Genomic DNA, 51,651 nt, shown 5'->3' with positions numbered 1-51,651 from the left:
CAAGGTTTAGCGTCATTAAGAGATATTTGGATCAATATTCACTACGGGAGATGAACCGCCCATTGCGGACCCGCATGATGGGTGGTGTGGGGGCTGGAGGTTAGAGACCTCCGGCTACCCGATTAGCTAGCAGCAAACACATATTTGCGGCCTAAATAAATGAAGTGTACTGCAACAGCTATTGGTATAAGAAGCCAAATTAATTCGACATTTATACCTAACATAAATGCAAACCCAAGGATTGAGCAAAAGCCGCAGATTATAAATAAACGTAATTTAGTAAACGACAAAAAATATCTGTTTGGCTCTAGAATATGCATTAAAACGGAGATAAACGCGAACATACCTAGAAAGCCTCCAACCTCAATAAGTAGCATAACCAGTGCACCATAATAACCGTCTAATATACCCATAATTGAGATGGGTATAGTGATTAAGCCTAGCCCTAGCAGTATGACTAAAGGACCAAACCCAATTATGGCTTCAACAATGATCAAGAATTTGTATATTGGTCTCATTTGCTAGCTAACATTTTAGTATTTATGCGACACGCAGTTTGTGTTGCATAATCGCTTGTTGGACTGAGGCGCTACCTGCTCGGTGTGTCAGAGTTGGTGTTATTTATGCTATGGGTATTTGCTTTTTATGGCCTAAGTGATATCAAACCAATTCCATTGGCGTGTCTATCGTATCTAAGCTATCCCTGTGCTACTCAGCGTTTATTATGTGCCTATTAAACCTAATGTTTCACCGTTAAGCAATGATCTTTTTCTCACGCACAGTCGCGACTCGCCTGAGCAGTTAAGCAGGTTAACTCATTGATTTGATGCAGCAAGCAAGGCTGCTAACTCGTTCGCGCTATTTTATTTGCCGCCATATCTAAATTCATCACACCAATAAATCGTAAGATACCCGCCTTGCATGACTGACAAGGCCAATACGATATCAATGGTTCTTGCTCTGTTTTGGGCTTCACCGCTTTGCATGCGGTGGATACATGAGCCCTTATCAGGGCTAACTTTCGCTTACGACACGCATTAGCTAAAAAACCATAGTGGCGAATGCGCATAAACCCTTTCGGCAATACATGTTGTAAGTAGCGCCGTAAAAATTCATCACAACTCAGTGTCATTACTTTATCGCGGTTGTTATCTGCATAATCGCGATATTTAAAGCTCACTGATTGCTCATTCACTGACACTAATCGTGATTCTGACATCACGCCTTTTCGGGTATAACGAGCAAGGTAACTAACTAGCTTTTCACTGTACGTTAAACAGGCTTTGCTATACACGCACCATTTGGTTGGCGTGTTTATCTTCGCGAATGAACTATCGCATTCATTGAGCGCCGCCAGCATTTTTCCTCTAAAGACTGTTGATAACGCTTTTACGGGGTATAAATAGCCTTTTTCTATTTCATGCCAGTGCGTTTTTTCAAGTGCACCTGCGGGTATCAAACAATGCAAGTGGATATGCTGACTTAAGTTCTGCCCCCATGTATGCAGTACGCTTGTCATGCCTAACTGGCCATGCATCTTTCGTTTCGCAAATTTACACAGCGTTTGCCATACGGCTTTAAACAAACACTGGTACAACACACTTGGGTTATAGTGAGCAATGATATTCAACTCATGAGGGAGCGTAAAAACAAGGTGGAAATACCGACACGGTAATAAATCCTCTTGCTGTCTTCGCACCCACTTAGCCGTGGCCATGCCTTGGCAACGCGGACAGTGACGGTCTCGACAACTACACCCAATCTGCTGCGACTCCCCACAGCTATCACATTGCCATGCTTGATAACCGAGCTGACCTGTTCTGCATGATTTAAGGTGCTGACAGACACGCAGTTGTTGATAGCTCATCGTATGATGTTGCCGATAATTCTCAAGATTTGAGTTTAAAATATCAGCAAGGTGCAAAGCGCTCATTGTTTACTCCAACTCGCAAGCAAATCAATGCCGCCATGCCCTAACTCAGGTAACCAGTGTAAGTAACTTTGTGTCGTTTTAATATCACTATGACCAAGCTGATGTTGCAATTGATGAAGTGGCATTCCTGATTCAAGTTGATGTGTTGCATAAGCATGGCGTAGTGCATGTGGATTACAGTGTTTTAAACCACACGCTTGTGCGTGTTTTCTCAATGGCTTCCTGAAGGTCGATGCTGACATAGGTTTATCCATTAACAATCGCGAGTAAAACATCCAACCCGTTGGGTGATACATTTTCCAGTAACTGCGTAATTGGTTTAGTACGCTATCTGAAACTACAACATACCGTGACTTATCCCCTTTACCTTGTTCAATTAAAATGGTTTTACGCTGGCCATCGATGTCTTGCACTTTGATACGTAACAATTCGCCAATACGTAAACCGCACCCATAGCAAACCACTATTAACGTTTTTAGTCGCATATCATCCGTACAGCTTTCTATCAGCCCCCGCATATCATCACGTGATAAATAGGTAGGTGCGCGCGACTTCGCTTTTGGCAGTGCAATATCTAAGTTCAATGGCCGATGTAAAATATTCTTAAACAAGAACCAAATACTGTTTATTTGTATTTTCTGACTTGCTCTAGAAAGTTTACGAATAGCGGGATCGTTAAAAAAGGCGTTAAGCTCGTCATCCGTAATCGAGTCAAGCGGTTTATTAAAATAGTGACTGAGTTTAAGTAAATGTTCACAGTAGCTTTTACATGTACTTTGCGAATAACCTCGATAGGCTATTTCAGTTTTGACTTGTTCAATGAGTGTATTCATGACTTACCTCCAAGTTATGGGATAACCCCAAGGTAAGTGTGGCTCAAATGGTCAGAATAGGATCTCCGCGTAGCGGCTTAGTTCAACAATTTAATGGTGCGCTCATCGCGCATATTTCTGCCGACGCTACGCTCATTTTTCTACATTATATAGTTTTAACAAATAACGTAAGGCATTACTATGATTAAGTTTTCTAAAATTTTTAGGTGGAGTTAAATGAACCAATATGCGCGCAGCACTCATTTTAATGAATATATGCGAAAAGAGCAGTTTAACCAATCAATTAACGACGATATTAAGCAAATCTCAATGTCCGGTTATCGCTCTAAGCCGTCATTCAGTTTTAATCATTCATCGTTTGGTTTCGTTGCTCTCAACCACAACCTAAGGTGATAAATTTAACGCCGAACTGTTTTGGCTTTTCCTAGCGCCTAGAACCTCCAGCCTAGTACCTTTCCTTTAATGCTTAATGACTAGCTTGCAGGCAATTAAGCCACTCATCGGGTTCAGCTAAAATAAACTCTAGATGATAATTTTCTTTGGTGGTTATTTTGATTCCAGCGGTGGTAATAGGGATTAAACCGCCGGCTTTAGCTGCGCATTTTTCGACATGGGAAATGTTATTAAGTTTGATGGCATAACAACCCAAGTTAAGTTGTTTATTGAGGGCTTCAAAATGCAGCAGGTTATCAGTAAGAGTAAGGCGGCCATCAGCTTTAGCAACACCCAGTTGTAATGTTGCATAACAACGTTTTAGCTGGGTGATTTTAGATTGTGTAGCGCTCATTATTCATTCCATCGATTTTTTTATTTTATTGAGTGTATGTTGCTAACTTAAATGTGTCAATTATGTAAAATAAATGTTTTTAATTGTTATTTTAAACAGTGCTTTACAGAAAGTTTTTAGCGCGGTGGTGCATTTTTTGTTGTTTATTAACAAGTACAAAAGCAGCCACGACTAATACCATTTGAGTGGCTAGCGCGCACAGCGTTAACATCAAATCCATACGGTTATCAGCGCGTTGCACTAAGCTTAATTCGATAAACCATGCTATGGCGAGCATTAAAACAAGTGAGCCATGTAAATAACGTTGCAGAGTTATTTTAAACTGAAGGTGCTTCCATTGACTAAATATAAGCAGCGCTAAGCTAATTAAGGGGATCAAAAATAGGCTAATAAATGCAATGACTAAAAGTGGTTGCCATGTGCTATTCGTCAGTTGCGTGGTATTTATAAAGTAATCGTTACAACCCGTTAAAAGTGTAAAACAAAAAAGTAGGCTAATTAATTTTATTGGCAATGTTGTTATCGTCATGATTTATATGTGTTCTATTGTTAGTTATTAAGCCTTGCTTTATATAAGTAAGGCTTAATGGATGGTTGTATTTAAAAATAGTCTAAACGTAGGTGTTGTTTTAGCTTAATTAAGCATGCGCCATAATTAACTCTTTTGCGTTAGCTTTGGCTGTTTTACTGATGTTATCACCACCAAGTAAACGGGCAATTTCATCAATACGGCCATGTTTACTGAGTGGCAACATTTGTGTAAAGGTTTCGCCATTGGCAATTTCTTTGGCCACAAAAAACTGCTGATGCCCCGAGCTGGCAACTTGCGGTAAATGGGTTACGCAGATAACTTGAGTTGATTTGCCTAATTGACGTAAAAGCTTGCCTACAGCTGCTGCAGTTGGTCCAGAAATACCTACATCCACTTCATCAAAAATAAGCGTTGGCGTAGTGACTTTTTGCGCAATAATAACTTGTATCGCTAAACTTATACGCGACAGCTCACCGCCAGAGGCGACTTTAGACAGTGGTTGTAATGGCTGCCCGGGGTTGGTTGATACTAAAAACGCTACATTATCAAAACCTAGGCTGTTTGGTGCTTTTTCAGGTTGTGGTGTAAGGGCGATTTCAAACACACCATTTTCCATTGATAAATGCGCCATGCTTGCACTGATCAATGTATTTAATGTCTGCGCGGCCTCATGACGGCTTTCGCTTAGGGTTTGCGCAGCTTGCTGATAAGCTGCTAATGCTTGGTTAATTTCACCTTCAAGTTGCGTTAAACGGGTAGAGTTATTACTAATCGACTCAAGCTCTTGTGTGATACTTTGGTGAAACTCAACTAAGTCCTCTGGTTTAATATGGTGTTTACGTGATAAATCCATCGCACCACTTAATCGTGTTTCAACGTCGATTAGTCGGCTCGGATCAAGTTCAGCTTGCTCTGCATAATTACGAATTTCACGACTCGCTTCCTCAACTTGCACAGCCGCTTCTTCGAGTAAAGCAGCCACACTAGCTAGGCTTTCATCAAACCCCGCAAGCTCAGCAAACTGCTGCGCGCTATGTTGTAATAGGGAACAGGCATTTTGCTCGTCATTTTCGTATAAGCTTTGTAACTCTCGTTGGCATGCTTCAATAATAGTTTGGCTGTGGCTGAGCTTATAATGCTCGGCTTCAATTTGCGAAAATTCATCTGGTTGTAAAGCAAACTCATCAAGCTCAGCTACTTGGTACTCTAATAATTGCTTTTGCGCTGCTTGTTGCAACTGGGCTTGTTCGAGCGCGGTAAATTCTTTTTGTAAGTTATGGCAATTACGATAATGCTGGCGCACTGCTTCAACCAGAGGTTGATGACCTGCATAAGCGTCTAATAGCTGGAGTTGATGTTCGCTTTTAAGCAAATATTGGTGAGCATGTTGACCATGAATAGAGATCAAGTACTGACCGATTTCTTTTAGTTGGGCTGCAGTGACTGGGGTGCCATTAATATAACTTTTGCTGCGGCCATTTTTACACACCACACGACGAAGTAAGCACTCTTGCTCATCATTCGATAGCAAATGCTGTTCTAAAAACTGCTTAGCCAAGGGGAGGTTGGTTAAATCGAAGGTGGCGCATATTTCAGCGCGCTCAGTGCCTGGGCGAACAGCTGAGGCTTCGGCACGTTCACCCAAACATAAAGATAAGGCATCAATAGCAATAGATTTACCGGCACCTGTTTCACCCGTAATGGCTGTCATACCGCTTTGCCACTCGGTGCTTAAATTGCTTACAATTGCAAAATTTTTAATCTCTAACCCAGTTAACATACTGTTCATCCATCCAGTCAATTAACTGTTAATTTATACAGTGTTTTGGGTTTTTGCAAATTAATTTTTAATGTCGCTATCTAGTTTATTACTTACTCACTGGTTGATTTCTCAAAATTAGTTTCAGGATCAAGAGGTTTGACATAATCTTCAGGATTCGCAGATAAATCATCAGTGCGTAAAACTTTAATCATGGATGGTAAAAGTTCATGGTAAAACGTTTTATTGTAAGCAACGCCGGCTATGGGTAACTCAGCCACAAAAAAATCTAAGCGTTCAGCTAGTGCATCTCGTTCACCTGTTACATAAGTTTTTGCCAACTCACTACTAATCGTGCTGATCAATGACTCGTTTATGCGTTCAAGATACAATAAGTTTTCGTCAGTATGAGGTTGTACGACAAAGAAATTACTGGCAATAACTTGTATTCTTGGGATGTATTTAGGACGAATTATTTTTGCGTCGCAGTACTCATTTAATTTTATTTTTAACTGTTGAGTTACTTCTTTAACGCGATTATTGAATAGCTTTTTTTGCGCTTCAAGCGCTTTTCGGCGATTATTTTCAATCACCAAATAGCTGCCAAGCAGCGTTATCAGTAATAATAAAGCAAAGAAAACAACATACGTCATTTCGGTTTGATTTCCCTTGAAAAGGTAATAAATGAATTCAGCTTATTTTGCTCTAAAGTCTGAATGAGCGCAATAAAATTAATATAAACGACTACCCCAGTTGAGCTTAGTGCGAAGTACATGATAGTAAGAGTAGTCTTTGGGGTGGATCAGGCGTAGTTTCTTATCTGCTTTTTTAATTATCACTTCATCGCCAGGCAATACAGCAAGCACCACATGACTATCGCAGCTGACTTGTAAGCTGTCGGTATTCTCTAAGCTGAGCTTTAAGCGTACTTCGTTATCGGCATCAACCACTAATGGTCGGCTTGATAATGTATGCGGAAACATCGGTACTAATGAGATTGCATTTAGTTCTGGGGTCAAAATGGGCCCGCCACCCGACAGCGAATAGGCTGTTGAGCCCGTAGGGGTTGAGACAATTAAACCATCAGAGCGCTGAGAAAAAACAAAATCGTTATTAATGAAGGCTTCAAATTCAATCATGTGAGCGACTTTATCGGCATGTAAAACGGCTTCATTCACTGCTGAGTTAGCACTTTTTAATTCGCCATGGCGATAAACTGCAACTTCTAATAAAAAGCGTTTTTCTTCAAGATATTGACCACTTAATACTTGTTCTAAACTAGCTTCAAAGCCTTCTGGGTTTAAATCTGTTAGAAAGCCTAAATTGCCTCTGTTTACGCCTATAACAGCAACATCAAATCGGGCTAATACCCTTGCTGCGCCAAGCATATTACCATCACCTCCGACCACAATAGCGAGATCGGCACGTTCGCCAAGCTCAACCAGTTTGACTAACTTTTCCTTGGGGACATTGGTTAATTGATGACCTGTTCTCTGCTCTAATAACACGTCAAATCCTAACGCATTTAAAAAAGTGTATAAGCGCTGTAAAGTTGCAGCTGCACCACTGTGATTTGGTTTGCCAATTAAACCTATGGTTTTAAACGGTGATTCCATGATAAACGCATCAATAGTATTAATATCAGTAGAGTAACTCAAAAGTGACAAGTTTGAAAATAACCTTGAAATAAACTCACTACGCCCCGATATCCCCAGTATGCAGCAAGATGTAGATACTATGAATTTAAACCCTCGAGATCAGCAAATATTTTCCGCCGTGATGAGCCTGTACTGTAATGGTGAAGGTCAACCTGTCGCGTCAAGCCGTATTGCCAAGCAAAAAGGTATGGCTGTGTGTTCTGCAACAGTTAGAAATGCGATGTCGCGCCTAGAAAAAATAGGCCTGCTGTATTCACCGCATACTTCTGCTGGACGGGTACCTACTAATGCCGGATTTGATTATTGGCTAAGTGAATTTTTCCCTCTGTCGCAGATTGCGCAATATTGGCAGCCTGCACAAGCGCAATTAGTCGAGATGGCGCATGGTATAAGCCAGCGTTATCAGGTATGTTGCTGCGTTGGTCTGCCACAAGTAAGTTCTCAACATGTTTTTAGAGTTGAAGTATTAGATTTTGACAGCAATGATTGGCTTATTTTACTGTTAGATAGAGCAGGGCAAAGCCATAACATTTGTATTCATAAGCCGGATGATGCGTCTGACACCGTACGTTATCAATTCGCTACTTGGCTTAATACTGTATTCAGTCAGCAAACTTTAATGGAAGGCTTGTACCGTATGCAAGCAATGGCAAATACAGCACCACGAAATTGTCATGATTCGTTAAATCAATGGACCCGTGAGCTGAGCCATAAATTAGGCTCAGATAACAGTATCGTGGTCGGCGAAAATTATTTATATCGGCAAATTGATTGTGAACAAAGCTTAAATATTGGTGTCTCATTTTTGAACTTTGTAGAAGATAAGTTAGCTTTTAAAAATGGTGTGTCGGTTTTAAATACGTCACAATTGCCATTTACTGATTGTGACGAACTGATGGTGATCAGCGTGCCGTATTTTCAAAATCAAGAATATCAAAGTCGTTTTTGTGTAATTTGTCCTAAATCGGCGCAAATTGAAGCAATCATTCAAGAATTTAAATTAATCGAGTCATCTGGCTCTTGAATCTTTTGATTCAATCCCCATAATTACCGCAATTGAAAAGTATTGGAGCACTTAAATTATGTCTGAGCAGACAAAATCACCAGAGCAAGAAGTTGAATTAAACGAAGAATTAGAGCAAATGCAAGCAGACGTTGAAGCGGCTGTAGAAGCTGCTGACGCGCACGAAGGCGAAGAAGTTAGCCCTGAAGCTGAAATTGCTATGCTTTATGCTGAGCTTGAAGATGCGAAACAAACTATCGCAAACCAAAAAGATAGCGTAGTACGTGCCGCTGCAGACGTTGATAATATTCGTCGCCGTGCTGCACAAGATGTAGAAAAAGCGCATAAATTTGCACTTGAAAAGTTCGCTAACGAATTATTACCTGTTATTGATAATCTAGAACGTGCTATTGAGTTCTCAGACAAAGAAAACGAAACCTTAAAGCCATTGCTTGAAGGGATTGATATGACAGTTAAAAGCTTCAACGATGCGGTTGCAAAATTTGGTGTTGAAATTGTTAACCCACAAGGTGAGCAGTTTAATCCTGAATTCCACCAAGCAATGTCGATTCAACCAAGCAATGATGTAACACCTAACACTGTATTAGCAGTGATGCAAAAAGGGTATACATTAAATGGTCGTTTATTACGCCCTGCAATGGTGATGGTATCTAAAGCAGCTGAATAAATAAGTCGCTTAGTAAAAAAATGCCCGTTAACTACGGGCATTTTTTTTGTTTCTAGCTCGGTGCCAAAGCTGGGCTATTAGTGTTAATACTAATGCGCTGAACATTAAGCTTGAAAATGGTACCGCACTTTGTGCATGCATTAAGGCTAAAATTGGACCGACTAATGCACCGCTGCCAAAGCGCAATGTACCAATAACCGCCGTAGCGGTGCCAGAACGCTCTTCAAACTGCATTAAGATCAATGCATCAGCATTACTAGCGGTAACCCCTAAACTCATCATCAGAGGAGCAATAGCTGCAACAATAAAATACAGCGATAGGTGTAATATGCTAAATGTGAGTAGGGCACTGCCAGCTACAAAGCCGACCGCTAATCCATAATACAGCATTTTTCGTGAACCAATACGTGGTACTAGGCGGGTATTTAAAAAGTTACCAAACATTAGCGCCATGACATTGAAAGCAAATAAAACACCAAATAATTGTTCTGATACTTTAAAGTAATCAAGGTATACAAAGGGCACTGCGGTTAAAAAGCAAAAAAAGCCGAATGAGACAAACATTGAGCTGGCTATATCTGCTCGGGTATCTTTATTTTTAAATACGGTTTTATAGCTATCGAAAAATAGTGCAAAGCCTTTCATCGGGCTTTTGAAAATAGGGATATCGATTAAGTATATTTGTACCAAGGCTAAAATAACAAAGCTGTAACTAGCCAGTACTAAAAAGATTGTTTGCCAGTGAGATAAGCCCATGATCATTGATCCAACCGTTGGTGCGACTAAGGGCGCTACCATCATGATCATCGATACATACGACATTCCTTTAGCAGTATCTTGTTTATAAATATGACGAATTATCCCTGGCACCACAACGGTTGCTGCAGCACCTGTGAATGCTTGTACGCCCCGCAAAGCCCAAAATAGATGAATGTCATTACAAAAGGCCAATGCGACAGAGCTTAAGCCAAACAATGCTAAGCCGACCTTCGTTAACACGCGACGACCAATTTGATCTGCGATTGGGCCAAAAAATAGCATTCCCAGCGCATAGCCAGCTAAATATATGCTTAACGATATTTGTACATTAGGCATTGTGGTATTAAGGTCGTTAGCAATGACTAACATTGCCGGAAGATACATATCGATTGCCAGTGGCGTAATTGCAACAATACTGGCGAGTAAAGGTAATAGAATGCGTTTATTTAAAGAAACCGAGTCCTGCATGACTAACCCATTAAACAAAAAGAGGCTGCTATTGTAACAGCGACAATTAGTCTTGGGTACTTAGTTTGCATGCTAACTATCGCCTTTAACTGAAATATAACGCAACAGATGTTTTTACTGGCAGTCGATATATTCAATTGCAGGCTGGTTTGCTATTCTAAGAACAATTAAATTGTTAGTTAAGAGAATACAATGAAAAAATTAGTTTTGGCTGTGCTTGCCACCGCTGTATTAGCGGGTTGTAAAACATCACCAACAGGGCGTACGCAAATTGCGCTTTATTCTGATCAACAAATGAGTCAGATGGGTCAGCAAAGCTTTGCTGATATGAAAAAGAATCAAAAAATTAATAATAATCCTCAAGTAAATGCGTATGTAAAGTGCATTGCTGACGATGTGATTGCAGTATTACCGCAACAGTATGCAACTCAGGCGTGGGAAGTGGTGGTATTTGAAGACGATTCAGCTAACGCGTTTGCATTACCCGGTGGCTACATTGGTGTGCATACAGGGTTGTTGAAAGTGGCTGAAAATCAAGATCAGCTAGCAACCGTTATCGGGCACGAAGTAGGGCATGTAATTGCTGAGCACTCTAATGAACGCGTATCACAAAGTTCCTTGCTACAAACAGGTATGCAAGCGGGCAGTGCCGCACTTGAAATGGGCAATGTACAATATCGTAACGAAATTATGCAAGGTCTTGGTTTAGGTGCGCAGTACGGAGTTATTTTACCATTTAGTCGCGCTCATGAATCTGAGGCCGACCAAGTGGGTTTAGATTTAATGGCAAAAGCCGGATTTAATCCAAAAGAATCCGTAACACTTTGGCAGAATATGAGTAACGCAGGCAGTGGTAATACACCTGAATTTATGTCTACTCACCCAGCACCTGCTAACCGCATTAAAGAGCTACAAGCAAAATTGCCACAAGCATTAAATGAGCAAAAAGCAGCAAAAGCGGCGGGTAAAAACCCACAATGTAAGCTGTAATAAACTTTTTTGGTGATATAAAAAAAGCCTGTGAACTGATGTTCACAGGCTTTTATTATTCTAAACGCTAGTTATGCGTTTTCAACAGCAGTACGTGGATCTACGTATGGCATGTTGAAGGCTTCAGCAACTTCTTTGTAAGTTACTTGGCCTTTGATCACGTTAAGACCTTTAAGGAAATTAGCGTCATCTAGTAATGCTTTCTTATAACCTTTGTTTGCAAGGTTAATGATGAAAGGCAATGTTGCATTGTTAAGTGCGAAAGTAGATGTACGTGGTACAGCACCTGGCATATTAGCAACACAGTAGTGAACAACGTCATCAACGATGAAGGTCGGATCAGCGTGAGTTGTTGCTTTAGACGTTGCGATACAACCACCTTGGTCAATTGCAACATCAACAATTGCAGAGCCAGGCTTCATTGCTTTAATGTGTTCAGCAGTAACTAGTTTAGGTGCAGCAGCACCTGGGATAAGTACGCCACCAATTACTAGGTCAGCTTCAAGTACATGCTTTTCAAGTGCATCAGCTGTTGAGTAAATCGCTTTAACTTTATTACCAAACTGAGCGTCAAGTGCGCGTAGTACGTCAATGTTACGATCAAGTACGACAACTTCAGCACCAAGGCCAACAGCCATTTGTGCTGCGCTACGACCAACCATGCCGCCGCCAATAACAACAACTTTAGCTGGCTCAACACCCGGTACGCCGCCAAGTAGCATGCCACGACCATGGTTTGATTTTTCAAGCGCTTGTGCACCAGCTTGAATAGACATACGGCCAGCAACTTCACTCATAGGTGCAAGTAGTGGCAAACCACCGCGTGAATCAGTTACTGTTTCGTATGCGATACAAATTGCTTTGCTTTTGATTAGGTCTTCAGTTTGTGGAAGATCTGGTGCAAGGTGTAAGTAAGTGAAAAGAATTTGGTCTTCACGTAGCATTGCACGTTCAACGGCTTGTGGCTCTTTTACTTTTATAATCATCTCTGCTGTTGCGAAAACCTCAGCAGCAGTTGCTAGAATTTCTGCACCTGCCAGTGTGTAATCTTCGTTAGTGAAGCCAATGCCCATACCTGCATCAGATTCAACAAAAACTTGGTGGCCGTGGTTTACTAACTCACGAACACTAGCAGGGACCATACCTACACGGTATTCATGGTTTTTTATTTCTTTAGGTACACCGATAATCATAATATTGCCTTAATAGAACGGGATAAAATTTTTCACTATTATATTCATGTACTGGCAGTGTGTCTCACCTTTTTTAATCGGTATTCTAGTGATATAATCTGAAAACACCGTTTAAACAGTACAAAAAACTAGTCGTTATTATGCATGAGTTATTAGACCGTATTGACCGTAAGATTTTAATAGAGCTACAGCACGATGGCCGAGTGTCTAATGTTGAATTAGCTCGACGTGTGGGGCTCAGTGCAACGCCCTGTTTAGAGCGTGTAAAAAAGCTCGAACGCGAAGGTTACATCGTCGGTTATAAAGCCGTGGTTGACCCTGCTAAACTTGGGCAAGGTTTGTCGGTGTACGTCGAAGTGACAATCACTAAAACATCACCTGATGTGTTTGATGAATTTAGTGCTGCAGTTAAAAAGCATGATGAAATTATCGAATGCCATTTAGTCTCGGGTAACTTTGACTTTTTACTAAAAACCCGCGTAAATGATATGTCTGAATATCGTGGTGTATTAGGGGATATTCTGCTCAAGCTACCGAACGTTAGTGAAAGCCGTACCTATGTTGTTATGGAAGAAGTAAAAGGCGAGCAAGGGGTGATTATTCGCCCATATATCGGCTGAATTATGCGCCATTTTTAGTAACTACTTAAGTTGTATTATTGATACATGCGCGATTAATAAAAACCTGTTCATAATCAGGCCATCATGGTTAAGATAAAGTGCAACAAAAAGTATTTCCTGCTAAGGTATTCCATTGCTAAGAATGAGTACAAAGAAGTACAAAGAAAAATGAGGAATAGCGAGTTATGCGCCTAAACGGTGTACAAAGACTATTAGAAACCGGTTTAATAATTAGCACCTTTGCCGCAATATTTATATTGTGTGCGCTGGTAAGCTTTGATCCTGCTGATCCGAGTTGGTCGCAAACAGGTTATGACAATGTAAGAAACATAACTGGAGCTGCAGGTGCGTGGATCGCCGATATTTTATTGCTGACATTTGGCTGGTTAGCTTATTTTGTGCCAGCTGCACTACAAATATTTGGCTACTTATTATTTAAGCAACCTCATAGAATATTTCAACTCGACTATACAACGTTATCGCTTAGAGTGATTGGTTTTGCATTATTTATCACTTCAGCAACGGCTATCAGTAGTATTAATTTTGATGATATTTATAATTTTTCATCCGGTGGGGTAGTCGGTGATGTGATAGCTTCAGCGATGATGCCTGCATTTAACTTTACCGGTACCTCGATTTTATTATTATGTTTCTTTTTTGCTGGATTAACATTATTAACAGGCGTGTCGTGGGTGCAATGTGTCGATTTTATTGGCGATTTGATCATGCGAGGTTATCGTTTTATTGCCCATCACTTAAAAGCATGGTTACAACGCGAACGCACTGCAAATACTGAAGTTGTAATTGAACAAGACCCTGTTAATGAGCAACAGACACGTAAAGAAACACCCGCCATTCGCTTTTCAGAACCAAAAGTGGATAGTGATAGTGCGGTGTCAAATCAAGACTCTCATCCTGCATTTGATGATTTGGATGACATTCTGGATCAAGAAATTAATTTTAGCGCCATTGATGATGAACCAATGGACACTGCGGCTGCCTTAAATGCGCTTGATCAAAGCCATGTTACTGAGCCTGAAAAACCAGTTACTACTGTGGTTTCGCCAGCAAGACCAATGCCAAAACCAAAGAGTACCTATCAGCCTCCACCTACCGCAAAAGAAAAGTTTGAGCAGCTACTCGAAGAAAAGCCGCCAAGTACGCCATTGCCTACGCTTGATTTGTTAGATAGACCTGATAAAGCCAAAAACCCAATTTCACCAGAAGAGCTTGAAGCTGTATCGAGGTTAGTTGAAACTAAACTCCTTGATTTTAACGTTCAAGCTACGGTTGTTGCCGTATACCCTGGACCTGTTGTAACCCGTTTTGAGCTTGATTTAGCGCCGGGTATTAAAGTTTCTAAAATTACTGGTCTTGCTAAAGATTTAGCCCGCTCGCTATCAGCGGTTAGTGTCCGAGTGGTTGAAGTTATTCCGGGTAAAACCTATGTAGGGATTGAATTACCTAATAAACACCGTGAAATAGTGCGGTTATCAGAAGTAATCGACGCGCCAAAATTTGAGCAAAATCCATCGCCACTGACTATGGTCTTAGGTAAAGATATTGCCGGTGAACCAATCTGTGCTGATTTGGGTAAAATGCCGCATTTACTGGTGGCAGGTACCACAGGTTCAGGTAAGTCAGTGGGCGTTAATGTAATGATATTAAGCTTACTGTACAAATCAGGCCCTGATGATGTGCGTATGATCATGATTGACCCGAAAATGTTGGAACTTTCTGTTTACGAAGGTATCCCACATTTACTGTGTGAAGTGGTCACCGATATGAAAGAAGCTGCCAATGCGCTGCGTTGGTGTGTAGGTGAGATGGAACGTCGTTATAAGTTAATGTCGGCGTTAGGTGTTCGTAACTTAAAAGGTTACAACCAAAAGGTATTGGATGCGAAAGAGGCGGGTTACCCGATTCTCGATCCATTATTTAAAGATACTGATGGTATGAAAGAAGGACCAGACGAGTTAGGTAAGTTACCGAGTATCGTGGTGGTGATTGACGAATTTGCTGACATGATGATGATTGTTGGTAAAAAAGTTGAAGAGCTAATTGCCCGTATTGCGCAAAAAGCCCGAGCGGCAGGTATTCATTTAATACTAGCAACACAGCGACCATCGGTTGATGTAATTACTGGTTTAATTAAAGCGAATATCCCAACGCGAATGGCGTTTCAGGTATCAAGTAAAATTGACTCGCGTACCATCTTAGATCAACAAGGCGCAGAAAACCTGCTAGGTATGGGTGATATGCTCTATTTACCGCCGGGCACCAGCGTACCGATACGTGTACATGGCGCGTTTGTTGATGACCATGAAGTACATGCGGTGGTGAATGACTGGAAAGCACGTGCAAAACCAAATTATATAGACGAAATTTTAAATGGTGACGCCACTGAGGATATTTTATTGCCGGGCGAAGCCAGTGAAAACGCGGATGAAGAATCAGATCCGCTTTATGATGAAGCCGTGTCATTTGTTGTTGAAACAGGCAAAGTGTCAGTTTCAAGTGTGCAGCGAAAATTACGTGTTGGTTACAACCGTGCCGCACGTTTAGTTGAACAAATGGAAACATCGGGTATTGTAAGCGCACCAGGTCATAACGGTGCCCGAGATGTATTAGTGCCCAATGGTGGAGCAAATTAAATGAAACAAATTAAATATTTAGCCTTAGCAATTAGCTGTTTTTTATCAGCATCAGTATTTGCAAGTGACAGTGCAACGGATGACAGCCAAGCATTACAAGATAAACTGGCCGGTTTAAAGAGTTTTCAAGCGCAATTTGCGCAGCAAGTTAATGACGACCAAGGTCAATCAATTATGCAAGGTGAAGGTACTATCGCCTTACAACAGCCAATGATGATCCGTTGGCAACAAGCGAGCCCTGATGACACGTTATTTGTATCAAATGGCGATAAAACCTATTACTTCGACAGCTTTGCTGAGCAAGTAACGATTATGAATACTCACAGTTTGATTGATTCAACACCGTTTGTGTTACTCACCTCCAAAGATCCGGCGCAATGGCAAAAGTACCAAGTACACGCCACGGATACTGGGTTCAGTGTTACACCTAATAAAGGCGTTGAAAGCCAAGTTGAACAGCTGGATATTGTGTTTGCAGCAGATAAAGTAGGCTTAGCGTCATTATTGGTTAAAGACAGCTCAGGGCAATCATCTACATTTACTTTTAGCGACACTAAAGTAAATCAAAGCCTTGCTACTTCAACCTTTGAGTTTAGTATTCCTGAAGGCGTTGAAATAGACGATCAAAGTCAAGGTGAGTAATTTAGGCTTTAATTTTGGCCCGGATGTGCGCCCACTTGCGGCGCGCATGCGACCAACCAGTTTAGATCAGTATATTGGCCAGCAACATCTATTAAGCCAAGATAAGCCTCTCTATCAAGCTATTTTAGCAGGGCGTTGCCACAGTCTTATTTTGTGGGGGCCGCCGGGCGTTGGTAAAACTACCTTAGCGCAAATTATTGCCAACCATGCCGATGCGGCGCTGATTCAAATGTCGGCGGTAACGGCAGGCATTAAAGATATTCGTGATGCGGTGAGTGAAGCGCGTACTAACCTTGAAGGTCGTGGCCAACGTACCTTACTGTTTGTTGACGAAGTACATCGTTTTAATAAATCTCAGCAAGATGCGTTTTTACCACATATAGAGGATGGTACCTTTATTTTTGTTGGTGCCACCACCGAGAATCCCTCGTTTGCACTAAACAATGCGATTTTATCGCGAGCACGAGTATATGTCCTTAAATCGCTGCAAGACACTGATTTGCATCTTGTTATTGAGCGAGCGCTTGCAAGCGATGATGAACTGAAAAATAAAACGGTGGTACTTGCACAAAATGCTAAACAAGCGTTGTGCCAAGCCAGTGATGGCGATGCTCGTAAAGTGCTTAATTTACTTGAGCAGGCGATTGATTTAACCGTAGAGCAAAACGGCCAATACCTAGTTGATGAGCACGTACTCAGTCAAGTATTGCCAACGCATTTAGCCAAGTATGACAAAGGGGGGGATGAATTTTACGATTTGATCTCAGCCTTTCATAAGTCAGTTCGAGGTAGCTCCCCAGATGGTGCTTTGTATTGGTATTGTCGTATTTTAGCCGGTGGCGGCGATCCGCTGTATGTTGCAAGGCGGTTACTCGCCATCGCCACTGAAGATATTGGTAATGCTGATCCGCGTGCCATGGAAGTGGCCCTCAATGCATGGGATATATTTCAGCGAGTTGGACCAAGTGAAGGCGAGCGTGCAATTGCACAAGCTACGATTTACCTAGCTAGCGCACCGAAGAGTAATGCGGTGTACGCGGCGTTTAATCAAGCCAAAGCGGATGCGCAGAACGAGCCAAGTTACCCGGTGCCAGAGCATTTACGTAATGCACCAACCAACTTAATGAAAGACTTAGGCTATGGTGCTGAATATCGCTATGCGCATAATGAAGAAGGCGCCTATGCTGCAGGAGAAAAGTACTTTCCAGAGCAGATAGCCGATAAGCAATATTACTTTCCAACTGATCGTGGCTTAGAACAAAAAATAAAGCAAAAGCTCGACTATTTAAAAGAGCGCGATCATCACAGTGACATAAAACGCTATGACAAGCCTTAAGATATATCTCATGATTGCCGCAGGAGGAGCCTCAGGCGCCTGTTTACGGTTTTTTATTAGTGAAACCATGCTAAAACTACTTGGTAGGGGATTCCCTTTTGGCACGTTGACGGTTAATATTCTTGGTTCATTGTTGATGGGCGTATTATACGGTTTGATAGAGCGCGAAATTATCACCGTTAGCCCCGCTAAAACCCTTATAGGGATTGGCTTTCTAGGTGCTTTGACCACCTTCTCGACATTTTCAATGGATTCGTTGTTGTTATTACAACAAGGTCACTTTTTTAAAATGGCCCTCAATATCACCTTAAATGTGGTGGTGTGTATTTTTATGGCTTGGCTGGGCCTTCAGCTGGTAATGCAAAAAGGTTAAAAACTAACATGTTAGATTCTAAATTATTACGTCAAGATCTCGAGCAAACAGCTGCGCGTCTAGCAGCACGTGGTTACGAGCTAGATACTGCGACTGTCAGCGCACTTGAAGAAAAACGCAAAACATTACAAGTAAAAACACAAGAATTACAAAGTGAGCGTAACAGCAGCTCCAAAGCGATTGGCCAAGCTAAAGCTAAAGGCGAAGATGCACAACCATTGTTAGATGCAGTAAGCAACTTAGGCGCGCAACTTGATAGTGTTAAAGCTGAGCAAGACGCTATTTTAGAAGAGCTTAAGCAAATTTCTTTAGCTATCCCAAATTTACCTGATGAATCAGTACCAGCGGGCGCTGATGAATCTGACAACGTTGAGATTTCAACCTGGGGCGAGCCTAAAAAGTATGATTTTGCAGTAAAAGATCATGTAGACTTAGGACAAGATTTAAACGGCCTTGATTTTGAAATGGGCGTTAAAATTACCGGTTCACGCTTTACTGTAATGCGCGGCGCAATGGCCCGCATGCACCGTGCACTAGTGCAATTTATGCTAGACACGCATACAGATAAAAACGGTTATACAGAAATGTACGTACCGTATTTAGTAAACCGCGACAGTTTATACGGTACAGGTCAATTACCTAAGTTTGCAGAAGACTTATTCCACACTAAAGGTCTTGTAAATGATGACGGTGAAGAGCAAGAAGGTTTTAGCTTAATTCCTACTGCAGAAGTACCACTGACAAACAGCGCGCGTGACGAAATTTACGACGAAAAAGATTTACCAATTCGTTTAACTGCCCACACTCCGTGTTTTAGAAGTGAAGCTGGCAGTTATGGCCGTGATACTCGTGGCCTTATTCGTCAGCACCAGTTCGATAAAGTTGAGCTAGTACAGCTGGTAAAACCGGAAGATTCAATGCAAGCATTGGAAGAGCTAACAGGTCACGCAGAGCAAATATTACAAGCACTAGAGCTACCATACCGTAAAGTAATTTTATGTATGGGTGACATGGGCTTTGGCTCAGCAAAAACCTACGATTTAGAAGTATGGTTACCAGCGCAAGATACCTACCGTGAAATCTCATCATGTTCAAACATGGTTGATTTCCAAGCGCGCCGTATGCAAGCACGTTTTCGTCGCGCGGGTGAGAAGAAGCCAGAGTTATTGCATACACTAAACGGTTCGGGTTTAGCGGTTGGCCGTACTCTAGTAGCAATACTTGAAAACTACCAACAAGCGGATGGTTCAGTAGTCGTGCCTGAAGTACTTCGTTCATATATGAACGGCCTTGAAGTAATTAAATAAGCTTTAGAGCTGTAAGTTTTAAGCCGTAAGCTTTAAGAAGAGAAGCCGCTGTTTGTAATGAACAGCGGCTTTTTTGTTAATCAGGGTTCAGTTAGCAAGTTAGCGAGAGTAAAGTTAGCGAGCTGTGAGATTAACTCGGTGTGAAACTCACCGCGTAGGAATCGGCTTTAGCCATCATAGTTTAAACCCCATAAATTAGCTTTTCGAATAACATTATTAAATGCTGTTTTGGGGTTTTATAAACCGCTTACTTGGCACATGGTAAGTTGTTAAGTACATAAGGAAGTTTCATGAAATCACTAATAGGTTTAGTGATTTTTGTATTATCGATGTTTGTAGTTGGAAAGGAGCGAGATTAGATAGTTCGAGCTGAAATCGAGACGATGAGAGCTACGGAACGAGTATGGGTAAATAGTAAAGGTGATATTTACTGGGCTTCTTCGTTTTATATGAACGCTATGCCTTGTAATACAAAGCTTGAACAACAAGAGGTAAAAATATTATCAGAATTGGTTCAAAAATTACCTCGTCAACCATATGAACGAGGAGTAAATAGCAACTGCAAAGATAGGCTTAACTTTTTTATTATTGTAGCCACTGAGGTTGCAGATGACTCTTTTTGATGAAATAAGTAAAAAGTTTTCTTATTCAACAAGTTGTAGGAAGTTTGAAATAGATATAGCATGGGGGTAACTTATCACAAGTTACACCAGCAAACCTTAGATAAATTTATACAATGTAGGTTGGCTATGTGGAAATAGGCACACAACAAATCAATCAAGTGGATTAACAATGCCATTTATTTGATTGCGTTAGTGTTCATCATTCAGCACGGAAAACTTTAACTAGTGCGCAGAGTTAAATAAGGGTGTTATAGTTTACTTTTGATTAATCGAGTTTTTAACAAGGATTGTTTTATAATGTATAAGCACCTATTTATATTCACTTTTATTTTTTTAGTTTCAGCGTGCCAATCGGTTCAAAGGGGAGGTGCTGTTCCTTTAGGTTCAAATGAAAAAATTAAACTAGATGTATTAAATATCGATTGGAATGATTGGAGTTTAGCTATAGGGGATCGAAGAATTGAAGGTTCAGGTTTTGTTATTACTAATTGGGTTAATACGTCGGATGATGTAGGGCTGCGTTATGGGGTTCTTGGCGTTATAGCATCTGATTTGTCTAATGAAAAGCACATGAAAGGCAGTTTAGAGTTCGACTTAAAAGAGAACTTTGATTTAGCGAGCACTTTGTTGAATTCGCTAAATAGCATTCAAATTTTAAAAGAATCAGTAAAGTCTATTCACTTAAATGAAAATCTTCATAAACAAGTTATAACACTTGAGCCATGGTGCGTCATTTTTACCGACGAAAAAAGCACAAGGTTTTTACCTCAGCTCAAAGCCGTCCTTAAGTCTAAAACAGGTAAAGTAATTTGGGAAGGCAACTATGGGCCAATGAATCCAAGTAAGCCTTTTATTTTAGGCAACTCGATGACTCACGACGATATTAAAACATTACAGACTCAATTAGATGTTGCCTATGAGGAGATTGCAAACCAGTTACTTGCAAATATTCAAGGCAAAGGAAGTTATGTCAGTAAAGAAGAAAGTGAAAAGTTCACTAACGATTTATTAAATAGCATAACCATTGAAATAGACGAAAGCCAATTTAACTAACTCACCTTGATTGTATTTAATCAGAAATATGCATCGCAAAAACCAATAAAGTCAGGTCTTTCTTTTTGACCTTCGCTCAAACAGCAAAAAATAAGACCTGATAATCATATAAAAAGCTCGTCGAGTATTTAGATACAGTTGTGTTGAACGATCTAGTCAAGCTAATCACTTTGGCGTTATCAGCAGCAACTTTGCATCTTTTCCATCGGTTAACACCGCGATATTACCCTCGGTTGTAACAAATACATCCCGCAAACGCCCAGTTACCTCTGGTAAAACATGAGTCTGGGTAAGTTCACCATTCGCTAAATTAACGCTGTAGAGCTTTTTATCGACCAGCGTAGTGATTAGCACATGCTGTTGTAGTGAGGGAAAAGCTAAATGCTTTGAGCCATAATAAGCCATGCCAGAAGGGGCGATTGAGGGCGTCCAATCAACCGTTGGTTTAGCCATTCCAGGGTATTCTCTAAACGGTGAAATACGTGCTTGTGAGTAATCATCTCCGTTGGTGATCACCGGCCAGCCGTAATTGGTGCTTGGGGTTAAATAGTTTAGTTCGTCGCCGCCTGCGGGGCCGTGTTCGTGGCTAACAATTTGCTGTGTATCGTAATCATAAACCAAGCCTTGCAAGTTACGGTGCCCGAGTGAGTACACAGCATGAGCTGCAGGATTTTTGTGATTAATAAATGGGTTATCGTTTGGTATCGTGCCGTTTAAGTTTATGCGTAATGTTTTGCCAAGTTGACTGGTCATAACCTGTGCTTGCTCACGGTAGTCAAAGCCATCGCCACTTGAAAATAATAAGGTATTATCGGGTAGGACAAGGGCGCGGCCTGAGTAATGTTGTGGTGTGTCTTTATCAGTGGCAACTTTATAAATAATTTTTGGCGTTGAAAATTGCGCACCATCAAACGTAGCTTTGGCAATAACGAGCCTGTTTGCATCAAGCTCACCTTGAGCGTAAGTGAATATAATTTCTTTTGATTCACTGTAATTTGGCGAAAGCACTATATCGAGTAGGCCGCCTTGGCCTGCAACGTATAAGCCCTCGAAATCTAGTTTAACTCGGGTTTGTTGGTTGTTTTTAATGATAACAATATGACCATCACGTTCCGTGACTAACCAGGTATTGTTTGGGAGTTTAACCATGCTCCACGGTGAATTGAGTCCCGTTGCTAAGGTATCAGCAGTGTATTGCTGTTTTGGTAGCTCGGCACTGGCGTTACAAGAAAACGCTAAAAGCGAGAGTAGAGTAATACAACGTAGAGATTGTTTACCCTGCAAGCCTTTGCTACTGTAAGAAAAAAGTTTCATTTTAAGTTGAGATAACCATGTCGTTTTTAACACGTATACTCCCTTCATTTTTAGTTTCTTGGTTACTTACATTTACACTCGCTAGCTTGTTTCATAGTCAATACGTTGTCAATCAATTAGTTAATGTGGGTGTTGTGGTGGGCTTTAATGACCGTGTTAACTTAACCCTTGAAGATTGGCTCGGCATGCTACCGACCTATGGCGCTATTATTGCTATTGCACTTGCCATCGCGTTTTTGGTTACCTGGCTTATTGCTAAAAAAGTTAAAAAACAATGTGCGCAATTATTTGTAATTGCGGGTATTGTGGCGTTTGCTTCGGCTTTAATTGCTATCGAGTCAATTATGAATATCACTATTATAGCGGGCGCAAGAGGCTGGGGTTTTTATATGCAGCTGCTTGCAGGGGCTGTAGGGGGTTATGTTTTTGCTAAGTTGAGCAATGGTTGTCATAGTAAAAATGAATTCATCTAGTTTTACACAGAGATAATCATTAAGGTTTTTAATTATTCCTTAAGATTTAATGCACAGCGGATGCAAAGCTATAGAAATAACCAGAGGCCTCACCTTTGTAGCTTTTCAATTAATTGAGGCTTGAACTTGTTGGTTGGTATTGTCCTTGTTGCATAAAGTCTTCTAAAAACCATGCAGCAAACTCATGTCGGCCTTCTACATCGGCTTTGCTGTAAATATCGGACGCTTGTTGACGAACGGTTTTTTCTTTTGTGCTTCTTAGTGCGCTTATTTCTTTAAAGCTTAAGCCTTTAAGTAACAACATCGCGACTTCTTGCTCACTGCGGGTCAATGTCCACTGTGAAAATTGGGTTTGAATAACGCCGCTGTATTCATGGCGAGCATCCATCATTGCTTGTGATATATTCTTAAGTTCTTTTTTTGAATGCACTAATTCTTGTTTCAGCGCATTAATATTTGCTGTACGCGCACGAATGTCTCTAATTAAGTAAATAGCACAGGCTGCAGAGATAACTACGATCAAGCCTTCGGAAAAAATATGCCACTGCGGCACCCCTAAACGTATATCTGTTAGAACATCAAAAAAATTCAACACCATTATTACCAACAATGTAGCCGCTATTAGCTTATCTCTCATTAAAACCTCTACTATCAATGCATTATAATTACAATGGACAAATGTACCATGCTGTAAATTAAGCTGTTTTTAGGAACGTTACGGCGTATGCCTGATGATTTAACAGCATAAAAAAGTCATGGTTGATTCTATAAAATTAATCAAATGTGAACAAACGAAATGCTGTTAAATTTTACAAAAAAAATGCGTCATTTTTTGCGTATTCAATATACGTTATTTTTCTTCTTTACGGTGACTTTATTAACATTTAATCCTGTGTTTGCTTCGCAAAATTTAGCACCTGTAAGGCTTTCGTCACTCAGTGGTTTTGATGTTGAATTTGCGCCGATTCAAAAAACAGAGTTTATTAACGGGCAAAGTTTAATTGGTGAAGTCAATTTCAAACCTGGGGTCAATTATACGGTGCTGTTTGCGTTTGATGTACAGCAGGTTCGTTACTTATACCCTAACGGCAGCATGGTTGAAAAGGGCGCCACTATTGCAAGCGTTGAGGGCAGTGATGTACACCATTTTTTAGATGCCTATCAATCAGCAAAAGACATGCTCGCTATTGCTAAAAGCCATTACGACATAAATCAACAACACTTAAAAAACAAAATAATAAGAAGTTCTGAATGGGTTGAAATCACAAAAAGCTATTTTGAAGCCAAGCTAAATTTTGAACATATGCAACATCAAATGGCATTTTTAAACATTGATGATAATGAAAACGTGACCTTAGTGAGTCCAAAAACGGGCATTTTAAAACTCACTAATGAGTCGGGAAACCGTATGATGGGTGACACCGCGTTTGATATTATCGATGCAAGTAGTATTCGCGTTAAGATTAAAGTCCCTCTTAGTTTTTCCAACACGTTAGCGCATTTTAAGCTGTCACACAGTTGCAGCTTAAATATTGAGAGCTATGACAGTATTGCAGATAAATACCATCAAATTGTGTGGGCGTCGCCAAGCTCAAATGAGTGCCAGCTTAGACTGGGGCAAACTATCAAAGTCACGCCGGTAAATAAATTAACGGGCTTTAAAATAGCAAAGTCAGCGGTGTTTGAATTTGAAGATGTTAATTACATTGCTTTGAAGTCTGGCGATAACCTTGAGTTACTGCCGATTGAGCTCAAAGGTACACAAGGCAAAGACTATGTATTTACTGCTAACAAAAACCTAGATGATCAGCAGGTACTAATAAGCTCGGTAAGTGCGCTACAAGGCATGTTGCTTCACTTAGGGAGAGAGTAAATGTTAAACCAGCTTATTAAGTTTTCACTTACTCAGCGCTTGTTTGTTAGTATTTTTGTTATTGTTGCTATGGCCATTGGCGCTAAATCTTGGTTAAGTATTCCGGTGGATGCTTTTCCAGAAATATCACCCACTCAAGTTAAAATAGTTTACAAATTACCTGGCATGAACGCCCTTGAAATAGAATCGCAAGTAACACGGGTGATTGAAACCGAATTACTGGGTATTCCGTCACAGCAAATGCTGCGCTCTACCACTAAGTATTCTATTACCGATATTACCATTGACTTTGAAGAGGGCACCGACATTTATTGGGCCCGTCAGCAAGTTAATGAGCGTTTATTAAATATTTTACCCACCTTGCCCAGTAATATTAGTGGCGGCATGGCGCCAATGAGCACGCCTTTGAGCGAGGTGTTCATGTTTACCATAGAAAGTACTCACTTATCGCTGATTGAAAAAAGAGAGCTTTTAGATTGGCAAATTCGTCCATTACTGCGCACTGTAACCGGCGTTGCTGATGTAAATAGCCTTGGCGGCTTTTCAAAAACCTATGAAATACTTCCCAATACTTTATTGATGCAACAGCATCAAGTCAGCTTTGATGAAATGAAGTTGGCAATCACGCAAACGAATCAAAACGGTGGCATAGGGCGCTTAGAAAAAGGCAACGACACCTTAATTCTGCGCACTGAGGGCAAATACACCGATATAACCGCCATTGAAAATACCGTGATTAAGTCCACTCAAAATAAGGTTATTCGGTTAAGTGATATTGCCACGGTACATGTTGGCAGTTTAACCCGTTATGGCGCAGTCACTAAAAACAGTGAAGAGGCGGTACAAGGGCTTATAATTGCGCTTAAAAATAGTAATACAGCGCAAGTTGTTGCAGATGTAAAAGATAAACTTCGCACCATTGAAGCTTCATTACCGCAAGGCACAAAAATTAATGTGTTTTACGACCGCTCTAACTTAATAAATACCGCAATTAGCACCATTACGAGCGCATTAGGCCAAGCGATTATTTTAGTGATAGTGCTACTTGCCTTGTTTTTAGGTGATATTCGCTCTTCATTGGTGGTGTCTTTGTCTTTACCTATGTCGGCATTGCTGACATTTATAATGATGAAGCAGTTTGATTTATCGGCTAATTTAATGAGTTTAGGCGGCTTAGTGATTGCCATTGGTATGCTGGTGGACTCATCGGTAGTTATTGTTGAAAACATAGTTAATCGGTTGGCTAACAATCAGCACCTCCCTCGGCTGCATGTTATTTATCGCGCATGTAAAGAAGTCGCGGCGCCAGTGTTCTCAGGCACAATTATTATAATTATCGTGTTTTCACCGCTATTAATGTTAACAGGGTTAGAAGGCAAGTTATTTACCCCAGTGGCGTTAACTATCGTGTTTGCAATGCTAAGTGCGCTGTTGTTGTCGTTAACGGTTATTCCAATTTTAGCCTCATTGTTATTAAAAAATGAACCCGTAACCCAGCCTAAAATGGTCACGCTATTACAAGGTTTTTATACTAAAACACTTGCCCAAGCAATTAAAAAGCCGGTGGCTATTAGTGTTATATCAGTTGCTGTTTTAGTGCTCAGTGGGGTGTTATTTCAGGGGCTTGGTAAAAGCTTTATGCCCGTTTTAGATGAAGGCGACATTATTGTACAACTGGAAAAATCGCCGAGTATTTCCTTGCAAGCCTCGCTGGATATCGATAAACAAATTGAAGCCGCACTGTTAAAAAACACCCCAGAAATCGTACAAATTGTTGCCCGTACCGGCTCCGATGAACTCGGGCTTGATCCTATGGGATTAAACGAAACCGATGTGTTTATGGAATTAGCGCCAAAAGATACGTGGCGTTTTGACTCCAAAGCGCTGCTAATCGAGGATATTCGACAAACTCTTGCGCAATTTCCAGGGGTAAATATTGGCTTTACTCAGCCAATACAAATGCGGGTATCAGAAATGCTCACCGGTGGCACCGGTGATATTTCGATTAAAGTATTCGGTAATGACATTGCGACACTTGCCTCATTAGCTGAAAAAATCACTGCACTTGCCACTAATATTGACGGCGCAAGTGATGTGCAAATGGCGCTTATTGAAGGGGGTAAATACTTAAATATTAAACTTATTCCTGAGGTTGCTAGTCAGTTTGGTTTAACCACCGAAGGATTAAGCGATTATTTAAAGTCGCAATTAGAAGGCCTACAGGTATCGGCACTGCAAGAAGGAAACCGCGTGATCCCAATTGTGTTTAATGCACAAAAAGGCGAAAGCGCAGCACACTTTGAGTTATCGTCAATGAGCGCATTAAAGCAAAAGCTAATTTTAATGCCCGACAACAGCCTACTACCACTTGAAGAGGTTGCTAATATTAGCTTTAAAACGGGGCCATTGTTAATAGAGCGAGAAAAAGCAAAGCGCTTTGCTTCTGTAAGCGTTAATGTGGATAACCGCGATGTGGTTAGTTATGTGAATGAACTGGAAGCTAAAATTAATAGCAGCATAAAATTACCCAGTGGTTTTACCTTGTCGTTTGGTGGCGAATTTGAAAGCCAGCAACGTGCAACACAAAACTTGCTGGTGCTTATTCCTGTGGCATTAATACTGATTTTCATTATTTTATTTACCACGTTTAAATCGTTATCTAAATCAACGCTGATAATTGCTAATATTCCGTTTGCATTAATGGGGGGAGTGATTGCCCTATTTATTAGTAATGAATACCTCTCGGTGCCTGCATCGGTTGGTTTTGTTGCTTTACTTGGCGTAGCGGTACTCAATGGTATTGTGATGATCAGTTACTTTGAGCAAATGAAAATGTTTTCTGCCAATGTAACGCAGCGCATTTTAGATGGCGCAAGCAGACGCCTTCGCCCAGTGTTAATGACAGCCACAACCGCAATGTTTGGTTTACTGCCACTGGTATTTGCCACCGGCCCTGGCGCTGAGATTCAAAAGCCATTGGCGATTGTGGTTATTGGCGGGTTAATTACCTCAACAATTACAACACTTTATTTATTACCTATCTTTTATGGTTGGTTGGAGAAAAAACATGGCTGAACAGTTACTTTTTACCCTAAATGTACCCACAAACATAAAAGATGAAGTGGTTGATATATTAATTGGCATAGACTGCATTACCGGCTTTAACTTAAAAAACATTGAAGGCTACAGCAAGGAGCACAGTGAATTTGATATTGCCGAGCAAGTAGAAGGGCATCGCAGCTTTTATCAGTTTGAGGTGCATATATTATTAGCGCAGCTGCAAACAATTAAAACGGCGTTAAGCCCTGTGTGCCAATACACCCCATTAAAATATTGGGTTACGCCTATTGTTGAAAGCGGGCACCTTAGATAGTGTAGTTAGAATTATAGGCTGTTGCTTCGAGCAGCCTCTTTTTATAACTAAATACAAAATAGCTAAAAAGAGGTCACAATATTGCTATAAGTTAATAAAGTCGAAGCCTGCTGCGATGCCCGTACCTACTTCACGTGAGAGCGTCATTTGCTGCATTGACCCTATAGTTGCGTAATAGCGTGTAACTATATGATTTTTTAATTTGGATTAGTTAAAGAGTAAATCGAAATACAAGGTTATTGAGTTGCTCTGCTATCGCTATATACACATCAAGTACTGACTCTATATTTTTTATATTTGCGGCTAAGGTCGTAATACCAGCTGCTGAGTGTTGGATCTCAGAAACCAATGAACCTATTGTTTTGATGATTTTGTTTATTTTAGTCTGCCCTAATTGTGCTTTTATCCGCAACCTCAGTATTATCACTTGTAGAGTTTGCACTATGCGCAACTTCTTCAATGCCTGCTGTAGGTTAATTAACCGCTGTAGCTATCTACTCAAGCTGATCTCTTTATTTGGGTGCAACTTGACTTCTTTAACAGAATCACTGCTAAAGTAAGTTGCCTATCTATGATATTGTTATTGAAGAGAATGTTAGGAAAGTTCCCTCAATATAAAACGGTTGCATAGTGTGGTGTCTGATGTGCATGTTTATTAGTGAAAATTGAACCTATAAGCTTGATTTATATGTGCAAGGTTTGCGGGGAGCGCATACTTTGTTTAGTAAAGTATTTATAAGATAGTTACCCAACAATCTATAAATATTAATTTTTATGGTTTCTATATGACAATTAAAAACGAGGATGTTATAAGATGAAATTAGTTACGACTATATGTTTTACTTTGACGATGTTATCAGGCTGTATCGTTGTACCAACTAAGGACATGTCAGCAGTCAATAAATGTGAAATATCTTCTGACCGTAAGACATTGAAAATAATTAATGGCTTTGAGGATACCAATACCTACTATTCAATTAGTGGGATATTATTAGTCCCTATTACAGGCGTTGTATCTGGCGCCTATGTAGCAATAAATAATATATATCATCTTGGCGAAGAAAAAATTGTTTGTGGAGCTGCTAAAGAGAGCACATAGCAGAGGCTATAATGCCAAAAGCTTGTTTAAGTGAGCCTGTAACAGGCTCTTCTTAACCGGTAATGTAAAACTTAAACCACTTGAATAATTTGATCTTGACTCAAACGTGATTTTGGAAGCTTAGCATTATAGTCGGTTTGTGTTTCGTGATAACCAATGACAAGTGCGACTTCACAAATATAACCATCTAACTCATCCGCAAAAAGTTCACTAATTAGCTCGCTATCTACGCCTTCCATTGGTGTTGAATCAATACCTAAGCGCGCAACAGCATGCATAGTATTACCAAGTGCAAGATAGGTTTGTGTTTTGGTCCATGCGGCATTATTGCCAGATGCGTCAGTATTTAAGTCAACAAATGCGTATGCGCCAAAGGCTTGCTCACGATTTTCTGCTGGCGTACGGCCATTGGCGATATCAGTGTCAATCACTTTTGCATAATCTTCTCTGGTGTATTTCGGGTTGTAAGTAAACAAAATAATGTGTGATGCAGTTTTAATATGCGGCTGATTAAATTGAAACTTGTTAGCGAAAGTATCATGCATACGTTGTTTTGCTTGCTCAGACTCAATAACAATGAATTTCCATGGCTGCGAATTAATTGATGACGGAGATAAACGCATAGCTTGATAGATCACAGCTAAATCTTCTGCAGATACACGTTTAGTTGCATCATATTTTTTTGCTGTGTAACGCGCTTCTAAGTCGGTAATAATCGGGTGTGTCATAATTGGTTCCTGTAGCGAATAGCTTTATTTAATCAAAGCCGTTGAATGAGGCAGATGATAGCGCTTGCATTACTTTTGATAAACAGCATAATTATTGAATCATTATCAAATATATTTAGATAATATGCAGATTGACGATTTAAAACTTATTTTGAAAGTTGCTGAATTTAAAAGTATTACCCTTGCAGCGGCAAAACTTGATATGCGCACAGCAACCGCCAGTGCTGCTATCAAACGGGTAGAATCAACATTAGGTATAGACCTATTTGTGCGCACAACGCGTCATCTAAGGCTTTCTGCCGCAGGGGAGCGCTATATCCCACAGTGTGAGCAAGCAATAGCGATACTTGAGCAAGCTCGGCAGAACCTAAAAGGCGAACATGATGAGATTGAAGGTGAGTTAAGGGTTGCATTATCTTCTGATCTTGGCCGTAATTTAGTTATCCCTTGGATTGATGAAATTATGGATAGTTACCCGAAGGTGAGCCTGCGCACACATATTAGTGATAGTAACGTGGATTTCTACCGAGATTCGGTGGATATAGCACTGCGTTATGGCTCGCCAACTGATGCCAATGTTTACGGATTTAAAATTTGTAATATTCCACGTTTGTTATGCGCCACACCTGACTATATAAAACGCTATGGTGCGCCTATGCACCCAGATGATTTAGCACAGCATCAAGGGTTATTTTATCAGCTGCAAAATATTATCAATAATGTTTGGGAGTTCACCAATGGGCAAAAAAAATACAAAGTAAAAATGCAAGGCAAGCGCGCCTCTAATGATGGTGATTTAGTAAGGCGCTGGTGTGTTGCTGGCAAAGGGCTTGCCGTAAAATCGGCATTAGATATTGCTGATGATCTACTTAACGATAGGGTAGTTACAGTGATGAATAATTACCAGCATACTTGTGGTGAGCTGTGGTTAATTTGTCCAAGCCGTCAATCAATAACGCCTGCAGTGCGTTTATTACGTGATATATGCAGAGAAAAAACACGTACGATGATAAGCCAACTAATTGATAAAGGTATACTTGAACCTAGTGTTCTGGAAAATTAATTACCTAACACATTCTGCAATAAAATCAGTCAATTCAACATCAAAAGGGATTGACAGTTTTTTACAGAGTCATTTTTATTTATATTTTCTACGATTTCGTTTAAAGATAATTCCTTCAACGTTTTTTGATTCAAATAAAAAAGCCCGAACTGTATACAGCTCGGGCTAGTTGGTTGGGATATCAAATTTTATAAAGGTGAGCGGTTTATTATAGTATTCACTTTGCTATGAATTGATTCACCATCTACCAGCGCTTCTTTTCCACGCCATTTACGAATTAATCGTTTAGCATCTTCTAGTGCGACATATTGACATGGGATCAGGAACAGCGTGATCACCGTGGCAAATAACACACCAAAGGCCAGTGATACTGCCATTGGGATGACAATTTTAGCTTGTAAGCTGGTTTCCATAATGATTGGTAACACGCCAATAAAGGTAGTGATTGAGGTGAGCATAATCGCTCTAAAGCGACGTGCACCAGCTTGCATTACTGCGTCTTTTATTGCTACGCCATCAGCACGTGCTTTATTAACAAAGTCCACCATTACTAATGAATCGTTTACAACAACACCGGCTACAGCAATGATCCCGAAAATTGATAAGCCACTCATAGTCATGCCTAAAATCATATGGCCAAACATGGCACCAATAACCCCAAATGGGATCACTGACATAATAATCAATGGTTGTGAGTATGAGCGTAGTGGGATTGCCAATAACGCGAAGATAATCATCATTGAAAGAGCAAAATCACGCACTTGCTCAGCAACGCTATCCATTTCTTCTTGAATACGTCCAGCAACACTACTTTGTACACCTGGGTAGTTTTTCAGTAGTGCCGGTAAGTACTCATCACGTATTTCTTCAGCAATGGCAAAAGGTTCAACTTGGTCGGTATCAACTGCTGCCCATACGTTAACAGTACGCTTTGAGTTTTCGCGGCGAATACGGTTTACACCATCAACCAGTTTTACATCGGCAATTTCAGCCAAAGGTACTTCTGCGCCACTAGGTGTAATGATACGAGCACTGGCGATATCGCTGATCGAGTTACGTGCTTCTTCAGGGTAGCGGATCATTACTTTCACTTCTTCGCCGTCACGTAGAATACGCTGTGCTTCAAGGCCGTAGTAACTAAAGCTGACTTGTGAGGCAACATCGGCAAGGGTTAAACCCATGCTGTACGCCAGTGGTTTTAAGTCAAGCTGTACTTCATCTGTAGCGCTTTGCATTGAGTCATTTACATCACCCACACCTTCCATGGTGTTGAGTTTTTCTTTAAGTTTTGCTGCTACTTCTTTTAATTGTTTGGCATCCTTTCCTTCTAGGCGGAAGCTCACATCACCGTCGTCTCGACCACCATTCATAATACTGTCTTGAATGGTTAGTGTTTTCACGCCCGGTAAAGGAGGCATTTGTTCACGCCATAGTGCGCTCAATGCAAAGGTATCGATAGGGCGTAACTCAGGATCAATTAATACTGCCATGATACTGGCATTGGTACGTCCGCGTAAGCTAACTGAAAGATCGCGTACCATAGCTGTGCCATATTGCTCTTTAAGTTGTTTATCAACATTGATAATAACTTGCTCTATTTTCTGCGCAGTTTCTAGGGTTGCTTGTTCAGACGATGCTAAGTTCATTTCAACTGAAATACGTGGAAAGTCATGAGGAATTTTAGGGTTCGCTACAAACTTCACTAAACCACCGGCAAACATCCCAGCACTGACAATTAATACACAAATAAAACCAATAATTACGGTATAACGATAATGAATACAATGGCCAATAAATGGCGTGTAATAGTTATCAACAAACCGTTTTAAACCGCCATCCATCACTTTACGGAGGCGATGTAATGGGTTTTTCGGATTTGGTTCTCGGTGTTTCATTGCTGCTATGTGGGCTGGTAAAATAAGTTTTGATTCAATCAGAGAGAAAATCAAACACAGAATAATAACCCCGCCAATGGCTTTTGAAAACGCAGCACCAGGGCCACTTGCTAAAGTTTGCGGTAAAAAAGCGGCGATGGTAGTTAATACACCGAAGGTGGCAGGCATTGCGACGCGTTTAACACCACGTACTACGTTATCAAGAGAGTGGCCATGCTTTTCAATTTCAGCACTGGCTGATTCACCTACGACGATGGCGTCATCAACCACAATACCGAGCACTAATATAAAGGCAAATAGTGATGCTAAGTTGATGGTGACATCTAAAAAGCCCATCGGCATCATTAAAAATGCGCCAAGGAATGACACAGGTAAACCCATCATCACCCAAAATGCTAAGCGTAGGGGTAAAAATAGCGCAAGTACTATCATAACCAATAGACCACCCCACACCATATTGTCGATCATCATGTCTAATCGACCCTCTAGGTAGTAGGTTAAATCGACAATCGGCGTGAGTTTAACACCCGCTGGAAGTTGACCTGCTTTATCATTAAGGTACTGCTTAAGAACTTTTGCAACTTTGGTAATATCTTGATCTTTTGAGGCATTTACTTCAAACGACAAGGAATTTTTACCATTGTATTTAGAGTATTGTAAGCCTTCTGCAAAGCCATCGTTAATGGTTGCTACATCGCCTAAATACACTTGTGCACCATCAGGCAGTAATATCAATGGCAGTTTGGCAAATTCATCCCCTCGATAAGCTTGTTTTTCAACCCGCATCGAAATATAGCCGTTTTCAGAGCGAATCTGACCTGCAGACATATTGGCTGAAAAAGCACGCACTGCATTCGCAATGTCTCTAAAAGTTAAACCATACTCACGAAGTTTATCAGGGCTAACTTCAATACCAATTTCATAATCAAGGCCACCATTAAATTCAACTAAGTTAATTTGTGGCAGTGCTTGCAGTTCGTCTTTGATATTGTTGCCAAGTTCTTTGAGCTGATAATTGCTCATGTCACCGTATAAGGCGAGGATCATTACTTCTTGCTCAAACTTATCATGGCGCACAATAGGACGCTCCATGTCTGCAGGGAAGGTGTTGATTGCATCAACCTGCATTTTTACTTCATCGAGCACTTCTTTAGTATCATATTTTTCTTCAATTTCGATCCACGCTTGAGAATAACCGCGGTTTGAATAAGTAATCTTCCGTTTAATACCCTCTAGGCCTTCGAGAGCTTCTTCTACCTTGATGGTAATGCCTTCTTCTACTTCTTGTGGGGCAGCACCTGGGTAGACAGCTTGGACGCTGATCCAGTTATTTTCAAATTGTGGGAACATTTGTTTGCGAATAGAAAACGCGGTTAAAATACCACCCACTAAAATAAAAATCATTAATAGGTTTGCTGCAACAGGGTTGCGAGCAAACCAGGCAATTAAGCCTTTTTCGCTATGGATGGTCATGCTCTATTCCTCTTTCAGTGCAAGTTGAGTTGCAGCTGCAGGCTTATCAGAGTCATTTAGCTTTACTTGCATGCCTTCGGTTGGGAAATCTAAAGCCGAGGTGATCAATTGCTCACCATCATTTAAGCCTTGTGAAGCGATGACCATGCCATTTTGCTCTCTAATAATATTAAGAGGTTTGAACGAAAGAGTTAAATCATCATTCATTACCACTATTTTACCGTTTTTCACTAAGTGATGAGGAACGATAATCGCATTATCAAGCTCGCGGCCAGAAATGGTCGCATTGATATAAGAGCCAAAGCGCAGCGGTTGCTCACTGGCATAAGGTGTATTTACTTGCGCCACTAAATAGCTCATACGACTTTTTTGATCAATAACACCTTCGCTGCGGACAATTTTTGCCCGCCAAGTAGTTGGCTTACCAGCATAGTCTGCACTGAGTGTTACATTCGCGCCGATACCGCTATCGATTAGGTATTGTAATTCTTTATCTGCCACAGGAAGGCGAATTTCAGCCACTAAGGTTGAACTGAGAGCGCCAAATTGGCTTCCAGGATTAACTACGCTGCCTAAACTAATTGCACGTTCAGAAATAATCGCATCATAAGGCGCTTTTATGTATGTGCGCTCTAAATTACGTTTTGCGCGTTTTTCAGATGCCTGTGCTGCACGGTAACGCGCTAGTTTTTCGGCTAATTGTGGTTTGCGTAAATATAATTGAGATGGGATCATTTGATTTGAATCGTCTTTTATTCGATCCCACTCTGCCTGTGCTACATGAGCTTGCGCTCGCTCAATTTCTAGATCAGAGCTGGCTTGCGCCATGCCTGCTTGGGCTTCAATTAACGCAGCTTCATAATCATTTGGATCTATTCGTGCTAGAATATCGCCTTGTTTGACAAATCCACCTTGCACAAATTGCTCAGAGACAAATACCACTTGACCGCTTACTTGCGCAACCAGTGGGGTGTGATCTTTTGCTTTTACTACACCATACGATTTTACGTCTAGCGTAATTGCATCAAGGTGAACTGCGCTAACTGATACCAGAGGGCGTGTATCTTGTGCTGGCTTTTCTTCTGGCGGTTGTTTCATTGCTGAAAACGCAACCGCAAGACCTACACCGGCGACTAATACGGCAATAGGTAGAATTATTTGTTTTTTAGTAGCCACAGGGCTTTCCTCATAATTAGGTGACACAGCAATTATAATGAATAAAGTGTTTACAAGGCGTATTAAGATGTAACAAGTCATTACACAATTAACAAATTAGCGAAATAGATTACAAAAGGGGCAAAGATGAATACATCACCAATGACGTGTCGACTCGGGTGTGGGGCTTGTTGTATCGCACCAAGTATTAGCTCACCAATTCCGGGGATGCCTAATGGCAAAAAAGCAGGAGAGCGCTGTATTCAGTTAGATAACAACAATTTATGTAAGTTATTTGGTGATGAAAGACGGCCAAAAGTATGCAGTGATTTTAGTGCGACGATTGATGTGTGTGGAACAACGAATGCGCAAGCGCTGCAATTAATTACCGAGCTTGAACAAATGACATAAAAAAACCGCATCTTAAAAATGCGGTTTTTATACATATTTTTTATTTACCAGCTATAAGTTGCAGTTAGTGTGTATTGCTCACCGCGGCCAGGTGTGCCTGGAATTTCCTCAAACGATTCATCCCAAAGGTTATCTGCTGCTAAAGTAATAAAGAAGTTTTGCAGTATCGGTGGCGTTACTTTTAACGTCAGCTGAGTAAACAAGGCTTCATCATCAGAGCGTCGCAGCGCATTTTTATGCTGTTTACGCCATTCATTATCAATCCGAAACTCTAATATATCCGTCGGGCTCCATACAGCACCAAGAGTTAAACGGTGATCAGGGAAGTTTAAGGCATAAAAGCTTGCATCGACGTCTGGCGAGCCATAGGTTTCTGATTTATGGAGGTAGGTGTAACTGGCTATAATTTCAGTATTTTCAAATTGCTTAGTGGCTAAAAATTCAAGGCCAGCGGTATCAATATCAACTGGTTCGGCAAAACGCGCTGAGGTTGAATCAAAGCTAAATGTCCAGTCAGTTAAGTTATTATCTTGGCGGTAAAAAATAGCCGAATTAAGCTGCCAACTTTGTTGTTCTAGTAATAAACCCAGTTCTAAGTTTTTGGTGGTTTCACGCTCAAGGTTATAATTACTTCTAAACAATCCACCAGAGTCATTGCCACCAATAGCAGTATAACCTGCAACTTGACTGGCCTCAGCGTAGGATAAATAAAATGTCCGCTCAGTGGCGTTACTATTAATTGTATTGAATGTGATATCACCTATCAGCGATAATTGTGAGTCATCGCGGTTGGTATCATCGAAGGCTGCGCCTAAACGCACTGTTAGCTGCTGATTGTTCTCAAGAGCCACAGTGTATTCTGGCAATACACTGATTTTATAATAGTTACGCGAAGTAAAGTTATTCTCAAGCGTGGTTGATTCAATGGAATCTTCAATAAATTGTGCTGAGTAGTTTAGTGAGAACACATCGTTTTGAGCATGTCGCCCGGAGATGGCGAATGATTTAACTTCTGTTTCGTGAAAAGCTTCAAACGCGCTTGGGTTTTCACGAGAGTAAATATAATGGTCGTTATTTTTTCGATAATAAGCCGATACTTCAAACTCACTGTTTGTTGCATAACTTTGTTTATGGTTAAGCATTAACAGTTGCGTTTCTAAGTCTTCGGTTTCATTCACGCCAAATGGGGTATAGAGGTTCGGCCAGCCAAAAAATTTCTCTTGTGAGCCTAAAAATAAATCAGTTTGTGAATCTGCACTCGTTAATTGCACACGAGCAGTAGCGCGATTAAAATCATGATCGCCAAAATCAATTGAGCCATCGCTTTGTGAATGAGAATATTCACCTTCAAAACCTAGGCGCCAATCGGCGATTGTATCTAAAGGGATACTTTTACCAGCATGAACACTCTGTAAATTAAAGTCGTTAGTGCCGACTCCTACAGATACACTGCCACCAGTGGTAATTGGCTTCCAACCAAACGACACAGTACCTACTGAGCTATTTACACCGTAAAGTGCATTATCAGCACCGGTCAATACACTTGCGCCAGTGAGCATTTGCGGTGCAATAGGAATGTCTGCAAAATAATGGCCTGATTGCGGATCGAGTAAAGTTGCACTGCCGACTCTAAAACCGGTGTTTTCAAAGATACCGCCACGAATAGTAACATCAGCTTGTGCTTCTGCCATGTTACGCGATTGCAAATCAACACGAGGGTCATACTCTAAATTTGATATAGGTGAGTCAAAGGTACCTACTGGTAACGTATTTGCTGTAGGGGATGCCTCGATTGTTATTTGCTCAATGGTTGTCGATTCTTCAGAGTTATCTGCCGCATAAGCAACATTTGATATGCTGGCAAGTACTGCGGGTATAATAAGGTGCGAGGTACGGTTCATGTTGTTTTTCTCATATTCTTTATGTGCGATTGCGCTAAAAATTAAAGTCTTAACACTTTTTTATAGCGTGATAAAATAGCAAAATTAAACAGTCACGATTTTTGGCGCTATTGTACATTAATTCGAAAAAACTGCATTTGATAATCATTCTTAAAATGAAAGCATTACACTGTCTTTGCTTGTTAAATATATTAGGTCCCTCTATGAATGAAAAACAACCAGCTAACATTTATGCTCGCCAGCAAACTATTTATTTTGCGGGAGGGTGTTTGTGGGGCGTGCAAGAGTTTATGAAGCACTTACCCGGAGTAGTTATTACAGAAGCAGGGCGGGCTAATGGTACAAGTGATAATACACAAAGTGAGTACGATGGTTATGCAGAGTGTGTCAAAGTCATTTTTGATACTGATGCTGTCACGCCTAATAAACTAATTGATTATTTCTTTGAAATTATTGACCCATACAGTATTAATAAGCAAGGTGATGATGTGGGTGAAAAATACCGCACGGCTATTTATAGTGAAGAGCAAAGTCACTTAACGTTAGCAAGCGATTATATCAGCCAACGAGATGATGCCGAGAGAATAGCTGTACAGGTTAAACCGCTAACAAATTATGTCCCCAGTGATGCTGAGCACCAAGACCGACTAACTAATCATCCAGATGATTACTGCCATATACCGCTAGATTTACTGCATAAATATAAGGCGGATTAGCATTTACTAATTTAATAAACCTGCATAGTTTAACTTTCATAAAAAATGCTATGTATAATTAATTATAAGAAGGACTTATGAATCTAGTAGAAATGTTGAAAGATCATTCTAGTGTAGTTGGCCAAGGCCAAGCAAGAAAAAAAGTTTATGAGCTAGAAGCAAGATTAAATATTGATTTACCAAAAGATTTTTTTGATTATCTGGTAAACTTAAATTATGCAGAAATATTTGATGAGCCTATTTATGGGATTAACCCTGAGATAAAACGTTTAGATATTTACGAACAAAATAAGCACACTGAACATTTTAGATATGGGTTTCTTATGGTCTTTTCAAACGATATAGATGGTACTATTTATATTAGACCCGATACAAGCAATGTATACAATGCTAGCTTTACTAGTCCTATAGCCAATTCGTTCACAGAATTTGTGGCGAATGTGCTAAAAGAGGCATAAGACTTACAAAAAAGCTCACTAAATAGTGAGCTTTTTTGAATGCTAATTTAAAGTGTTATTTTAGTTTTTCTGGTGGAAAACCACTTAAAATTGTTGCAACGGCTTCTTGCACTGCTTTGTTACGCTCTTCAGGTGTTTGTTTCTTCTGAAGGCGACCTTCACGAGCACCACGCCAAACAAGCTGGTTAGAGGCACGGTCAACAACATCAATCACTAAAGTGCCCACATCATATTCATGGGTTGTTGTTTGCGTGTTATAACCCATGCCCCAGTAGTTCCAACGTGCACCGTAACCTACATTAAATGTATCAACGTCAACTTTAGTATCAACAGAGGCATGATAGTTAATTAATACATCTGCTGATGCTTCATCCGCAGGTGTCATACCGTTTGCTTGTAATTGTGCATTTACCGCTTCACGCACACGTTTTTCCATCAATGGACTGATTTGATAGTTACCAGCGTCAGCCAAGGTCGCTTGTGGAAACCAAGCAAATGTTTTGTAGTTACCAAAGTCCACAGATTTGTCGTAGTCAATATCAGGCGTTTTTGCACACGCTGCTAGTAGTAATACAGCAGCTGCAATTAGTATATTTTTCATGGAGTTTGCTCCTTGGCAAATTTAATTACTATTCGTTTGATAACATAACATAGAATTAATTCAAGGAAATGTTATTTTTTACCTGTAATTTGTGTACAAAGTAGATGTTGATCAGTCTAGTCGTCCTTGACTGAATGATGCATTAATTTACACAAACGTAGTAATTGTCTTATTCATGCTCTACTTCTATCCAATCCTTTTCATCTACCCAGTTCTGGGCGCCGTCTTTAACGGAGCGAATTGGCACAATATAATCACAGCTAATTTGTGGTTTCACCGAGGCAAATATTGGCACAAAGCCAAAGCTGAGTGCGGTTTCTATAATTGCTTTTTGATTTTGCGGATCGATATCGGCCGCTTCATCAATATAAATCGGGATGCGGTATAAGTTTTGCTCTTGGTCGCTTAATAAGTAGCGGATAAACAACATACCGCATAATAATTTTATGGTGATACGCGTACCGTTTGAGCCAGCCGAATCAATTTTTTCAAAATGCTCGGTTTCGCCTGCACGGTTTACTACTTCAAAGCGAATATCAAATAAGTCAGTAAGGGTTAAACCGGCTTTATCAGAGGCAAGTTTAATTAAGTGATCTTTTGCTTCGTTGACAGCACTTTCACTGTAGGGTTCTTGGCTGAGTAAATCCAGCGTATCACCTTGTTCAAACTGATTTGAGGTACTGATTATGGTATCAATACTATCAACCAACATTTTGCGTGGTATCACGTTAATTTTAAATGCTTGTAAGTTTGAAATACGATGCTGACTAATGCCTTTATTGAAGCTGTTCATTTCACGGCGCAGTCTGTCTAAATCTTCACGCAGTCCCTTAATCGTCGCGGCTACTTCTGTGAGTGCAACCCGGGCTTGGCGTTCAACCGCATCACGTTCGTTATCAATATTATGGAACGCGCCAATCAATTTCTGGTATTTACTAAACTCGTCATTTTCGTTATCAAATTTGGTAATACCGGCATTGTAAATATGCAAATAGGTATTACGAACGTTGATATCAAAATTACGCAGCTCTTGGCAATCTTTATTAAAGTGATGAACTAAGTCACTGAGATTATCAAAGTCAATTTGCACATCAATCATATACGGGGTGACTTTACCGCTATATAAATCCAGCGTGTGGTCAATTCGTTCAGATTTCACTTGGCGTAGGCGCTCGGCTTGGCGTGAAATTAAATCTTTTTTCGATTTAATAATCGAGCGTCGATCACTAATTGAACCGCTGTTATTTTGAATATCTTGTAAGTAGCTATCAACTTGCTCGCGTTCAGCCAATAATTGCTCTTTTAAGAGTGTTTGTGCATCAATAGATTGCAGCATAACCTGGAATTGTTCAAAGCGTTTAAGTGCGCTTTCTGCTGCCATGAGTTCATCGTATAAGGCATCTTTTTCTTTTTGTTTGTCGGCCACATTGGCGGCCACATCACGCTGTTGCTTAAATTCATTGAGTGACTGTTCTAGGGCGCTGAGTTGCGCAGTAAGTTGCTCTTTATTTTCACCGCTTTGCATCTGCACCGGTGAGAGTTTTTTCAGCTTGATGGTCGCGCCTGGCAGGGTAAGCACGCCGCCTTTCACGTTATCTGATAATTGCTCTAAAAATGCACCAAAGGCATCTTCATCAGTGATATCTATATCACCATTACTGGTGGTGGCAAATGACAGAATGTCAGGGTTTAGAATACGCGAGATCTCTTCAACTTCTTTAAGTGATAAATCCTCGCGCATACGGGTAAATAAATTAAACTCAAGATTTTTAAGCTGTAGCTTTAAGCTTTTGATCTGCTTTTGTGTTTCACTAATACGGTAATCAAGAGTATGCAGGCTTTGCCCTTGTGCACTGTTGATAGAATGCGATAGTGACTCGTAATCTTGCTTTAATTGACCAAGGCTTACTTTTAAGGTTGCCATGTTAACCAATTCAAATTCAGATTTTAGAGCACCAAAGTCTAAAAACCATTGCTCTATTTGTGTTTGCCTGCGTTCAATATCGCGCGATTGTTGTACATAAAGTTGTTGTTTTTGTTCAAACTCGTGCTTTTCGTGTTCAATGTCTTCAAGGGCAACATTAAGCTCGCTCAATTGCGCCTCTTGGTAGCTATCAAAATCGATTAATGCTTGGTCAATTTTGGGGGCGTATGCGGCTAATTTACCTTTGAGTACGGTTTGGTTTTCAAGCATTGATTCAAGGGCGCAGATAGGCTCTTGCATCGACTCGAGTGCTTTTAGCTCACGTTTTGCGCGGTTTACTTTATCAAAGGAGCGACGCCATACTTCATAAAAATCGACCTTTGAGTTTGACATGTGGCGTTCAAATACGCGTAACATAAAGCGCTTTACGTCGGCAGCGCCTAATTTATGCAGGTTCAAAATACGGCGGAAAATTTCTTTATAAATTGCCGAATCTTGCACGTTGTTAAGCGGGATCATCTTTAAGTTAATGTCGCCATCAAATGGCGTGGCACCACCCGTTAATAGTGCGTTGAGCTCTTGCGCTTTAAGCTCAATAGGGTTAAAGCCTTGCTCTTTTAAATGATTAAACAGTTTAGTGAACTTAATGATGGTTTTACCTTGAGTATACTGCTCAAGATCAAGCTTGCCTTGGTAACAAAAAAACTGATGTGCGTAACCGGCAATTTTACCAAGCCCAGCTACACCAATCACCACCGGGCCATGGGGTAGGTCGGCTTCGAGTAAAATATAGGATTGATCTGACGAAAAATAAAATTTACGGGTTTCGTCTAAATCATGACCGTCCCATTCTGTTAGGCGTAAATCATTAATAAGCGGAAATTGCAGAGCATTGATCACCGAGCTTTTACCGGTGTTATTTGGTGCACAAATTGAGCTGCTTTTATCAAGCGGGATCACACATTTGGCATAACCGGCGGTGTTTAATAATGCCAGCTTACTGAGGCCGTATAGGTTTTTCATTATTCGTCCTCTCCAATATAGGTTTCTTCGTTTACTTCCATTAAGGCATCAATATAACGATAGATAGGTGCTTGCAGCATAAAGCCGCCTTCTACTTCACGGGCAAGGCCAAGTCGAATCATGCGTAAGTACACGTCTTTACGTAGGTCTGATCCTGAAAAAATTTCGAGTTGATCAAATAAGTGCTTGTTCATTTGCACTAAAGTTTGCATCAGTTCTAAATCATTCACTTCATCAAATAAGGCACGCATTGGGTCTTTACCTGAGTTTGCATAGTGCTCAATTAAGATATAAATGGTTAAGGCAATCGCGCGGGAAATTTTCCCCATATTGGGTGTACTTTCATCACTGGCAAAGTAATAAAAACCACGGCTGTCATGTTGTAAATCGTGGCCAAGGGCGCTGAATAATGCGCGGTAATGATCAATTTGTTGATCAAGCTCTTGCCACATTACGGTGTCTTGTTCGCTAATGTGATAGCCGGTGACTAATTTTTTATTAATTGCTTGTAGATGACTAAGTTCATCTAAATTTATCTGTGTCATAACGGTTACTCATCCACTGTTGGTGTTTGCTGAGGGTCAACAGGCTTAGAATTAAAAGGGAAAAGAGAAAAATGTTGCCCGGCAATTTTCACGCGCATTTTCTCATCACTTTGATTGATTTCAATATCGGTGTCACTTACCAGCTTTTGATATAAAAACAGCATTTCGTCGGCTTCAAGGTCGGGGTAGCTTTGCTCTAAAAAGGTCAATAATGGTTGTGGCTTTTTACGTTTAGCATTGAAGCGTTTTTTAAAGTTTGCTTTAACATTATTGTAATCTGGAATATTGGGCGTAACAAAAGCAGGTACATCTTGTTGATCAGGAAGTTCGTATTCACTGTGTTCAAACTCAACAAGTGCAGCCATATAAGCGACCATATGGCGCTGTTGCCCCAATGAGAATCGCTGCGTGTCAGAGACAAAATGTGGTTGTACGGCGCTGAGCATATTATCAACGCCATTTTTACGTACTAAACCAAGTACTTTAGCTGCTTGACGAGTGATCATATTATTACGGCGCAACTCTTCACGCAGTGGCATTAGCATATCGGCACTTTTACGCAGGCTTTCGCGACCAACTAAATGCATTTCTAAAATTCGGGTACGTAATCGTTCAAGCATGCGTTTATCTTGATAAGCTTTACCGCTGCGTTCAATATATTCGATTTGCGTGCTGATTTGTGTTTCGATGGTATTAAAACAAGCATGAAAATCGCCACGAATATCAACCATTTCAAGCATTGGTTCAATGTATTCATCAAACGCTTCAATCACCGCTTGATAACGCTTTTGTAATGATTGCACCGCATTATTAGCTTTTGCTTGTTCTACAATATTTAAAATGGCATTTTCGTTGTGGGCAAATAGTTTCATTATTTTACGCACCCGATCATCCATAATGCGGCTAAAACGGCGCATCTCGTCGTAGTCTTCAATACTACCGGCATTGTCTAAACGGTTACCCAAACGGGCTAAATCTTCAACCAGCACGCTAATTTCTTGCGCCAAGCCTAAATGTTCTTCCTGCAATAAAAAAGTGGCAAAATCTGCAATTGCACGGTTAATTTCAAGTTGTGACGATTTAGCCAAGGGAATAATAATATCTTGGTTTAAAAGGCGGTTGGTTTCTTTGTAAATGCGCTCATTTGACCACGTAGGTTGTTTTTGTTTGATCGCATTTTGCACGTCTTTTAGGCTGAAATCAGCCATTTTAAAACGTTTAAATAGCAGCTCTAACATTCCCCAGTGCTCTGTTAGGGTATTTAGCAACTTTTTAGCTGGGATCATAAAACTCCAAAAATCCTAATTTATCTTGTAAAGCCGGCTTGTTAGGCCTCAGCGATTAGTCGTAGAAAAGCAAATTGACAATAGTTTTACACATTCTTTGGTGCTAGACTGCGCGCCGTGTCGTCCTGCGGCTCATAACATACAATTTTTACATTTTTATAAAGGTTGTTCAAACACCATGGTAACTGCAATTATCCTAACCCTGATAACGCTAGCATTCGTGCTCATCGTTATAGAGGATATTATCCATGTAAACAAGGCCAAAACCACGCTTTTCTTTGGTACTTTATGCTGGATTATCTTATTTATCTCGCCGCTTCACGGGCAAAGCCCCGAAAACGTACAACATCAACTTGACCACAATATTTTAGAGATTGCCACACTCTGGTTGTTTTTAATGGCTGCAATGACCTTTGTAGCCTATTTGAACTCTAAAGGTTTTATCCAAAATATTGTGCATAAGATAATGCCCAGTGCTATCAGCGAACGCAAACTGATGTTTTTGATTGGCGGGTTCTCCTTCTTATTTTCGTCGATTTCAGACAATATCACAGCCACATTAATTTCCCTTGCGGTGGTTATGTCGTTAAAACTCGATCCGAAAAAGCTAATTAAATACGCTACGCTTATCATCTTTAGTGTGAACTCGGGCGGAGTGTCGTTAATTACCGGTGATGTTACTACCTTGATGATTTTCCTTGATGACAAAGTTACCATTGGTCACTTGCTATTGTTGGTTGTGCCTGCGTTATTTAGCGTGGCGCTATTGGCCATTATGCTGTCATTTGGGCTCAACGGCCAAGTTGAGTTTACCAAACAAGAGGACCGTCGCATTGAGAAAACAGATATCACTATTGCAGTGATTTTCTTATCAACGATTGTCGGGACATTAACGTTAAGCGTGCTTTATCATGTGCCGCCTTTGTTAACTTTCTTATTTGGTTTGTCGTTGATGTTTTTAGTAGCGCAATTTTTAATGCGCAAAAAAGATGTGAATAAAAAAATCATCGATTATATTCGCGAAATAGAATACGACACCTTGCTGTTCTTCGTTGGCGTATTATTACTTGTAGGCGCCCTGAAAGAAGTCGGTATGCTCAGTAAGTTCACTCACCTTTACGAGTTAATGCCAGCACAATACGCTAATTATTTAATGGGTATATTATCAGCTGCGGTTGACAACGTACCACTAACGGCTGCGTTACTTAAAGCTGAAATAGTGATGAGTCCACAACAATGGTTGTCGTTTACGTATGCAACTGGGGTGGGGGGGTCCATGCTTATTATTGGCTCGGCTGCCGGTATTATCGCTATGAGTAAAGTAAAAGCACTTACCTTTATGAGTTATTTACGTATGTCGGTGTATTTATTAATCGCTTATACAATTGGTTATATGGGATCGTATTTAGCAGGTAGCTTTATTTAATTGCTTTTATTATTTAAAACAACTTGACAGCTAGACGTCTAAACGATAACTTTCAAAGCCCGCTTAATAGCGGGTTTTGTTATTTAATTACTAATAATTTACGTAATTAATCTAACATTCAGAAGAGGTGCGGTACTTAGGTACTTAATGTTAGGCGACGTATGCCTGTAATCATTAAGGAGGGAAGTACTCGCCGAGGAAAGCAACTGGACGTCACAGTGGTTTTTCGGTTTATGGGGCTGAATCCTCAAAACTGTCACCAATTAGGTGGAGAGCTTCTGGCAGTGGACTTTTCTTATCGAGCACCCCCTTGCCAAGTTCTTCTTGTTTTATCGTGGTATGAATGCCACAAAAGGAGACGACATGAATACCCAATTAGCTGCAACTAACTTGCAACAGTCAGCACAAAATCAAAAATCAGACTACGTAGTCGCAAAGTTCGGTGGCACCAGTGTGGCTAACTTTGAAGCGATGAGCCGTTGCAGTGAAATTATTGTAGCCGATAACAACGTACGAGTAGTGGCCGTAAGTGCCAGCGCAGGAGTGACTAATCACCTTGTGACCTTATGTAAAAAAGATTTATCAGCAGATGAGCGCAATGAGAACATTGCTGGCGTTATTGCTATTCAAGAAGCTATTTTAAATGAGCTGTCATTGGATGCTGATTTAGCTCATGGCTTTGATGAAACCATTAAAGCTTTTAAGTCACTTGCCAGTGAGCCACTAAAATCAAAGCAACAACATGATGAGTTATTGAGCTTTGGTGAGCGTTTATCATCCTATTTATTTACTCAGGTACTGCGTTTAAATGGCTTAAATGCGGTGCGTTTTGATGTGCGACAGGTATTAAAAACCGACAGCCAGTTTTCTAAAGCAACCCCAGATGTAGCTGCAACAGCAATGGCCGCAAAAGAGCATTTAATTCCGTTATTAGCTGAACAGGTTATTGTAACTCAAGGCTTTATAGGCAGTGACGCGCATGGTCAAACTACCACACTTGGTCGTGGTGGTTCAGATTACAGTGCGGCATTACTGGCCGAAGCTATAAACGCTAAAAGCGTGCACATTTGGACTGATGTCGTGGGCATTTTTAGCACCGATCCGCGCTTATGTGCTAAGGCTACGCCGATTGCGCGTTTAAGTTTTGATGAAGCGGCCGAAATGGCTACCTTTGGGGCGAAAGTATTACATCCGGCAACTATCTTACCTGCGAGCCGCAGCCATATTAGTGTGTTTGTTGGTTCTAGCCGTGAGCCTGAACGTGGTGGTACCTGGATCGAACGTGAGAAATCACAAATCCCCGGAATTCGTGCTGTCACGCAGCGTAAAAATCAAATATTGTTAACCTTAAAAAGCCCCGAAATGCTTTTGGCTAGTGGTTTTTTAGCCCACGTGTTTACAATTTTAAGTGAGTTTAATATCTCGGTTGATTTGGTAACTACCTCAGAGATAAGTGTTGCAATTACTTTAGATAATGCGCCAAATGCCTCGCGTCCTGAGCTTGATCAAGAATGCCTTGATAAGTTAGCGGAGTTTTGCCACGTGTCGGTTGAGAACAATTTAACCTTAGTGGCATTAATTGGTTCACAAATTCAATTACGTCAGCAAGAAATTAACTTAATGAATGTATTAAGCGATTTTAATATTCGCTTAATTTGTCATGGCGCAAGTAAACATAACCTGTGCTTTTTAGTGGAGCAGAGCGAGTCAGACTTTGTTGTGCAAGCGATCCACAGCCGTTTATTAGAAGTTCAAAACGCCGCGTAATTGGGCGGTAGAATTTACCACAGAGCACTGCCAGACAGTGCTCTTGTCACTTACCACACTAATATCAAACTCATGATATTGACAACTCAGCGCTGTTAAATTTGCTCGCTCAAGTTCAGTAAATACATTGGGGCTGAGTAATTTTGCAATTGGTTGGCTGGTGGCTTTGGCAAGTGCTTCTTTTAAGGTCCATATTCTAAAAAATCGTTCTGCGCTTTGCTGATCTTGCGTTATTAAATTTACCTCATCAAGATGATAAAAATGCTTAGCGAGCTTTGCAAATGGGCGCTTCAGGTTTATTTTTTCAATATCAAAACCAAATTCAATTCGTTCTACATTTAATGCAGCACCGACAAAACCATTAGAGTGGGATAAACAACTACGCAATACAGTGTCACTGTCAGTTATATGTAGCAGTAATTTACTGCTTTGCTGGTCAAATTCAGAGCTAATATGGTTATTTGCTAGATCACGAAATTGTGGCATCGTTTGTTTTACCAAATACTTAAGCAGTAGCCGAGTGGCTAAATATTCTTGCTTGGCTTTGTAACTTTTTCTACGGGTGATCACCGTCAGTTCAAATGGGCTTAATAGTGCGTTTAAATCGAATTCATCAACATTTAACTGCTGGGCATCAAATAATAAAATAGTATTCGCATTGAATGGCTGCACGCTGTGTTTGGTGATAACGAGTTGCTGTTGAAAAAATAATGCAGGCATAAAATCCACAATTAAAGTGATAAAAGAACAAACATGTTTATATTTTGTGCGGTTGTGCGCTGGTTAATTAAGCCAAGGCAAATTTATTACTCTGTGAGAGTTAAATATGGTTTAATTCACAATAATGAAAAATAATAACAGATTTGTAGATGTATGGCACAATTGCGTGATGGTTTTCAAAGCCGCCTTGGCTTTGTTTTAGCAGCTTCTGGCGCTGCAGTTGGATTAGGTAATATTTGGGGATTTCCCACGCAAGCGGCAAATCATGGCGGCGGCGCGTTTTTACTAGTCTATTTTATAGTTATCTTTTTTTTAGCCTTGCCAGCTTTATACACTGAGTTGTACTTAGGTCATAAAGCGCAAGCTAATCCGGTTAAAGCACTTAGACAAGCATGGCAAGAGCAAGCACCGCAAGTAGGCGCTGCTGCTGGTTATTTAGGTTTAGCCGGTGCGATTGTGATGCTGAGCTTTTACTCAATTGTTGCAGGTTGGATGCTTGCTTATGCCCTTGAACCCATTGCTAGCTTTTTTGGATTTACCACCGTCAGTGCGTTTTTACACACGGATTCGATGGCGCGTAATTTTGTATTTACACCACTGATGCTGATCCTCACTGCGAGTATTATTCTCAAAGGTGTTAAATCTGGCATAGAAACATGGTCGCGACGGTTAATGCCGATGCTATTGGTGTTACTCGTTGTGCTAATTGCTTATATAGCCACGCTTGATGGCGCAAGTGAAGGCTTTGCTGCGTATTTAGTGCCAGACTTTAGCCAAATACTCGACCCAGGTTTAATTATTGCGGCAATGGGGCAGGCGTTCTTTTCACTGTCACTGGGTGTCGGTTGTATGATGATTTATGGCTCGTACTTGCAGCCTGATGCTAATTTGCCGCGGTTAACCGCGTCGGTAGCGTTACTTGATACAGGGGTTGCCTTTTTAGCGGGTTTATTAATTATTCCTGCAATTTACGTGGCGCAGCACAATGGCGTGCAAGTATTTAGTGATGGAAAATTAGTGGGAGAAGGGCAACTAATTTTCGCAATTCTACCGCAGTTATTTAATACTATGGGCGAAATTGGCTTATTGGTTGGTTTACTGTTTTTTGTACTTATGTCGATTGCATCACTCACATCGACTATTTCATCAACTGAAATTCCAGTGGCTTTTTTAGTTGAAAACCATCAAGTAGAGCGTAAAAAAGCGACGTTTTTAGTGAGCTTAACGGTTTTAGCCGCGTCATCGTTGATTATTTTCAATTTTGATTGGCTATTTGGTTTAGTGATCATGGTACTGACTCAGTATCAATTACCGCTTATGGGCTTATTTTACTTTATCACTGTAGGGTGGTTGTGGCGCCGTGGTAATCAATTAAATGAGGCTGCAAGTGGCATGCGTTATTGGTTTGCTCAGTACATACGTTATGTGTGTCCGATACTGATGACCGCCGTGTTCGCTAATGTCGCGTTTGGTTGATAATTTAGCTGTCAGTTTTTTAGTTTTAATTGTTAATACATAGTGTTATACCAATCGTTTTAAGTTACTGACCATTTAGCTCGCTAGAATGGTTAAATATTTAAGTCGATTGGTATTATATCCAAGGAGGAATTATGAACATAGATGTTAAAGTCCCTACGCTTCCAGACTCAATACACACAGCAGATATCGCTAAACTTTATGTTAGTGAAGGCCAACTCGTTTATGCCGGTGATGTGTTATTTGATGTTGAAACTGAAAAGGTTGTTTTAGAAATAATGGCCGACTGCAGTGGCATTATTGAGAATATAACGATTGCAAATGGCGACCATGTTAATCCTGAACAGGTTGTAATGACTTTGCAGCAGCTTGCAGACAGCGAACTGCCAGCACGACCAACAGTAGACCAAACCCATGACAGTAAACTGTCAGTAAGCGGCTCAGCAGAAGAAGACGCTATTGCTTCTGCATTATTTAGTAAACTAAATACTATCTGCTGGGTAATTGGTTTTATTATCGGTGTGGCTGCAGGTGTTTTAGGAACCCTCATTGTGCTGGGTAAATAGCTAAAATGACCAATTATGTAAACCATCCAAGATATGGCAGCGAGCCAATCCTCTCTGGTAATAGTTATACAAAGCAAGAAATCGATAATGCCTTTTGGTGGTATAAAAGTGTTCGCTACTTTCCTGAGACGGCAATCCCCGCAGTTATCGAAAAACAATGTGACAGTTTATATCCAAGGCAACTCTATGTTGATATAGAAGAGCAATGTGTCGATTGTCATAGAGCGTTTATATTTTTTGCTAAAGAGCAGCAATATTGGTTTGAAGAATTAAAGTTTTGGATTGATGCACATGCGATCAAGTGCTTTGAATGCAGAAAGAAAAGCCGTGCAATAAACCAGTTGCAAATTATCTATGCAAACTTAATCATTAAAGAGCATATAACGCTTGAGGAAACTCAATTGCTCAAGTCCAGCGCGCAGCAACTTTTTGAGTCAGGAGTGATCAAAAAGATTAATAAAATAAATGCTATCCGTAAAATGTAAGTAGACGTATTTAAGGGACCTATGTGATTACGTCTTAACTTGATTTGTCAGAACCGATAAATAGGACTCAATCAAGTCTGGCTGTCACAGATGTGCCAAAATCAGACTTTCAGGCGTAACTCGTTTCTGCCCCAAAGTGAGTTAACGTAATTATTCTATAGATCACCTTTGAGCTATCAGACACAGTGATTCACCTAATGATATTGGCTCTACCCCATAATCTGATATTCCACTAACTTTTATGTTGGTGATGATATAAATTACTGTATTAATATACAGTTTTGTTGGTGTGCTCCCAGATTCAAGAAAATGAGCGACGAGCGCATTTTCTTTTTCTGAATACTTTTAGGGTCAATAAAAATATTAAAGTTGGCAATGCATTACGTTATTTGTTAAAAATAGATTCATTAATACATACGCGTAACTTCGGCACAAAGATGCGCGTAAAAAGATTAAGGGAAAAAATAATGCATTTAACACCGTCAGATCCAGACATAGCTACTTTATACAGAAAAATTAGGCAAGGACGTCTTGATCTGCAGCCAAACTTTCAAAGGGGAGAGGTTTCCCCCTGTGTCAGGATAGTTGTCGCCTCTAACTTTTAATAGAGGCAGATAAAATGAGACGTCGATTTACTCAAGAATTTAAAGTTCAAGCTGTTGAAAAAGCATTATCTCAATGTGATGATG

The 51,651-nt window shown here is 40.4% G+C and carries 46 protein-coding genes and 1 riboswitch; of the genes, 25 read left to right on the top strand and 21 right to left on the bottom strand.

Annotated features, from left to right (window positions below):
- Nucleotides 1–844: 844 nt before the first annotated feature.
- Nucleotides 845–1,933: an IS91 family transposase gene (locus tag H5203_RS16100; RefSeq protein ID WP_182759216.1), complete on the bottom strand. Its 1,089-nt coding sequence runs from the start codon at nucleotides 1,931–1,933 to the stop codon at nucleotides 845–847.
- A complete protein-coding gene (locus H5203_RS16095) occupies nucleotides 1,930–2,766 on the bottom strand; it encodes a tyrosine-type recombinase/integrase (protein WP_145233014.1) in 837 nt (278 codons plus the stop codon). Before H5203_RS16095 ends, H5203_RS16100 begins: the two co-directional genes overlap by 4 nt.
- Nucleotides 2,767–2,982: 216 nt before the next feature.
- Here H5203_RS16095 and H5203_RS16090 point away from each other — a divergent pair, with 216 nt between their 5' ends.
- The gene (locus tag H5203_RS16090) at nucleotides 2,983–3,159 is read left to right on the top strand and encodes a hypothetical protein (protein WP_182819970.1); all 177 of its coding nucleotides are present in this window, start codon (nucleotides 2,983–2,985) and stop codon (nucleotides 3,157–3,159) included.
- A gap of 73 nt (nucleotides 3,160–3,232) precedes the next feature.
- On the opposite strand, the gene H5203_RS16085 is transcribed toward H5203_RS16090, so the two are convergent.
- From H5203_RS16085 to nadK, 5 genes are all read right to left on the bottom strand, one after another.
- Entirely contained in the window at nucleotides 3,233–3,553 is a 321-nt protein-coding gene (locus H5203_RS16085) for a hypothetical protein (protein WP_145242196.1), read from the bottom strand.
- Between the two features lie 103 nt (nucleotides 3,554–3,656).
- Nucleotides 3,657–4,082, bottom strand: a complete 426-nt coding sequence (locus H5203_RS16080) for a hypothetical protein (protein ID WP_145242198.1) — start codon at nucleotides 4,080–4,082, stop codon at nucleotides 3,657–3,659.
- A 109-nt stretch (nucleotides 4,083–4,191) separates the two neighbouring features.
- Nucleotides 4,192–5,865, bottom strand: a complete 1,674-nt coding sequence (gene recN, locus H5203_RS16075) for a DNA repair protein RecN (RefSeq protein ID WP_182819969.1) — start codon at nucleotides 5,863–5,865, stop codon at nucleotides 4,192–4,194.
- 92 nt (nucleotides 5,866–5,957) lie between these two features.
- Nucleotides 5,958–6,497, bottom strand: a complete 540-nt coding sequence (locus H5203_RS16070; protein ID WP_182819968.1) for a hypothetical protein — start codon at nucleotides 6,495–6,497, stop codon at nucleotides 5,958–5,960.
- A 78-nt stretch (nucleotides 6,498–6,575) separates the two neighbouring features.
- Nucleotides 6,576–7,460, bottom strand: a complete 885-nt coding sequence (nadK, locus tag H5203_RS16065) for an NAD(+) kinase (protein WP_145242288.1) — start codon at nucleotides 7,458–7,460, stop codon at nucleotides 6,576–6,578.
- Between the two features lie 100 nt (nucleotides 7,461–7,560).
- On the opposite strand from nadK, the gene H5203_RS16060 reads away from it, so the two are divergent.
- Together H5203_RS16060 and grpE are read left to right on the top strand one after the other, a co-directional pair.
- Nucleotides 7,561–8,526 (top strand): HrcA family transcriptional regulator, encoded by a 966-nt coding sequence (locus H5203_RS16060; RefSeq protein ID WP_145242204.1) that lies wholly within the window; start codon nucleotides 7,561–7,563, stop codon nucleotides 8,524–8,526.
- A gap of 58 nt (nucleotides 8,527–8,584) precedes the next feature.
- The gene (grpE, locus tag H5203_RS16055; RefSeq protein ID WP_145242206.1) at nucleotides 8,585–9,193 is read left to right on the top strand and encodes a nucleotide exchange factor GrpE; all 609 of its coding nucleotides are present in this window, start codon (nucleotides 8,585–8,587) and stop codon (nucleotides 9,191–9,193) included.
- Nucleotides 9,194–9,220: 27 nt separating this feature from the next.
- Here the strand turns inward: grpE and H5203_RS16050 are convergent, their stop codons facing one another.
- Nucleotides 9,221–10,420 (bottom strand): Bcr/CflA family efflux MFS transporter, encoded by a 1,200-nt coding sequence (locus tag H5203_RS16050; RefSeq protein ID WP_145242208.1) that lies wholly within the window; start codon nucleotides 10,418–10,420, stop codon nucleotides 9,221–9,223.
- Nucleotides 10,421–10,612: 192 nt separating this feature from the next.
- On the opposite strand from H5203_RS16050, the gene H5203_RS16045 reads away from it, so the two are divergent.
- Nucleotides 10,613–11,410: a M48 family metallopeptidase gene (locus H5203_RS16045; protein ID WP_182819967.1), complete on the top strand. Its 798-nt coding sequence runs from the start codon at nucleotides 10,613–10,615 to the stop codon at nucleotides 11,408–11,410.
- Nucleotides 11,411–11,481: 71 nt separating this feature from the next.
- Here the strand turns inward: H5203_RS16045 and ald are convergent, their stop codons facing one another.
- A complete protein-coding gene (gene ald / locus H5203_RS16040; protein ID WP_149982720.1) occupies nucleotides 11,482–12,603 on the bottom strand; it encodes an alanine dehydrogenase in 1,122 nt (373 codons plus the stop codon).
- Nucleotides 12,604–12,743: 140 nt separating this feature from the next.
- Between ald and lrp the strand changes: the two genes are divergently transcribed.
- The 7 genes from lrp (at nucleotide 12,744) to H5203_RS16005 (ending at nucleotide 21,211) form a co-directional block, all read left to right on the top strand.
- Nucleotides 12,744–13,223: a leucine-responsive transcriptional regulator Lrp gene (gene lrp, locus H5203_RS16035; protein ID WP_145242214.1), complete on the top strand. Its 480-nt coding sequence runs from the start codon at nucleotides 12,744–12,746 to the stop codon at nucleotides 13,221–13,223.
- A gap of 185 nt (nucleotides 13,224–13,408) precedes the next feature.
- Nucleotides 13,409–15,877: a DNA translocase FtsK gene (locus H5203_RS16030; RefSeq protein ID WP_182731956.1), complete on the top strand. Its 2,469-nt coding sequence runs from the start codon at nucleotides 13,409–13,411 to the stop codon at nucleotides 15,875–15,877.
- A complete protein-coding gene (lolA, locus tag H5203_RS16025) occupies nucleotides 15,878–16,519 on the top strand; it encodes an outer membrane lipoprotein chaperone LolA (RefSeq protein WP_149982719.1) in 642 nt (213 codons plus the stop codon).
- On the top strand, nucleotides 16,512–17,855 hold the full coding sequence (locus H5203_RS16020; RefSeq protein ID WP_145242220.1) for a replication-associated recombination protein A: 1,344 nt from the start codon (nucleotides 16,512–16,514) through the stop codon (nucleotides 17,853–17,855). Before lolA ends, H5203_RS16020 begins: the two co-directional genes overlap by 8 nt.
- A gap of 10 nt (nucleotides 17,856–17,865) precedes the next feature.
- Nucleotides 17,866–18,228 (top strand): fluoride efflux transporter CrcB, encoded by a 363-nt coding sequence (crcB, locus tag H5203_RS16015; protein ID WP_392352509.1) that lies wholly within the window; start codon nucleotides 17,866–17,868, stop codon nucleotides 18,226–18,228.
- An 8-nt stretch (nucleotides 18,229–18,236) separates the two neighbouring features.
- Nucleotides 18,237–19,535: a serine--tRNA ligase gene (gene serS / locus H5203_RS16010; RefSeq protein ID WP_145242225.1), complete on the top strand. Its 1,299-nt coding sequence runs from the start codon at nucleotides 18,237–18,239 to the stop codon at nucleotides 19,533–19,535.
- A gap of 920 nt (nucleotides 19,536–20,455) precedes the next feature.
- Complete coding sequence (locus tag H5203_RS16005; protein WP_182819966.1) at nucleotides 20,456–21,211, top strand: hypothetical protein; 756 nt, start codon at nucleotides 20,456–20,458, stop codon at nucleotides 21,209–21,211.
- 165 nt (nucleotides 21,212–21,376) lie between these two features.
- Here H5203_RS16005 and H5203_RS16000 read toward each other — a convergent pair whose 3' ends face one another.
- Nucleotides 21,377–22,558, bottom strand: coding sequence for a PQQ-dependent sugar dehydrogenase (locus H5203_RS16000; RefSeq protein WP_182731958.1), 1,182 nt, complete (start codon nucleotides 22,556–22,558; stop codon nucleotides 21,377–21,379).
- Between H5203_RS16000 and H5203_RS15995 the strand changes: the two genes are divergently transcribed.
- Nucleotides 22,543–22,998 carry a hypothetical protein gene (locus tag H5203_RS15995; RefSeq protein WP_182758634.1) on the top strand — a complete coding sequence of 152 codons (456 nt, stop codon included), beginning with the start codon at nucleotides 22,543–22,545 and terminating at the stop codon, nucleotides 22,996–22,998. The genes H5203_RS16000 and H5203_RS15995 overlap by 16 nt on opposite strands.
- 109 nt (nucleotides 22,999–23,107) lie before the next feature.
- Here H5203_RS15995 and H5203_RS15990 read toward each other — a convergent pair whose 3' ends face one another.
- Nucleotides 23,108–23,635 carry a LuxR C-terminal-related transcriptional regulator gene (locus H5203_RS15990; RefSeq protein ID WP_145242241.1) on the bottom strand — a complete coding sequence of 176 codons (528 nt, stop codon included), beginning with the start codon at nucleotides 23,633–23,635 and terminating at the stop codon, nucleotides 23,108–23,110.
- Between the two features lie 183 nt (nucleotides 23,636–23,818).
- Between H5203_RS15990 and H5203_RS15985 the strand changes: the two genes are divergently transcribed.
- Genes H5203_RS15985 through H5203_RS15975 form a run of 3 tightly spaced genes read left to right on the top strand, consistent with a single transcriptional unit; the run spans nucleotide 23,819 to nucleotide 28,244 of the window.
- Nucleotides 23,819–24,871, top strand: a complete 1,053-nt coding sequence (locus tag H5203_RS15985; protein ID WP_259401961.1) for a hypothetical protein — start codon at nucleotides 23,819–23,821, stop codon at nucleotides 24,869–24,871.
- Entirely contained in the window at nucleotides 24,872–27,946 is a 3,075-nt protein-coding gene (locus tag H5203_RS15980) for an efflux RND transporter permease subunit (RefSeq protein ID WP_182819964.1), read from the top strand.
- The gene (locus tag H5203_RS15975) at nucleotides 27,939–28,244 is read left to right on the top strand and encodes a DUF3240 family protein (protein WP_145242247.1); all 306 of its coding nucleotides are present in this window, start codon (nucleotides 27,939–27,941) and stop codon (nucleotides 28,242–28,244) included. Before H5203_RS15980 ends, H5203_RS15975 begins: the two co-directional genes overlap by 8 nt.
- Nucleotides 28,245–28,455: 211 nt before the next feature.
- Here the strand turns inward: H5203_RS15975 and H5203_RS15970 are convergent, their stop codons facing one another.
- A complete protein-coding gene (locus H5203_RS15970; RefSeq protein WP_182731963.1) occupies nucleotides 28,456–28,686 on the bottom strand; it encodes a hypothetical protein in 231 nt (76 codons plus the stop codon).
- Between the two features lie 372 nt (nucleotides 28,687–29,058).
- On the opposite strand from H5203_RS15970, the gene H5203_RS15965 reads away from it, so the two are divergent.
- Complete coding sequence (locus tag H5203_RS15965; protein ID WP_145242251.1) at nucleotides 29,059–29,343, top strand: hypothetical protein; 285 nt, start codon at nucleotides 29,059–29,061, stop codon at nucleotides 29,341–29,343.
- 71 nt (nucleotides 29,344–29,414) lie between these two features.
- Here H5203_RS15965 and H5203_RS15960 read toward each other — a convergent pair whose 3' ends face one another.
- The gene (locus H5203_RS15960) at nucleotides 29,415–30,071 is read right to left on the bottom strand and encodes a nitroreductase family protein (protein ID WP_182819963.1); all 657 of its coding nucleotides are present in this window, start codon (nucleotides 30,069–30,071) and stop codon (nucleotides 29,415–29,417) included.
- A 124-nt stretch (nucleotides 30,072–30,195) separates the two neighbouring features.
- Between H5203_RS15960 and H5203_RS15955 the strand changes: the two genes are divergently transcribed.
- Nucleotides 30,196–31,134 carry a LysR family transcriptional regulator gene (locus H5203_RS15955; RefSeq protein ID WP_182819971.1) on the top strand — a complete coding sequence of 313 codons (939 nt, stop codon included), beginning with the start codon at nucleotides 30,196–30,198 and terminating at the stop codon, nucleotides 31,132–31,134.
- Between the two features lie 188 nt (nucleotides 31,135–31,322).
- On the opposite strand, the gene H5203_RS15950 is transcribed toward H5203_RS15955, so the two are convergent.
- Complete coding sequence (locus H5203_RS15950; protein WP_182819962.1) at nucleotides 31,323–34,502, bottom strand: efflux RND transporter permease subunit; 3,180 nt, start codon at nucleotides 34,500–34,502, stop codon at nucleotides 31,323–31,325.
- Between the two features lie 3 nt (nucleotides 34,503–34,505).
- Nucleotides 34,506–35,678 carry an efflux RND transporter periplasmic adaptor subunit gene (locus H5203_RS15945; protein ID WP_182819961.1) on the bottom strand — a complete coding sequence of 391 codons (1,173 nt, stop codon included), beginning with the start codon at nucleotides 35,676–35,678 and terminating at the stop codon, nucleotides 34,506–34,508.
- A gap of 126 nt (nucleotides 35,679–35,804) precedes the next feature.
- Between H5203_RS15945 and H5203_RS15940 the strand changes: the two genes are divergently transcribed.
- Complete coding sequence (locus tag H5203_RS15940) at nucleotides 35,805–36,068, top strand: YkgJ family cysteine cluster protein (RefSeq protein WP_149982705.1); 264 nt, start codon at nucleotides 35,805–35,807, stop codon at nucleotides 36,066–36,068.
- Between the two features lie 44 nt (nucleotides 36,069–36,112).
- On the opposite strand, the gene H5203_RS15935 is transcribed toward H5203_RS15940, so the two are convergent.
- Entirely contained in the window at nucleotides 36,113–37,969 is a 1,857-nt protein-coding gene (locus H5203_RS15935; protein WP_182819960.1) for a TonB-dependent siderophore receptor, read from the bottom strand.
- Nucleotides 37,970–38,172: 203 nt separating this feature from the next.
- Between H5203_RS15935 and H5203_RS15930 the strand changes: the two genes are divergently transcribed.
- Nucleotides 38,173–38,685, top strand: coding sequence for a peptide-methionine (S)-S-oxide reductase (locus H5203_RS15930; RefSeq protein WP_182819959.1), 513 nt, complete (start codon nucleotides 38,173–38,175; stop codon nucleotides 38,683–38,685).
- 77 nt (nucleotides 38,686–38,762) lie between these two features.
- Nucleotides 38,763–39,143: an SMI1/KNR4 family protein gene (locus tag H5203_RS15925; protein ID WP_182785016.1), complete on the top strand. Its 381-nt coding sequence runs from the start codon at nucleotides 38,763–38,765 to the stop codon at nucleotides 39,141–39,143.
- A 55-nt stretch (nucleotides 39,144–39,198) separates the two neighbouring features.
- Here H5203_RS15925 and H5203_RS15920 read toward each other — a convergent pair whose 3' ends face one another.
- The 4 genes from H5203_RS15920 to H5203_RS15905 form a co-directional block, all read right to left on the bottom strand.
- A complete protein-coding gene (locus tag H5203_RS15920; RefSeq protein WP_145242267.1) occupies nucleotides 39,199–39,744 on the bottom strand; it encodes a DUF4136 domain-containing protein in 546 nt (181 codons plus the stop codon).
- Nucleotides 39,745–39,913: 169 nt separating this feature from the next.
- Nucleotides 39,914–42,691 (bottom strand): ATPase, encoded by a 2,778-nt coding sequence (locus H5203_RS15915; protein ID WP_182719133.1) that lies wholly within the window; start codon nucleotides 42,689–42,691, stop codon nucleotides 39,914–39,916.
- Nucleotides 42,691–43,236 carry a condensin complex protein MksE gene (locus tag H5203_RS15910; protein ID WP_149982697.1) on the bottom strand — a complete coding sequence of 182 codons (546 nt, stop codon included), beginning with the start codon at nucleotides 43,234–43,236 and terminating at the stop codon, nucleotides 42,691–42,693. The genes H5203_RS15915 and H5203_RS15910 overlap by 1 nt, the downstream gene beginning before the upstream one ends.
- 5 nt (nucleotides 43,237–43,241) lie before the next feature.
- On the bottom strand, nucleotides 43,242–44,522 hold the full coding sequence (locus tag H5203_RS15905; protein WP_182734337.1) for a hypothetical protein: 1,281 nt from the start codon (nucleotides 44,520–44,522) through the stop codon (nucleotides 43,242–43,244).
- Nucleotides 44,523–44,700: 178 nt separating this feature from the next.
- Here H5203_RS15905 and nhaD point away from each other — a divergent pair, with 178 nt between their 5' ends.
- Nucleotides 44,701–45,948 (top strand): sodium:proton antiporter NhaD, encoded by a 1,248-nt coding sequence (gene nhaD, locus H5203_RS15900; protein WP_145242276.1) that lies wholly within the window; start codon nucleotides 44,701–44,703, stop codon nucleotides 45,946–45,948.
- A gap of 114 nt (nucleotides 45,949–46,062) precedes the next feature.
- Nucleotides 46,063–46,234, top strand: a riboswitch (Lysine riboswitch).
- Between the two features lie 77 nt (nucleotides 46,235–46,311).
- On the top strand, nucleotides 46,312–47,715 hold the full coding sequence (lysC, locus tag H5203_RS15895; RefSeq protein WP_149982695.1) for a lysine-sensitive aspartokinase 3: 1,404 nt from the start codon (nucleotides 46,312–46,314) through the stop codon (nucleotides 47,713–47,715).
- Here lysC and H5203_RS15890 read toward each other — a convergent pair.
- A complete protein-coding gene (locus tag H5203_RS15890; protein WP_182740677.1) occupies nucleotides 47,692–48,435 on the bottom strand; it encodes a 4'-phosphopantetheinyl transferase superfamily protein in 744 nt (247 codons plus the stop codon). The genes lysC and H5203_RS15890 overlap by 24 nt on opposite strands.
- Nucleotides 48,436–48,588: 153 nt before the next feature.
- Between H5203_RS15890 and H5203_RS15885 the strand changes: the two genes are divergently transcribed.
- The 3 genes from H5203_RS15885 (at nucleotide 48,589) to H5203_RS15875 (ending at nucleotide 50,962) form a co-directional block, all read left to right on the top strand.
- A complete protein-coding gene (locus H5203_RS15885) occupies nucleotides 48,589–49,911 on the top strand; it encodes a sodium-dependent transporter (protein ID WP_145242282.1) in 1,323 nt (440 codons plus the stop codon).
- A gap of 134 nt (nucleotides 49,912–50,045) precedes the next feature.
- Nucleotides 50,046–50,477, top strand: a complete 432-nt coding sequence (locus H5203_RS15880) for a biotin/lipoyl-containing protein (protein ID WP_182758643.1) — start codon at nucleotides 50,046–50,048, stop codon at nucleotides 50,475–50,477.
- Nucleotides 50,478–50,482: 5 nt separating this feature from the next.
- Nucleotides 50,483–50,962 (top strand): zinc-ribbon domain containing protein, encoded by a 480-nt coding sequence (locus H5203_RS15875; protein ID WP_182819958.1) that lies wholly within the window; start codon nucleotides 50,483–50,485, stop codon nucleotides 50,960–50,962.
- Nucleotides 50,963–51,651 lie beyond the last annotated feature (689 nt).

It is taken from the genome of Pseudoalteromonas sp. SG41-1 (assembly GCF_014164575.1).
Taxonomy (GTDB): domain Bacteria; phylum Pseudomonadota; class Gammaproteobacteria; order Enterobacterales; family Alteromonadaceae; genus Pseudoalteromonas; species Pseudoalteromonas rhizosphaerae.
This window is presented reverse-complemented; position numbering and strand designations above follow the sequence as displayed.

Excerpts from the sequence above, each read along its gene's own strand:
- H5203_RS16100 (WP_182759216.1), bottom strand. The coding sequence starts at position 1,933 with ATGAGCGCTTTGCACCTTGCTGATATTTTAAACTCAAATCTTGAGAAT.
- H5203_RS16095 (WP_145233014.1), bottom strand. The coding sequence starts at position 2,766 with ATGAATACACTCATTGAACAAGTCAAAACTGAAATAGCCTATCGAGGT.
- H5203_RS16090 (WP_182819970.1), top strand. The coding sequence starts at position 2,983 with ATGAACCAATATGCGCGCAGCACTCATTTTAATGAATATATGCGAAAA.
- H5203_RS16085 (WP_145242196.1), bottom strand. The coding sequence starts at position 3,553 with ATGAGCGCTACACAATCTAAAATCACCCAGCTAAAACGTTGTTATGCA.
- H5203_RS16080 (WP_145242198.1), bottom strand. The coding sequence starts at position 4,082 with ATGACGATAACAACATTGCCAATAAAATTAATTAGCCTACTTTTTTGT.
- recN (WP_182819969.1), bottom strand. The coding sequence starts at position 5,865 with ATGTTAACTGGGTTAGAGATTAAAAATTTTGCAATTGTAAGCAATTTA.
- H5203_RS16070 (WP_182819968.1), bottom strand. The coding sequence starts at position 6,497 with ATGACGTATGTTGTTTTCTTTGCTTTATTATTACTGATAACGCTGCTT.
- nadK (WP_145242288.1), bottom strand. The coding sequence starts at position 7,460 with ATGGAATCACCGTTTAAAACCATAGGTTTAATTGGCAAACCAAATCAC.
- H5203_RS16060 (WP_145242204.1), top strand. The coding sequence starts at position 7,561 with ATGCAGCAAGATGTAGATACTATGAATTTAAACCCTCGAGATCAGCAA.
- grpE (WP_145242206.1), top strand. The coding sequence starts at position 8,585 with ATGTCTGAGCAGACAAAATCACCAGAGCAAGAAGTTGAATTAAACGAA.
- H5203_RS16050 (WP_145242208.1), bottom strand. The coding sequence starts at position 10,420 with ATGCAGGACTCGGTTTCTTTAAATAAACGCATTCTATTACCTTTACTC.
- H5203_RS16045 (WP_182819967.1), top strand. The coding sequence starts at position 10,613 with ATGAAAAAATTAGTTTTGGCTGTGCTTGCCACCGCTGTATTAGCGGGT.
- ald (WP_149982720.1), bottom strand. The coding sequence starts at position 12,603 with ATGATTATCGGTGTACCTAAAGAAATAAAAAACCATGAATACCGTGTA.
- lrp (WP_145242214.1), top strand. The coding sequence starts at position 12,744 with ATGCATGAGTTATTAGACCGTATTGACCGTAAGATTTTAATAGAGCTA.
- H5203_RS16030 (WP_182731956.1), top strand. The coding sequence starts at position 13,409 with ATGCGCCTAAACGGTGTACAAAGACTATTAGAAACCGGTTTAATAATT.
- lolA (WP_149982719.1), top strand. The coding sequence starts at position 15,878 with ATGAAACAAATTAAATATTTAGCCTTAGCAATTAGCTGTTTTTTATCA.
- crcB (WP_392352509.1), top strand. The coding sequence starts at position 17,866 with ATGATTGCCGCAGGAGGAGCCTCAGGCGCCTGTTTACGGTTTTTTATT.
- serS (WP_145242225.1), top strand. The coding sequence starts at position 18,237 with ATGTTAGATTCTAAATTATTACGTCAAGATCTCGAGCAAACAGCTGCG.
- H5203_RS16005 (WP_182819966.1), top strand. The coding sequence starts at position 20,456 with ATGTATAAGCACCTATTTATATTCACTTTTATTTTTTTAGTTTCAGCG.
- H5203_RS15995 (WP_182758634.1), top strand. The coding sequence starts at position 22,543 with ATGTCGTTTTTAACACGTATACTCCCTTCATTTTTAGTTTCTTGGTTA.
- H5203_RS15990 (WP_145242241.1), bottom strand. The coding sequence starts at position 23,635 with ATGAGAGATAAGCTAATAGCGGCTACATTGTTGGTAATAATGGTGTTG.
- H5203_RS15985 (WP_259401961.1), top strand. The coding sequence starts at position 23,819 with ATGCGTCATTTTTTGCGTATTCAATATACGTTATTTTTCTTCTTTACG.
- H5203_RS15980 (WP_182819964.1), top strand. The coding sequence starts at position 24,872 with ATGTTAAACCAGCTTATTAAGTTTTCACTTACTCAGCGCTTGTTTGTT.
- H5203_RS15975 (WP_145242247.1), top strand. The coding sequence starts at position 27,939 with ATGGCTGAACAGTTACTTTTTACCCTAAATGTACCCACAAACATAAAA.
- H5203_RS15965 (WP_145242251.1), top strand. The coding sequence starts at position 29,059 with ATGAAATTAGTTACGACTATATGTTTTACTTTGACGATGTTATCAGGC.
- H5203_RS15960 (WP_182819963.1), bottom strand. The coding sequence starts at position 30,071 with ATGACACACCCGATTATTACCGACTTAGAAGCGCGTTACACAGCAAAA.
- H5203_RS15955 (WP_182819971.1), top strand. The coding sequence starts at position 30,196 with ATGCAGATTGACGATTTAAAACTTATTTTGAAAGTTGCTGAATTTAAA.
- H5203_RS15950 (WP_182819962.1), bottom strand. The coding sequence starts at position 34,502 with ATGACCATCCATAGCGAAAAAGGCTTAATTGCCTGGTTTGCTCGCAAC.
- H5203_RS15940 (WP_149982705.1), top strand. The coding sequence starts at position 35,805 with ATGAATACATCACCAATGACGTGTCGACTCGGGTGTGGGGCTTGTTGT.
- H5203_RS15935 (WP_182819960.1), bottom strand. The coding sequence starts at position 37,969 with ATGAACCGTACCTCGCACCTTATTATACCCGCAGTACTTGCCAGCATA.
- H5203_RS15930 (WP_182819959.1), top strand. The coding sequence starts at position 38,173 with ATGAATGAAAAACAACCAGCTAACATTTATGCTCGCCAGCAAACTATT.
- H5203_RS15925 (WP_182785016.1), top strand. The coding sequence starts at position 38,763 with ATGAATCTAGTAGAAATGTTGAAAGATCATTCTAGTGTAGTTGGCCAA.
- H5203_RS15920 (WP_145242267.1), bottom strand. The coding sequence starts at position 39,744 with ATGAAAAATATACTAATTGCAGCTGCTGTATTACTACTAGCAGCGTGT.
- H5203_RS15915 (WP_182719133.1), bottom strand. The coding sequence starts at position 42,691 with ATGAAAAACCTATACGGCCTCAGTAAGCTGGCATTATTAAACACCGCC.
- H5203_RS15910 (WP_149982697.1), bottom strand. The coding sequence starts at position 43,236 with ATGACACAGATAAATTTAGATGAACTTAGTCATCTACAAGCAATTAAT.
- H5203_RS15905 (WP_182734337.1), bottom strand. The coding sequence starts at position 44,522 with ATGATCCCAGCTAAAAAGTTGCTAAATACCCTAACAGAGCACTGGGGA.
- nhaD (WP_145242276.1), top strand. The coding sequence starts at position 44,701 with ATGGTAACTGCAATTATCCTAACCCTGATAACGCTAGCATTCGTGCTC.
- lysC (WP_149982695.1), top strand. The coding sequence starts at position 46,312 with ATGAATACCCAATTAGCTGCAACTAACTTGCAACAGTCAGCACAAAAT.
- H5203_RS15890 (WP_182740677.1), bottom strand. The coding sequence starts at position 48,435 with ATGCCTGCATTATTTTTTCAACAGCAACTCGTTATCACCAAACACAGC.
- H5203_RS15885 (WP_145242282.1), top strand. The coding sequence starts at position 48,589 with ATGGCACAATTGCGTGATGGTTTTCAAAGCCGCCTTGGCTTTGTTTTA.
- H5203_RS15880 (WP_182758643.1), top strand. The coding sequence starts at position 50,046 with ATGAACATAGATGTTAAAGTCCCTACGCTTCCAGACTCAATACACACA.
- H5203_RS15875 (WP_182819958.1), top strand. The coding sequence starts at position 50,483 with ATGACCAATTATGTAAACCATCCAAGATATGGCAGCGAGCCAATCCTC.